This is a genomic window from Plesiocystis pacifica SIR-1, from assembly GCF_000170895.1.
Lineage (GTDB): Bacteria > Myxococcota_A > Polyangia > Nannocystales > Nannocystaceae > Plesiocystis > Plesiocystis pacifica.
The window spans coordinates 1-49,756 of record NZ_ABCS01000075.1; the positions used below are offsets into that span (position 1 = coordinate 1).

Annotated in this window: 36 protein-coding genes and 1 pseudogene; 25 read left to right on the forward strand and 12 right to left on the reverse strand. The window is 70.3% G+C overall.

What is annotated here, in order from left to right:
* Nucleotides 1-74: 74 nt before the first annotated feature.
* Nucleotides 75-1,172 carry a rhomboid family intramembrane serine protease gene (locus tag PPSIR1_RS49625; protein ID WP_198154638.1) on the reverse strand — a complete coding sequence of 366 codons (1,098 nt, stop codon included), beginning with the start codon at nt 1,170-1,172 and terminating at the stop codon, nt 75-77.
* 186 nt (nt 1,173-1,358) lie between these two features.
* On the opposite strand from PPSIR1_RS49625, the gene PPSIR1_RS44170 reads away from it, so the two are divergent.
* The 6 genes from PPSIR1_RS44170 (at nt 1,359) to PPSIR1_RS29225 (ending at nt 9,085) form a co-directional block, all read left to right on the forward strand.
* Nucleotides 1,359-4,247, forward strand: a complete 2,889-nt coding sequence (locus PPSIR1_RS44170) for a response regulator (RefSeq protein WP_086001797.1) — start codon at nt 1,359-1,361, stop codon at nt 4,245-4,247.
* Nucleotides 4,247-5,347 carry a tRNA (adenosine(37)-N6)-threonylcarbamoyltransferase complex transferase subunit TsaD gene (gene tsaD / locus PPSIR1_RS29205; protein ID WP_006974813.1) on the forward strand — a complete coding sequence of 367 codons (1,101 nt, stop codon included), beginning with the start codon at nt 4,247-4,249 and terminating at the stop codon, nt 5,345-5,347. Before PPSIR1_RS44170 ends, tsaD begins: the two co-directional genes overlap by 1 nt.
* Nucleotides 5,344-6,249, forward strand: a complete 906-nt coding sequence (rsmA, locus tag PPSIR1_RS29210) for a 16S rRNA (adenine(1518)-N(6)/adenine(1519)-N(6))-dimethyltransferase RsmA (protein ID WP_006974814.1) — start codon at nt 5,344-5,346, stop codon at nt 6,247-6,249. The genes tsaD and rsmA overlap by 4 nt, the downstream gene beginning before the upstream one ends.
* Nucleotides 6,249-7,109: a bifunctional DNA-formamidopyrimidine glycosylase/DNA-(apurinic or apyrimidinic site) lyase gene (mutM, locus tag PPSIR1_RS29215; RefSeq protein WP_006974815.1), complete on the forward strand. Its 861-nt coding sequence runs from the start codon at nt 6,249-6,251 to the stop codon at nt 7,107-7,109. Before rsmA ends, mutM begins: the two co-directional genes overlap by 1 nt.
* A gap of 277 nt (nt 7,110-7,386) precedes the next feature.
* Entirely contained in the window at nt 7,387-8,049 is a 663-nt protein-coding gene (locus tag PPSIR1_RS29220; protein WP_006974816.1) for an RNA polymerase sigma factor, read from the forward strand.
* Nucleotides 8,042-9,085: a tetratricopeptide repeat protein gene (locus tag PPSIR1_RS29225; protein WP_006974817.1), complete on the forward strand. Its 1,044-nt coding sequence runs from the start codon at nt 8,042-8,044 to the stop codon at nt 9,083-9,085. Before PPSIR1_RS29220 ends, PPSIR1_RS29225 begins: the two co-directional genes overlap by 8 nt.
* A 21-nt stretch (nt 9,086-9,106) precedes the next feature.
* On the opposite strand, the gene PPSIR1_RS29230 is transcribed toward PPSIR1_RS29225, so the two are convergent.
* Nucleotides 9,107-10,306, reverse strand: a complete 1,200-nt coding sequence (locus tag PPSIR1_RS29230; RefSeq protein WP_198154639.1) for a DUF4215 domain-containing protein — start codon at nt 10,304-10,306, stop codon at nt 9,107-9,109.
* A 153-nt stretch (nt 10,307-10,459) separates the two neighbouring features.
* Here PPSIR1_RS29230 and PPSIR1_RS44175 point away from each other — a divergent pair, with 153 nt between their 5' ends.
* The 3 genes from PPSIR1_RS44175 to PPSIR1_RS29245 all read left to right on the forward strand — a co-directional run bounded on the left by PPSIR1_RS44175 (nt 10,460) and on the right by PPSIR1_RS29245 (nt 15,636).
* Nucleotides 10,460-12,427: a peptide MFS transporter gene (locus tag PPSIR1_RS44175; RefSeq protein ID WP_198154640.1), complete on the forward strand. Its 1,968-nt coding sequence runs from the start codon at nt 10,460-10,462 to the stop codon at nt 12,425-12,427.
* Nucleotides 12,428-12,560: 133 nt separating this feature from the next.
* The gene (locus tag PPSIR1_RS48385) at nt 12,561-14,837 is read left to right on the forward strand and encodes a tetratricopeptide repeat protein (protein WP_157596100.1); all 2,277 of its coding nucleotides are present in this window, start codon (nt 12,561-12,563) and stop codon (nt 14,835-14,837) included.
* A gap of 49 nt (nt 14,838-14,886) precedes the next feature.
* Entirely contained in the window at nt 14,887-15,636 is a 750-nt protein-coding gene (locus PPSIR1_RS29245) for a hypothetical protein (protein ID WP_006974821.1), read from the forward strand.
* Nucleotides 15,637-15,951: 315 nt separating this feature from the next.
* On the opposite strand, the pseudogene PPSIR1_RS51330 reads toward PPSIR1_RS29245, so the two are convergent.
* A pseudogene (locus PPSIR1_RS51330) lies at nt 15,952-16,032 on the reverse strand (histidine biosynthesis protein HisIE); the annotation flags it as partial.
* 603 nt (nt 16,033-16,635) lie between these two features.
* On the opposite strand from PPSIR1_RS51330, the gene PPSIR1_RS29255 reads away from it, so the two are divergent.
* Together PPSIR1_RS29255 and PPSIR1_RS49640 are read left to right on the forward strand one after the other, a co-directional pair.
* Nucleotides 16,636-18,027: a leucyl aminopeptidase gene (locus PPSIR1_RS29255; RefSeq protein ID WP_157596101.1), complete on the forward strand. Its 1,392-nt coding sequence runs from the start codon at nt 16,636-16,638 to the stop codon at nt 18,025-18,027.
* On the forward strand, nt 18,024-18,677 hold the full coding sequence (locus PPSIR1_RS49640; protein ID WP_006974824.1) for a dihydroneopterin aldolase: 654 nt from the start codon (nt 18,024-18,026) through the stop codon (nt 18,675-18,677). The genes PPSIR1_RS29255 and PPSIR1_RS49640 overlap by 4 nt, the downstream gene beginning before the upstream one ends.
* Here the strand turns inward: PPSIR1_RS49640 and hrpB are convergent.
* Nucleotides 18,674-21,313, reverse strand: a complete 2,640-nt coding sequence (gene hrpB, locus PPSIR1_RS29265; protein WP_006974825.1) for an ATP-dependent helicase HrpB — start codon at nt 21,311-21,313, stop codon at nt 18,674-18,676. The genes PPSIR1_RS49640 and hrpB overlap by 4 nt on opposite strands.
* A gap of 117 nt (nt 21,314-21,430) precedes the next feature.
* On the opposite strand from hrpB, the gene PPSIR1_RS29270 reads away from it, so the two are divergent.
* Both PPSIR1_RS29270 and feoB read left to right on the forward strand, forming a co-directional pair.
* Nucleotides 21,431-21,691, forward strand: a complete 261-nt coding sequence (locus PPSIR1_RS29270; protein ID WP_006974826.1) for a FeoA family protein — start codon at nt 21,431-21,433, stop codon at nt 21,689-21,691.
* The gene (feoB, locus tag PPSIR1_RS29275) at nt 21,688-23,781 is read left to right on the forward strand and encodes a ferrous iron transport protein B (RefSeq protein WP_006974827.1); all 2,094 of its coding nucleotides are present in this window, start codon (nt 21,688-21,690) and stop codon (nt 23,779-23,781) included. The genes PPSIR1_RS29270 and feoB overlap by 4 nt, the downstream gene beginning before the upstream one ends.
* 1,080 nt (nt 23,782-24,861) lie before the next feature.
* Here feoB and PPSIR1_RS29280 read toward each other — a convergent pair.
* Nucleotides 24,862-25,818 carry a hydrogen peroxide-inducible genes activator gene (locus tag PPSIR1_RS29280; RefSeq protein WP_006974828.1) on the reverse strand — a complete coding sequence of 319 codons (957 nt, stop codon included), beginning with the start codon at nt 25,816-25,818 and terminating at the stop codon, nt 24,862-24,864.
* An 86-nt stretch (nt 25,819-25,904) separates the two neighbouring features.
* Between PPSIR1_RS29280 and katG the strand changes: the two genes are divergently transcribed.
* On the forward strand, nt 25,905-28,103 hold the full coding sequence (gene katG / locus PPSIR1_RS29285) for a catalase/peroxidase HPI (protein WP_006974829.1): 2,199 nt from the start codon (nt 25,905-25,907) through the stop codon (nt 28,101-28,103).
* Between the two features lie 244 nt (nt 28,104-28,347).
* Here the strand turns inward: katG and PPSIR1_RS29290 are convergent, their stop codons facing one another.
* The gene (locus PPSIR1_RS29290) at nt 28,348-29,703 is read right to left on the reverse strand and encodes a sigma-54-dependent Fis family transcriptional regulator (protein ID WP_086001800.1); all 1,356 of its coding nucleotides are present in this window, start codon (nt 29,701-29,703) and stop codon (nt 28,348-28,350) included.
* Nucleotides 29,704-29,968: 265 nt separating this feature from the next.
* Here PPSIR1_RS29290 and hemE point away from each other — a divergent pair, with 265 nt between their 5' ends.
* Together hemE and PPSIR1_RS29300 are read left to right on the forward strand one after the other, a co-directional pair.
* A complete protein-coding gene (gene hemE / locus PPSIR1_RS29295; protein WP_045116982.1) occupies nt 29,969-31,018 on the forward strand; it encodes a uroporphyrinogen decarboxylase in 1,050 nt (349 codons plus the stop codon).
* The gene (locus PPSIR1_RS29300; protein WP_006974832.1) at nt 31,015-31,590 is read left to right on the forward strand and encodes a TlpA family protein disulfide reductase; all 576 of its coding nucleotides are present in this window, start codon (nt 31,015-31,017) and stop codon (nt 31,588-31,590) included. The genes hemE and PPSIR1_RS29300 overlap by 4 nt, the downstream gene beginning before the upstream one ends.
* 7 nt (nt 31,591-31,597) lie before the next feature.
* Here PPSIR1_RS29300 and PPSIR1_RS29305 read toward each other — a convergent pair whose 3' ends face one another.
* Both PPSIR1_RS29305 and PPSIR1_RS29310 read right to left on the reverse strand, forming a co-directional pair.
* A complete protein-coding gene (locus tag PPSIR1_RS29305; protein ID WP_006974833.1) occupies nt 31,598-32,800 on the reverse strand; it encodes an ArsA family ATPase in 1,203 nt (400 codons plus the stop codon).
* Entirely contained in the window at nt 32,797-33,798 is a 1,002-nt protein-coding gene (locus PPSIR1_RS29310; RefSeq protein ID WP_006974834.1) for an ArsA family ATPase, read from the reverse strand. The genes PPSIR1_RS29305 and PPSIR1_RS29310 overlap by 4 nt, the downstream gene beginning before the upstream one ends.
* A gap of 133 nt (nt 33,799-33,931) precedes the next feature.
* Between PPSIR1_RS29310 and PPSIR1_RS29315 the strand changes: the two genes are divergently transcribed.
* From PPSIR1_RS29315 to PPSIR1_RS29325, 3 genes are all read left to right on the forward strand, one after another.
* On the forward strand, nt 33,932-34,867 hold the full coding sequence (locus PPSIR1_RS29315; protein WP_006974835.1) for a prenyltransferase: 936 nt from the start codon (nt 33,932-33,934) through the stop codon (nt 34,865-34,867).
* 191 nt (nt 34,868-35,058) lie between these two features.
* A complete protein-coding gene (locus tag PPSIR1_RS29320) occupies nt 35,059-35,724 on the forward strand; it encodes a sigma-70 family RNA polymerase sigma factor (RefSeq protein WP_045116994.1) in 666 nt (221 codons plus the stop codon).
* Nucleotides 35,725-35,798: 74 nt separating this feature from the next.
* Nucleotides 35,799-36,230 carry an anti-sigma factor family protein gene (locus tag PPSIR1_RS29325; RefSeq protein ID WP_006974837.1) on the forward strand — a complete coding sequence of 144 codons (432 nt, stop codon included), beginning with the start codon at nt 35,799-35,801 and terminating at the stop codon, nt 36,228-36,230.
* A 27-nt stretch (nt 36,231-36,257) separates the two neighbouring features.
* Here PPSIR1_RS29325 and PPSIR1_RS29330 read toward each other — a convergent pair whose 3' ends face one another.
* The gene (locus PPSIR1_RS29330) at nt 36,258-37,250 is read right to left on the reverse strand and encodes a phytoene/squalene synthase family protein (RefSeq protein ID WP_006974838.1); all 993 of its coding nucleotides are present in this window, start codon (nt 37,248-37,250) and stop codon (nt 36,258-36,260) included.
* A gap of 48 nt (nt 37,251-37,298) precedes the next feature.
* A complete protein-coding gene (locus tag PPSIR1_RS29335; RefSeq protein ID WP_053335447.1) occupies nt 37,299-38,834 on the reverse strand; it encodes a phytoene desaturase in 1,536 nt (511 codons plus the stop codon).
* A 140-nt stretch (nt 38,835-38,974) separates the two neighbouring features.
* Here PPSIR1_RS29335 and PPSIR1_RS29340 point away from each other — a divergent pair, with 140 nt between their 5' ends.
* The 3 genes from PPSIR1_RS29340 to PPSIR1_RS29350 all read left to right on the forward strand — a co-directional run bounded on the left by PPSIR1_RS29340 (nt 38,975) and on the right by PPSIR1_RS29350 (nt 41,424).
* Complete coding sequence (locus tag PPSIR1_RS29340; protein WP_006974840.1) at nt 38,975-39,880, forward strand: MerR family transcriptional regulator; 906 nt, start codon at nt 38,975-38,977, stop codon at nt 39,878-39,880.
* A gap of 45 nt (nt 39,881-39,925) precedes the next feature.
* Nucleotides 39,926-40,630 carry a hypothetical protein gene (locus tag PPSIR1_RS29345; protein ID WP_006974841.1) on the forward strand — a complete coding sequence of 235 codons (705 nt, stop codon included), beginning with the start codon at nt 39,926-39,928 and terminating at the stop codon, nt 40,628-40,630.
* An 80-nt stretch (nt 40,631-40,710) separates the two neighbouring features.
* Nucleotides 40,711-41,424, forward strand: a complete 714-nt coding sequence (locus PPSIR1_RS29350) for a molybdopterin-dependent oxidoreductase (protein WP_006974842.1) — start codon at nt 40,711-40,713, stop codon at nt 41,422-41,424.
* A 6-nt stretch (nt 41,425-41,430) separates the two neighbouring features.
* On the opposite strand, the gene PPSIR1_RS29355 is transcribed toward PPSIR1_RS29350, so the two are convergent.
* Complete coding sequence (locus PPSIR1_RS29355; RefSeq protein ID WP_006974843.1) at nt 41,431-42,591, reverse strand: acyl-CoA dehydrogenase family protein; 1,161 nt, start codon at nt 42,589-42,591, stop codon at nt 41,431-41,433.
* Between the two features lie 154 nt (nt 42,592-42,745).
* Between PPSIR1_RS29355 and PPSIR1_RS29360 the strand changes: the two genes are divergently transcribed.
* A complete protein-coding gene (locus tag PPSIR1_RS29360) occupies nt 42,746-43,534 on the forward strand; it encodes a hypothetical protein (RefSeq protein ID WP_006974844.1) in 789 nt (262 codons plus the stop codon).
* Between the two features lie 121 nt (nt 43,535-43,655).
* Here the strand turns inward: PPSIR1_RS29360 and PPSIR1_RS29365 are convergent, their stop codons facing one another.
* Nucleotides 43,656-45,770: a S9 family peptidase gene (locus PPSIR1_RS29365; RefSeq protein ID WP_006974845.1), complete on the reverse strand. Its 2,115-nt coding sequence runs from the start codon at nt 45,768-45,770 to the stop codon at nt 43,656-43,658.
* A 138-nt stretch (nt 45,771-45,908) separates the two neighbouring features.
* On the opposite strand from PPSIR1_RS29365, the gene PPSIR1_RS29370 reads away from it, so the two are divergent.
* Nucleotides 45,909-47,138: a class I SAM-dependent methyltransferase gene (locus PPSIR1_RS29370; RefSeq protein WP_006974846.1), complete on the forward strand. Its 1,230-nt coding sequence runs from the start codon at nt 45,909-45,911 to the stop codon at nt 47,136-47,138.
* A 17-nt stretch (nt 47,139-47,155) separates the two neighbouring features.
* Nucleotides 47,156-49,756: DUF6541 family protein (locus tag PPSIR1_RS29375; RefSeq protein WP_006974847.1), on the forward strand; the 2,601-nt coding region annotated here is incomplete at its 3' end.

A 49,756-nucleotide genomic window follows, 5' to 3' on the forward strand; every position in this document is an offset into this window, starting at 1 on the left:
ATGCTCGAGCCGAGATCCAGCTTGCCCAAGCACGGCGATCGCTCTGCACCAAGCCCACGTTCCACGTGGAACACTCACTCCACACAAGCCGCGAGATGCTCGTCGATCTCCGGAATCTCCCGACTCGCCGCAGCCTTCGACCGCTCCAAGCTCGCGCGCCCGTCCTCGATGCGCCCGAGCCCACACTCGATCCACCCCAGCGTGTCGAGATAGTCCGCGTTGTCCGGGTCCTCCTCGAGGGCTAGGTTCACCAACTCCAGCGCCCGGTCCAGCTCGACCCGAGCCTCGGCCATGGCGTAGGCCGCCGCGTTGTTGATCACCGGGTCATCCTCCGGGAGCTCCTCGAAGTGGGGCACCGCCAGCTCCGGCTCCCCGCGGTCGAGGTGCTCGAAGGCGAGGAAGAGGTGGTAGTTGTCCCGGCCGCTGGGCTCCGCTGCCATCCACGTGCAGGCTGCCGCGCCGCCCACCAGCCCAAGGCTGAGCGCCCCGGCTACTAAACGCTGTTTCAGGGTCTCGAGCTCGAGCGTGAACAGCCCCGCGACCAGCATGCCCACGACCAGGCCGCCGACATGCCCCGCTTGCGCCAGGATGTTCACCCCCACCAGCGGCAACCCAAAACCCACCAGAATCCAAAAGCCCAGGGACCCCGCCAGCCGCCGGGTCGAGATGACCTCGAGCTCGCGCTGGACCGACTCCGAGCCCCACAGCCGGGCCACCAAGAGCCCGCCCGCGATCCCAAAGATCCCCGCCGAAGCGCCCACCACCAGCGGCGACTCGGCCCACGCGACCGAGGCCAGGCAGCCCCCGAGGCTCGATGCCATGAACAGCGCCAGCTGTCGCCATGGACCCCAGATCGACTCCGTCCACCGGCCCACGCTCCACATCGCCAGCATGTTCAGCCCGAGGTGCAGCCACGAGCCGTGGAGAAAGCCCGCGCTCGCCAGCCGCCACCACTGACCGTCGATCCAGATGTTCGCCGGTGTCAGAGCGCCCCAAGCTTCGAGCAGCTCGAGATCCTCGAACAGGACCAGGTAGCGCGCCAGAGCCCATATATCGAGGGATTCGGCGCGCGCGAGGGCGACGATGAAGGCCGCCACGAACACGACGGTGCAGCACACGATCAGCGCGACAGTCGCCCGAGCGGCTCCCGTGGGTCGGGGGTTCTGACTCACCTCGGGCACCCTACTCGGACACGCGAGTTCGCGCGAACGAGCGGCGTGGAAACTCGGGAGCACTGAGCTCCCCGAACCGGTGTACAGGATCCGCCGATCCCAGCGCCCCTTCCCTTGCCCCTGCGCCGTGCCCGTTGCTATCGTCCGCCCGTTTGGTTGCGTCGCTGACGCATCCAACGCAGGCGGATGCCCCGCACGCGCGGGGTGGTTCGAGCAGGATCGCTCTACGTGCCGAGGCAGAACCTACTCTTGGTCGATGGAGACACTCGCAGCAGGCGAGTGCTCGAAGTCAGCCTGCGCAAGGCGGGCTTCACGGTCACTACGGCGGAGAACCTCGAGACCGCGCTCTTGGTGCTCGAGCACAGCGAGCCGGACCTGATCATCTCCGACACGCGCCTCCCCGGCGAGGACGGCTTCGCCTTTTGCACGGCGGTCAAGAAGAACCCGAAGTGGGCGGGCATCCCCTTCGTATTCCTGACCTCGGCCAAGGCCATCGAGGACAAGGTCCGCGGCCTCGAGCTCGGCGTCGAGGACTACCTCGTCAAGCCGATCTACATCAAAGAGGTCACCACGCGCTTACGCATGCTGATGCAGCGAAAGCAGCGGGAAAAGTTAGAGAGCAAGAACGCCGCGCGGACGAAATTCACGGGGCACCTCGCCGACATGGCGGTGGTCGACCTGTTCCAGACCATCGAGATCTCGCGCAAGAGCGGGACGATCCAATTTGAGACGGACCTGGGCGAGGCGACGATCTGGTTCCGCGACGGCGTGATCATCGACGCCGAGATGGGCCGGCTGCAGGCGGAGCAGGCGGTCTATCGCTTGCTCGGTCTGGCCGACGGGAGCTTCGCCGTCGAGTTCAAGCCGATCACCCGCAACGCGGTGATCAAGGAGTCGACGCAGGGCCTGCTCATGGAGGGCATGCGCCGCGTCGACGAGTGGGGTCGTTTGCTCGAGCAGCTGCCCGCGCTCAGCGAGGTGCTCAGCGTCGATCGGGCCGCGGTTCAGGAGCTGCCCGACGGTCTGCTGGGGCCCGAGCTCGAGGAGGTGCTGCGGCGCTTCGACGGGCGGCGGACGATCATCGAGGTCGTCGACGAGACCGGCAAGGACGACCTCGAGGCCCTCGAGGCGATCTCGACCCTTTATTTCCAAGGCCTGCTCTCGGCCGACCCGGACGGCGACGTCGACGACGAGGTGCAGCTCGGGGACAGCAGCACGGCGCTCAAGCTCGAGGCCTGGGACCTGCCGACGGCGAGCCCGGCCTTCTTCAAGCCGCCGACCACGATGGAGTCGGGGCCCCACGACCTGCCGGGCGAGCTGCCGCCCATGCCGACCTTCCCCTCACCCGCGGCTGCGGCGAGCGGCGACGGTCTGGTGGCCGGGCTGCCCGACGACACCCCCTCCCTCGGCGAGGGCCTGACCCCCCTCGAAGACCCCTCGTCTTCGGGCTCGCTGACCTCGCTGTCGACGGCGTCGTCTTCCTCGTCATCGGGCTCGGGCTCGGCCCTCAAGCCGCCCTTCGACTTTGGCCTGGGCTCGGACGACTCGAGCTCGTCGGACAGCTTCCCCTCCCTCGCGCCGCCGCCGGGGCATCCCGCGGCTTCGTCTTCGGGCTCGTCGCCCTCGCCGCCCTCGCCCGAGCCCTCGGGGGTCACGGCTCTGGCCAACAAGCTCAGCGCCATCGTCGACGATGACGACGACGACGCGCTCAGCCACACCGAGCCCGTGGGCGGGCCGGCGCTGTCCGTCGCGCCCGAGCCGGAAGCGGAGCCGGAAGCGGAGCCCGAGTCGGCGTCGGAGCCCGGCTCGCAGGACTTCAGCTCGCGGCTGAGCAAGGAGGAGCTGTCTGGCATGCGGCCGTTGCCGAGCCCGGTCATCCGTGACGTCGACGATGACGATGACGATGACGGCGACGACGGCGACGACGACGGGCCGATCCACTCCGTCGAGGACGCCATCGCCCGGGCGGAGCGCTTGCGCGATCGAGATCGGAGCGAGACCGAGTCGATGTTCATCGCGCCTCGCCCCGCGCCCGTCATCAGCGAGGTCGACGAGGACGAGGAAGACGAGGACGACGCGCCCGTAGCCCCCGTCGAAGCCGACGCGCCCGCCCCCGAGCCCGAGGCTCCCGAGGCGGCGACCAGCACGAGCGGGACCATCGACTCGAGCCTGAGCAACGACGCCGCCGGCGAGTTCAGCAGCGGCGACGACTTCGGCTCGGTCGCCGTGAAGGTCCCCGAGGCCGCGGTCGAGCCCGTCGCCAAGGCCGAGCCCGAGCTGAGCCCGCTGAGCTCCCCCGACCTGACCCCGCCCGCGCGCCTCGCCGACTCCGACTTCGGGTCTGAATTGGAGTCCGGCGGGGGCGAGCCCGAGAGCTCGGGCCCCGGCATGGGCCTGTACATCGCCATCGGCCTCGTCGTGCTCATCGGCGGCGGCTTGTTCGTCGCCTTCGGCATGGGCGGCAACAAAGATGGGGGCGAGACCGAGGGCGGAGACGACAGCGCGGTCCAGGACTCCGGCAAGGACCAAGGCGAGGCCGAGGGCGAGCCGACAAAGGCCGACGAGGCCGCGGCGGTCGGCGGTGAGGCCGGAGCTCCGAGTGAGGAGGGCGCGGCCGAGGAGGAGAGCGAGTCTGACACCGAGGCCGCAGCCGAGACGGACTCCGCCGCGGACGGCGAGACCCTCAGCCCCGAGCAGGTCGCCGAGATCGACGAGAAGCTGGCCTCGGCCCAGCGCTACTTCAAGAAGTTCCAGCGCAAGGACGAGGCGTCGAAGCTCATCGACGAGATCCTCGAGGTCGCGCCCAACCACGCCGAGGCCCTGCTGCTGCGCGCCGAGCTGTTGGCCGAGGCCGGCAAGCTCGAAGAGGCGGCGGCCGCCGCCCGTCGGGCGACGATGTCCGACCCAGACCTGGCCCGCGGCTTCTCGACCCTGGGCGGGCTGCTCGAGGCCACCGAGGACAAGGCCGGCGCGCTCCAGGCCTACAAGCGCTTCCTCGAGCTCGAGACCGACTCGAACTACACCGGCATGATCAAAAAGAACGTCCGTCGGCTCGACCGCGAACTGAACGAGTGATGACGGCCACCGACAGGCCCATGCGGGTGTTGGCCCTCGAGTCCTCCTGCGACGAGACGGCGTGCGCGATCGTGGAAGGCTGCACCGTGCTCAGCAGCGTGGTCGCCTCGCAGGTCGAGGTCCACGCGCGCTTTGGCGGGGTGGTCCCGGAGCTCGCCAGCCGTCACCACCTCGACGCCCTCGCGCCGGTGCTCCGCGGCGCCGTCGAGCAGGCGGGGCTGCGCTTCGACGAGCTCGGCGAGAGCCTCGACGCCCTCGCGGTGACGGACTGCCCGGGCCTGGTCGGCGCGCTCTTGGTCGGCGTCCAGGCGGCGCGGGGGCTGGCCCTGGCCACGGGCCTGCCGCTGCACGGCGTCCACCACATGGAGGGCCACCTGTTCTCGACCTTGCTGCGTCGCGCGGATCAAGGCGGCGCCGAGGCCCACGAGCTGCCCGAGCACCTCGCCGTGCTGGTGTCCGGCGGCCACACCGAGCTCGTGCTGGTGCGCGGGCTGGGCGACTACACCTTGCTCGGCGCGACCCGGGACGACGCCGCGGGCGAGGCCTTCGACAAGGTCGCCAAGCTCCTGGGGCTGCGCTACCCGGGCGGGCCGATCATCGATCGCCTCGCCGCCGAGGGCGACCCCGAGGCCGTCGCCTTCCCCCGGGCGATGATGAACAAAAAGGGCAACCTCGAATTCTCCTTCGCCGGGCTCAAGACCGCCGTCGCCACCCACATCGAGCGCGTCGGTCAGCCCGACTCGCGCCAGGCCCTCGCCGACGTGTGCGCGTCCTTCCAGGCCGCGGTCGTCGACGTGCTCGTGGCCAAGGCCTGCGCGGCCCGGCGGCTCCACGACTGCGCGCGGATCCACGTCGTCGGCGGGGTCGCGGCCAACCGCGGCCTGCGTGCCGCCTTCGAGGCCGCGGCCGCGCGCGAGGGCTTCACCTTTGCGACGGCGCCGCTGGCCTACTGTGGCGACAACGCGGCGATGATCGCCGCCGCCGGGGCGGCCCGACACCGCCGCGGGTGGCTGCGCGCCGTCGAGCTCAGCTCGAGCACGAGCCTCGACGATCCGATCTTGGCTGCGGCCGCCGGGGTAGGGACGGGGGCGACGCCGTGACCATCGACCTGCGCGCGATCCCCTCGCCCAAGCAGCTCCTCGCGCGCCACGGCCTCGCGCCGCGCAAGAGCTGGGGGCAGAACTTCCTCCACGCCTTCGAGGTCCACCTCGAGATCGCCGCGGCCGCGGGCGCCGGTCCAGGCTCGACGGTGGTCGAGATCGGCGCAGGCCTGGGCACGCTCACCGCCCACCTGCTCGCCGCCGGGGCCGAGGTCGACGCGATCGAGCGCGACCGCGATCTGTGCGCGGTGCTCCGGACCGAGCTCGGCGCGCTCCCGGGCTTTCGCCTGCACGAGGCCGACGCGGTCAAGTTCGACTACGGCGCCCACGCGCGGGCCTTGCTCGAGGCCGGCAAGCCGCGCCCGGCGATCGTCGGCAACCTCCCCTACCAGCTCACCGGCGCCTTGCTGTTCGCGCTGCTCGAGTACGACGCCGTGACGGGGCCGTGGATCGTCATGGTCCAAAAAGAGGTCGCCGATCGGCTGTGCTCGCCCCCGGGCAACAAGCGCTACGGCGGGGCCACGGCGGCGCTGGGCCGCGTGCGCGCGATCCGAAAGGTGTGCTCGGCCCCCGCGGGCTGCTTCCTGCCGCCGCCGCGGGTGGACTCGGCGGTGATCCGCCTCGACCCGCGCCCCGAGCCCCTCGGGGAGGTCGGCGACCCCAAGGCCTACCTGCACCTGGTCCGCACCTGCTTCCAGCGTCGGCGCAAGACCCTGGCCAACGCGCTGCTCGGCGTGGGCGACAAGGCCTCGGCGCAGCGGTGGATCGCCGCCGCCGGCCTCGACCCCAAGATCCGACCCGAGCGCCTCGGCCCCGCCGAGTTCGCCGCGCTCCAGCGCGCCCGCGAGGCCGAGGCCGAGGTCGAGGTCGAGGTCGAGGTCGAGGTCGAGAACGAGAGCTGATGCCCGAGCTGCCCGAAGTCGAGTCCGTCCGCCGAGGCCTGGCCCGCGCGCGCCTGAAGACGCCGGTGGTGAAGCTGTGGCGCTCGAGCTTCAACCTACGCACGGGCAAGAATTGGCTGCGCAAGCACGAGGGCCTCGAGCAGCTGCGCGGCGCCACGCCGGGCCCCGTGCGTCGCCGGGGCAAGTACATCCTCTGGCACATGCAGGGCGCGGACGAGGGCGAGCTCGTGCTGCTGATTCACCTGGGCATGTCGGGACGCTGCGGCGTGGCTCGGGCCGATCAACCCATCGTCGATCACACCCACTTCATCGCGACCTTCGCGGACGATCGGCAGCTGCGCTTCGTCGACCCCCGCCGCTTCGGGGGGCTCAAGGTCGGGACGCGCGAGACGATCTACGAGCGCGAGCCCGTCGCCGCCCTCGGGCCCGAACCATTGAGCGAGGACTTCGACGGCGCCGTGCTCGAGGCGGCGCTGGGCAAGAGCAAGCGCGCGCTCCGAGACGCGCTCTTGGATCAGCGCGCCGTCGCGGGCATCGGCAACATCTACGCCGTCGAGGCCTGCTTCGAGGCGCGCCTCAATCCCCTGCGCCCGGCGGCCTCGCTCTCGCGCCGCTCGTGGTCGAAGCTCGCCGACGCCCTCGTGCTCGTGCTCGAGCGGGGCGTCCGCAACGGCGGCACCACCCTCAAGGACTTTCGCAACGTGGTCGGCGAGGTTGGGCGCAACCAGGACGATCTGCGCGTCTACGGCCGCGGCGGCGAGCCCTGCCCGCGCTGTGGCCGGCGGCTCGCGGACTTCGTCAGCCAAAACCGCAGCGGCGTGATGTGTACGCGCTGCCAGCCGAAATTCCGGGCGCGCTGAAGCGAGCTTTGTGAGCTCCACGTCAGCGCGGTTGGCGCAAGCTGTAGATCCTGACGTCGAAATCGGCGTTTCGCAGCCTTCACATGCTCGAGACCTCGCCCCACGGTCGGCGCGCCCGACGAATTCCCCCAACCGGGCGCCGATCGGCCTGCTCGTCCGTTGGAGCCATGTAATGGGGACCGCCACGCTCGCCTGGACCACGCCTTTCGCCTCGCCCAAGCCCACCGACTTGCGTCGCGGGGGGGTGCGGCCGCAAATTCGTAGGGTCATTCGGGCGATGGGCGAGCGAGAGCAAAGGGTCAAAGAGGCCCGCAGCGACGAAGAGCTGATGCTCGCCTTCCGTGATGGCGAGGCGGCCGCGTTCGAAGAGCTGGTCACTCGGCACAGGCGCGGCCTGTTCAACTTCTTGCTCCGCAGCGTGCACAACAAGAGCCGCGCCGAGGAGCTGCTCCAGGAAGTCTTCCTGCGGGTGATCCGAGCCAAGGATCGTTACCAGCGCACGGCTCGGTTCACGACCTGGATCTACACCATCGCCCGCAACCTGTGTGTCGACGAGAGCCGGCGTCAAAAATTTCGGCGCACCCTGCCCCTGGAGTCCAAGCGCCGCGGCGAGGACTCGGGGCTCACCATCCTCGATCGCACGGCCGCCAAGCAGGTGTCGACGGACGTCGCGTCCGAGGCCGGCACGATCCGCGACCGCGTCGCCGCGGCGATCCAGACCTTGCCTGACGATCAGCGCGAGGTCTTTGTCATGCGCCAGTTCGGCGGCCTGTCCTTCAAGCAGATCGGCGAAGCCGTCGGCGCGCCGGAGAACACGGTCAAGAGCCGCATGCGCTACGCCCTCGAGAAGCTCCGCAGTGAGCTTCACGACATCGACCCGCGGGACTCCGCGCTTGCAACCAGGGCGCGACCGCCCAAGAAAGCATCTGCAGGTGGCTGAGTTCGAACCACGAGAGCTCGACGAGCTCGAGGACGCCCTCGAGCTATTGTCGGATCCATTCGGCGCCGAGGACGAAGACCTCGACGCGCGACTGGCCGAGCTCGAGCTCTCCCCCGCCCTCGACGAGCGCATGCACGAGTACGCCGACGTGCTCGCGCTGTGCCGCGAGGCCTTCCCCCTCGAAGAGCCCGGCGACGATCTGCTCGCCGACGTGCTCGCCGAGGCGAGGGCCGTCGCGAGCACGAGCACGAAGCACCACGAGGGCGTCGGCGCGGGCGGGTCCGCGAGCGGCTGGCAGCGCTTTTGGGAGCGCTGGCGCGGGACCCTGGTCCCCGGCTTCGCCCTCGCTGGAACGGCCGCGCTGGTTCTGTGGATGCTCGAGCCCGAGACCGCGGAGACCCTGGCGCTGGTCGAGTCGCCGAGCGCCGACGAAAAGAAGGACGAGCCGCGCCCGAGCGAGGCGCCGACCGACGCCGCCATGCCCACGCGCGCGGAAGGTGGCGCCGAGCGTGCCGACGCCGGCGGTGGTGAGGCGAAGGCCGAAGAGGAAGGCGAGCAAGGCGACGCAGAAGAAGTCGCGGGCGACGACCTCACGCCGGGGGCGAGCAAGCCCAAGTCCAAGAAGACCAAGGCGGTCGAGCGAGCCGTCGAGCCCGAGCCCGAGCCCGAGCCGCTGACCAAGAACGAGAGCTGGGATCTCATCGACGCCGCCGACAAGGCTCGCAAGGCCGGGCGCTGCGTCGAGGCGACGGCCGACTACGAGACCGTCATCGGGCGCACGCGGGAGGACGCCGCCCGAGGTCGAGCCCACGCGGGCGTCGGCCTGTGCCGCCTCCAGCAGGGCCAGCACACCGACGCCGAGGCCTGGTTCGATCAGGCCCGGGCCGAGAGCCCCGCCGTGGGCCCGTGGCTCGACGACCAGCTCGACGAGCAGCCGGCGCCGACGAAGAAGAAGCCCTCGAAAAAGAAGAAGGCCAAGTCCGACTACTCGGGCAAGAAGAAGGCCCCGTTGGGGCCCCTCGACTCGAAGCACTGACCTCGAAGCACTGACCTCGGCTCAGCCGCCCTTCTCGCACACGCTGATGCGCGTATGGGTCCCGGTGACGACGTTGTTCCAGTAGGTGCAGTCGTCCACGCCCTGGCAGCCGAGGCAGGGGCCGGTGAAGTAGGTCGAGTTGCCGTTGGAGAAGTGCCAGGCGTTGTCGGTGCCGCCGCACGCTTGCTGATCGGCGCAGCAGGTCGGGGCGCCGCCGCAGGCCGTCGCGTAGCCGTAGAGGTCGCGGTAGATCCCGGTGACGTCCTCGCAGTAGCCCTGGTTGAGCCACTGGTCGTAGCTGACCTCCTGCCAGCCCATGCAGCTGTCGCACCAGTCGTTGATCTCGTTGGCGGCGCGGCAGCTGAACCGGACGCAGCGCCCGAGCTCGGTCACGCAGCCCTCCTCGCTCCAGCAGTCCGTCCCGCACTCGAGCTCGCACACGTCGGTGCAGCCGTCCTCGGACACGTTGTTGCCGTCGTCGCACTCCTCGAAGCCCTCGTGCACGAAGCCGTCGCCGCAGTAGGCGTCCTGGCACGAGCTCGGGCAGGTGTCGCTGTCCTCGAGGTTGCCGTCGTCGCACTGCTCGACGCCGTCTTGGATGTAGCCGTCGCCGCAGCTCGCGGGCTGACAGATGTTGAGGCACTCGTCGGTGTTCTCGGCGTTGGCGTCGTCGCAGCCCTCGACGCCGTCTTGCACGTCGCCGTCGCCGCAGTAGGCGAGCTGGCAGGCCGGGCACTCGTCGGTGGTGTCGGTGTTGCCGTCGTCGCACTGCTCGCCGTCCTGGACGATCCCGTCGCCGCAGTTGCCGGGCAGGCACATGTTGTTGCAGTCGTCGTCGTTGACGTCGTTGGCGTCGTCGCACTCTTCGACGCCCGCCTGGACGTAGCCGTCGCCGCAGGCCGCGAGCTTGCAGCCCTGGACGCAGTCGTCGGTGTTGTCGTCGTTACCGTCGTCGCACTCTTCGAACTCGGTATAGACGAAGCCGTCGCCGCACTCGGCGACGGTGCAGGCCGTGGTGCAGTTGCCGTTGTCGTCGTTCCCGGCACCGAGGTCGCACTGCTCGTCGCCCTCGACCACACCGTCACCGCACACCGCCGTGGAGGTCTCGCCGGTCTCGCTGTCTCCCACGTCGTCGCCCTGATCCGCGCTCGCCGCAGAGTCTGAGCCGGTGTCGTCACCCGGGCATCCGAGTACGCACAGACCGAGGGCAGCGCTAGCCACGAAAGCATGGGATCGAGTCAAAAAAACCAGACTGGGTTCTATCACGGGCGCCTTTGAGGGATCCCCCCGTCACGCGGTCGCAAGAGACCCGTGGGGCCACCCTTGCCCCTGGGTGTCCACGCGGCGATGATGCCCGCTCGAGGTCAAAACACCGTGAGCGACAAGAAGATACTTGGCCACCCCGTAGGCCTATTTTGGCTGTTCTTCATCGAGATGTGGGAGCGTCTCGCCTTCTACACCATGCTCAACGTCCTGCTGCTCTACGCAAAGGACTTCGAGCGCGGGGGCCTGGCCCTATCCGCAGGTGAGGCCAACGAGATCTACGGCTTCTACCTCGCCTTCGTCTACTTCACGCCCTTCCCCGGAGGGATCATCGCCGACCGCTTCCTCGGGTACCGAAAGTCGGTGTTCATCGGCGGGCTGATCATGGCCGCGGGTTTGTTCTCGATGAGCATCCCCGGGACCAATTTCTTCTTCGCCGGCTTGATCCTACTGGTGCTCGGCAACGGCCTGTTCAAGCCAAACATCTCCGTGATGGTCGGCAACCTCTACGAGGCCGGCGACCCCAAGCGCGACTCGGGCTTCAACATCTTCTACATGGGCATCAACATCGGTGCCTTCCTGGCCTCCTTCCTCAGCTCGGGCATTCGCAACAGCTACGGCTGGCTCATGGTGTTCCGGACCGCGGGCGTCGGGCTGATCCTCGGCGTGCTGATCTTGGTCGCCGGCTGGAAGGTGCTCGCCGCGGCGGACCGCCAGCCCAAGAAGGAAGAGGACGAGGGCGCCAAGGGCGAGGCGGGCTTTGGCGAGGTGCTCGGCAAGATCCTCGCCCCGGCCCTGGTCGTCGGCGTGCTCACCTACGTCCTGGCCAACAAGTTCATCCCGGACTTCGCGGTCACCCCGGCGACGATGGGCTTCATCGTCGGCATGATCCCCGTGTTCGTGTTCTTCATCCGGCTGCCGAACACGGCGCAGGAGCACGAGCGCCAGGGGCTGTGGGCGCTGCTGCCGATCTACGTCGCCGGCGGGACCTTCTTCATGGTCCTGCACCTCAACGGCTCGGCGATGACGCAGTGGGCGGAGGACAGCACGGCCCGGGACATCCCGGCGCCGGCGGCCTTCCAGCAGGACGCCTTACCCAGCTACTACGGCAACGCCTCCGAGGACGTGCCGCGGCCAGACCCGAACAACCTCGTCGTCGTCGACGAGCCGGGGGTCGCGCGGATGTTTGGGCAAAAGCGCCTCGACGAGAAGACCCTGGGGGCGCTGACCGAGCGCTACCCGGAGCTCGAGCTGCACGAGTTCGAGCCGGGGGCGCAGGCCACGGACTTCACCGGCGAGGACGCGACGCTGTTCCAGTTCTCGACGGCGGTCTACGCCGACGGCAGCGTCGAGGTCGTCGAAGAAAAGGACGCGCACGGCGTGCCGACCTTCTCGGTCAAGGTCGCCGAGCGCGAGCTGCCCAAGCGCCGCGTCACCCTGATGCGCTCCGCCGACGGCGCCAGCTTCCCGACCTACGTCGTGACCCAGGACAGCTTCGACGGGATCTACGCCGGCTACGAGGAGACCTACGGCCACCCGCCGGAGACTCTGCCGCCGGGCAAGTGGGTCCAGACCATCAACCCCGAGCTCTTCCAGTCGCTCAACGCCCTGTTCGTCGTCGCGTTCACGCCGCTGATCGTGCTCTTGTTCGGCTTCCTCGCCTCGCGGACCAAGATCACCACGGCCAAGAAGGTGTTCTATGGGCTGCTGCTGACCACGGCCTCGCTGCTGCTCATGGCCCTCGCGGGTCTGGCCTCCGACGGCGGCGCCGTGCGGGTCTCGGGCATGTGGCTCGTGGGCTTCTACGCGATCATCACCGCCGGTGAGCTGCTGATCTCGCCCATGGGCCTGTCCCTGGTTACCAAGCTCACGCCCAAGCGGCTCGTCGGCTTGGCCATGGGCGGCTGGTTCCTCGCCACCGCCTTCGGCAACAAGTTCTCGGGCTTCTTTGGCGGGATCATGAACATGATGACGCCGGTGACCTTCTTCCTCGTGCTCGCCGCCATCGCGGGCGCCGTCGCCGTGTTCATCCGGGTGCTGCTGCCGCGCCTCGACGAGGCGATCGAGAAGGTCAGCTAGGCCGAGCCCGGTCCAATCGCTTCGAAGGCCACCCCATTGGGGTGGCCTTTGTCGTGCTCGCTCCTGCGCAGGCGCACAGGCTACGCTGGTGAGCGCTTGCCCTGCGCGCGCGGCTGAGGCAACTTGCCCGACCGTGTCCGGTTCGATCGTGACCTCCGACCCGGCGACGCCAGCCATCCCCGACGCGCTCTGGCAACAGTCCGGCCGACCCTTGCCGGGCTTCTTCGTCCGGCTGTGGTTCGCCCTGTTCGCCCTCGCTGCGGCGTGGTTCGTCGTCGACCTGACCGAGCAGGCGGCCTACTGGGGCATCGCGGCCCTCGGCCTGGTGGGCTACGCCGCGGCCCCCGTGGTGATCCGCAGCCTCGTCCTCGACAAGTTCGCCGATCGCGTCGGCAGCATCGACAAGGCCAAGGCCCACGACCTGCTCGAGGAGATCCGCGAGCACAAGCTGGTCCAGCTGTTTGCGCCCCATGGCTGGCTGCACCTGCAGCAGGCTCGGCTGCACCTCGTCGTCGGCGACGGCCGGGCGGCGGCGCAGGCCTACGCCGAGGCCGCGCGGGTGTGCACGGCCGAGGGCGACAAGCGTCAGTTCCTGTCGGCGCAGGCCCACGCCCTGGTCCAGTCCGGCGATCGCAAGGACGCCCGCAAGCTGCTCGAGCAGCTCGCCGAGCTCGACGCGCTCTCGGACCTCGATCACCTCAACTACGGCCTCGTCCTGCTGTCCGAGTCCGGCCACAACCGCGAAGCCGTCGAGCACCTCGAGCACGCTCGGGAGCACCTCGGCGCGACGCCGCGGGTCCTCGCGGGCCTGACCCTCGCGCTGACTCGCTTCGACCGGGCCAAGGATGCCGCCGAGCTCCTCGAGGGGGCCGAGGCCGCCGTCGAGGCCACCGACCCCAAGGACGAGATGGCCGAGGACCTGCTCAAGCGGGCGCGCAAGGCCCTGCGGACCTACCTCAAGGCCGAGGAGAAGCGGGCGCGCAAGGCTGGCAAGAACAAGGGGAAGAACAAGAGCAAGGACAAGAAGGGGAAGGGCGAGAAGAAGCCCAAGGGCAAGCGCGGCCGCAAGCAGGCTCGCCGGGACGCGCGGCGCAAGGCCAAGGCCGACGCGCGTCGTGGGGACGAAGAGGCGACGACCGGGGAGGGCGTGAAGGCCGAGGAGGAGACCGGGAAGGTCGAGGAGACTGCGAAGGTCGAGGAAGCTGCTGCGAAGGCGGAGGCGGCCGCGAAGGCGGAGGCGGCCGCGAAGGCGGAAGCTGCCGCGAAGGCGGAAGCTGCCGCGAAGGCAGAGGAAGCAGCGAAGGCAGAGGAAGCAGCGAAGGCGGAAGCTGCCGCGAAGGCGGAGGCGGCCGTGAAGGCGGAAGCTGCTGCGAAGGCGGAAGCTGCAGCGAAGGCGGAAGCTGCAGCGAAGGCGGAAGCTGCAGCGAAGGCGGAAGCTGCAGCGAAGGCGGAAGCTGCAGCGAAGGCGGAAGCTGCAGCGAAGGCGGAAGCTGCAGCGAAGGCGGAAGCTGCAGCGAAGGCGGAAGCTGCTGCGAAGGCCGAGGAAGCCGCGAAGGCGGAGGCCGCGAAGGCGGAGGCCGCGAAGGCGGAGGAAGCCCGGAAGGCAGAAGCAGCTCGGCAGGCGGAAGAAGCCGCGAAGGCGGAGGCCGCGAAGGCAGAGGAAGCCCGAAAGGCAGAGGAAGCCCGAAAGGCAGAGGAAGCCCGAAAGGCAGAGGAAGCCCGAAAGGCAGAGGAAGCCGCGAAGGCGGAGGAAGCCGCGAAGGCAGAGGAAGCCCGAAAGGCAGAAGCTGCTAGGCAGGCGGAAGAAGCCGCGAAGGCGGAGGAAGCCCGAAAGGCGGAAGAAGCCGCGAAGGCGGAGGAAGCCCGGAAGGCGGAGGAAGCCCGCGAGGCCGAAGCTCGCCGCAAAGCTCGGGAGCAGGCGCGTCCAAGCTTCTCCCCGGCACCGACGCCGAGCCTGTTCCGTTCGGCCGCCTTCGACGAGCCCGAGGAAGAGCCCGCCTCGAGCGCTCCGGCTGCGAGCGGCGGCTCGCTGTTCTCGCTGCCCAACTTCGGCGAGGTCCCCAAGTTCGCGCCACCGTCCACGCCCAAGCGCGGGCCCGTGTTGCCGAGCAAGCCCGCGCCCGCCAAGTCCACGCCGTCCACCGCCAAGCCCTCGGTGCCGAGCCCGGCCGTAGCGAAGGCTCCCGGTGGCGCGCCCAAGCTTCCCGGCGCGCCGAAGGTCCCGACCATCGCCCCGCCAAAGGCCGGACCGCCGAAGGTCGGCGTGCCCTCCGTTGGCGTACCCAAGCTGTCCGCGCCCAAGCCCGGCGCGCCCAAGCCCGGCGCGCCCGCGCTCGATGCTCTCGACGACGGCTGGGGCGACCTCGACCTGGACGCTGGGCCGACGCCGCCCAAGCCGCCCAAGTCGTGAGCCTCGCGCCGTTTGTCAGCGTGCCCCCGATGGGCTAGCTTGCGCGGCCATGTCTTTGCGCCTGGGCATCGCCGTCAACGACGAGAGCGTCCTCAAGGGCGCTCGCGAGACCGACCCCGTCGAGGTCGTGCTCGTGCGCTCGACCTTTCTCAACCCACCGCGGGCCGCGTCCGTCAAGCGGCTCGCGCAGCGTCTCCGCGCTCGCCACCCCAAGGCCGAGCTCATCCCCTACGCGTGGCACTACCTCAGCCACGAGCCCGACGACGGCATCGTCGTGGGCACCAACCGCAGCCTCGACGACACGGGCAGCTACGGCCACTTCCGCGACACCCCGGCGGTGAACCAGGCGTGGGCGGTGACCAAGGTGACGGCCGAGGCCCTGGGCACGCGCTCTTTCGTGGTCGGGACGCCGCCCAGCTTCAGCCCCGGCAACCTCTCGCGTCGACGCATGACTCGCTTCGTCGAGCAGGCCCGCGCCGAGGGCTACTCGATGATCTGGGAGGCGCAGGGGCTGTGGGAGACCCAGGCCGCCGCTGCCTTTGGCAGCACGATCGACGTCGAGGTCTACGCGCCCGCCTTCGGCATGACCGGCCAGGTGCTCGAGCTCGACGGCGTGGACTGGCTGCGCGTGGCCGGAGGCAAGGACGCCCGGGTGCGCTCGAGCAACGCCGAGGTGTTGGCCTACGCCCTCGCCGAACGCATGGACGCGGACCCCGAAGCATCGCTCACTCTGATCTTCGACGGCCCGCGCTGCTACACGAACTTGCGCACCTTCGTCAGCGCGCTCGAGATGCTTTGAGCCCGCAGTCGGGCTGCGCCCACGAAAAAGCCGCCGAGTGATCGGCGGCTTTTTGCGTAGCAGAAGTTCGCCTTACTTCTTGGCGGTCTTCTTCTTGGCGGCCTTCTTCTTGGCGGCCTTCTTCTTGGGCGCCTTCTTGGCGGCCTTCTTCTTGGCGGCGGTCTTCTTGGGCGCCTTCTTGGCGGCCTTCTTCTTGGCGGCCTTCTTCTTGGGCGCCTTCTTGGCGGCCTTCTTCTTGGCGGCCTTCTTCTTGGGCGCCTTCTTGGCGGCCTTCTTCTTGGCGACCTTCTTCTTGGCGACCTTCTTCTTGGCAGCCTTCTTCTTGGCGACCTTCTTCTTGGCAGCCTTCTTCTTGGCGACCTTCTTCTTGGCAGCCTTCTTCTTGGCGACCTTCTTCTTGGCGGCCTTCTTCTTGGGCGCCTTCTTGGCGGCCTTCTTCTTGGCAGCCTTCTTCTTGGGCGCCTTTTTGGCGGCCTTCTTCTTGGCGGCCTTCTTGGGCGCCTTTTTGGCGGCCTTCTTCTTGGCGGCCTTCTTCTTGGTCGCCTTCTTCTTGGCGGCCTTCTTCTTGGTCGCCTTCTTCTTGGTGCCGGCTTTGGCTTCCTCGGTAGTCATGTGAGCGGACCCTCCTTCAGGGTGACGGTATCGCGCACCGTACAGAGGAAGATCATGCACGTCAACTCTAATTAACATCTTTGATATTCAATTATATGAAGTTGAGTGTTGGTTGTAGGAAGGTAAGTGATCATTGAGCTCAAGTAAGTACACCTGAGTGATCCTTGAACTAAGTTTATGTTCAGTTGAGTATCAGGCACTCTCTTGCGCGATATCAAACAAGCATTTTTTGTGTTCTAGCTCTCGCAAATTGCAAACTGAGACGGGTGGAAAGCGACCCCTCGCCCGTGTAGGTTCTGCTCGCCCATGTTGCAGATTGACTGGACACCCCAGGCTCCCAGCGCGAATTTCGATCAATTGACGGTCGTCCCCTTCGGGGCGGACGACATGGACACACTTGGTGAGCGCTTTGGTGAGGATGTACGTGCAGCTCTCACGAACACCGGCGTCAAGGGCAAGGCCGGAGACCGCTTCCAGTTCACGGATCGGAGGGAGGGCTTTTGTCAGGTTTTGCTGCTGGGCTCAGGCGACCTCAGCGCGGTCGCGGATCTGCGAAAGTTTGCCTTCGAGGCGGGGCGAGCGGCACGCACTCAGGGGGTCGCGTCCCTCGTTCTCGACCTGCGCGGGAAGCTCACCCCCAACGCGGAGCAGGCTCGGCTGATCACCGAGGGGTTGGCGCTGTCGGGTTACCGCTACGCGCAGTACCTCGGCGAGGACGAGTTGAAGCCCCAGCGTCTGCGCGAGGTGTCGGTGTTGACCGAGACCGTCGACGGCCAGGCCGAGGGCTCGCGCCGCGGACAGATCGTCGCCGACGCCATCGCGCGCGCCCGCGACCTGGGCAACGGCCCGGGCGAGCTGGTCACGCCGACCTTCCTGGCCAACACGGCGCAGGAGCTGGCGACCACGCTGAGCGAGGCGGGCCACGACGTCAGCTGCACCGTCCTCGATCGGGCGGCCTGCGAGGCGCGGAACATGGGCCTCTACCTCGCCGTCGGCCGCGGCAGCCACGAGGAGCCCAAGTTCATCCACCTCACCTACAAGCCCAAGGGCGAGAGCAAGGGCCGCGTGTGCCTGGTCGGCAAGGGCGTGACCTTCGACTCCGGCGGCTACTCGCTCAAGCCGAGCGACGCCATGCTCGGCATGAAGCTCGACATGGGCGGCGCGGCGGCGGTCATCGGGGCCTTCTACGGCGTCGCCATGCTCGAGCTCCCCTACGAGGTCCACGTGATCTCGGCGGCGGCGGAGAACATGATCGGCGCCCACGCCTACCGCCTCGGCGACGTGTTCCGGGCCAGCAACGGCAAGACCGTGGAGATCAACAACACCGACGCCGAGGGTCGCCTGACCATGGCCGACGCGCTGGTCTACGCCGGCGAGCTCGAGCCCGATCTCATCGTCGACTTCGCCACGCTCACGGGCGCGTGCATCGTCGCCCTCGGGCCGCACATCACCGGGACCATGACCCGCGACGACGCCCTCGCGGCCAAGTGGCTGGACGCGGGCGAGCGCGCGGGTGAGGAGCACTGGCGCCTGCCCCTGCCCAAGGCGCTGATGAGCATGCTCGACAGCAAGATCGCCGACCTGCGCAACACGGGCGAGCGCGCGGGCGGTTCGCTGACGGCCGGCCTGTTCCTCGAGCAGTTCGTCGGGGAGCACCGCTGGATGCACGTCGACATCGCGGGGCCGGCCATGGTCAACAAGCCCTTCGGGGTCAACGTCGAGGGCGGCTCGGGCGTTCCCGTCGCGACCATCCTCGAGTTCCTGTCTGGCGAGCTGTGAGCCGCGACCGCCTGCGCATCGCGGACCTGCGCGTCGAGTGCGTCGTCGGGATCCTGCCCGGGGAGCGGGTCCGCGAGCAGACGCTGCTCGTCGACGTCGAGCTCGTGCTGCCCCTGGATGAAGCCGCGCGCTCGGGGGATCTCGAGCGCAGCTGCGACTACTCGCGGGCGGCCCGGCAGGTCGCCGAGCTCCTCGTGCACCGCCGCTACCGGCTGATCGAGACCGCGGCCCAGGAGCTGTGCGCGGCGCTCTTGCTGCTCTACCCCGTGCTCGAGTCCGTGGGTCTGCGCCTGCGCAAGCCCCAGGCCCTGCCCGGTCGCCTGGGCGTGTTCGAGGCCTCGGGCGGCTGCGTCGAGGTGGCCATCACCCGCGATCGCGCGCGCTTGGCCCTCGAGGTCCACGAGGGCGGCGCGAGCCAGGTCTATCGCGGGGCGAGCTTCGAGCTCGAGCGCACGCAGCTCGACGCGGGGGAGCGCCGCGTCGTCGAGGCCGGGAGCCTCGCGTGGCTGCAACGCGGCGCGGTCGAGGTCGATGTCGACGGTGCGCGCTGGGCCGACGCGCCCGGGGCTCGCGCCGTCACGCGGCGCGAAGCCTGGGTCGCCCAGGAGTCGGCCGCGCTCGTGCTCGCCACGCCCCGCGATCCCAGCTAGCGCCGGCGTCGACGACCCCGACCACCCGGCGCGGGCGGCTTCGCGGTCAGCGGATCCTCGGGCCAGTCGTGGCGAGGGTAGCGACGGCTCAAGCGGCGGCGCTGCTCGGGGTAGTGCTCGCGCCAAAAGCCGGCGAGGTCGGTGGTCACGGCGACGGCGTGCTTGTTGGGCGCGCGCAGGTGCAGGACCAGGGGCACCGCGCCGTCGAGGATGCGCGGGCCGTCGGCCATGCCGAAGAAGTCCTGGAGGCGCGAGCCGACCCACGGCGGCCGATCGGTCTCGTAGGTGATCCGCAAGCGACGACCGCCCGGGAGGCGCACGTGGCTGGGGGCGAGCCGGGCGAGGCTGCGGGGCGTCCCGGCGAGGGCGTCGAGCTCGAGCTCGATGGTGGTCAGCAGCCCGGCCTCGCGCAGCTCGGCGAAGCTGGTCCGCCCCGTGCACGCGCGCTCGAGGCTGCGGTCGACGAGGGTCTCGAAGTCCAGGCCCGCCCACAGCCCGCGCTGGCTGACCACGAACACGACCCGGCGGCGCAGCTGATCGAGGGCCTCGGCGTCACAAAAGGCGCTCGCGCCAGCTTGGCGCGCGGCCTCGAGCAAGGCCGCGCTCGCGCGCTCGGGGTCGAGGCGGGGCATGGCCGAGGACTCGATGGTCAGCTTGCCGTAGCGCAGGGCCGACTCGCCGAACACTCGCTCGCGCTTGGGGTCGAAGGCGACGCGCTCGAGGTCTTCGATGGTGTCGGCGTAGTGCTCGAGCAGCCAGTCGGGATCGATCGCCGAGGCCATCGACACCCGGGCCTGGCGGCGCAGGCCCTCGCGCCGCTCCTCGCTGCGCAGGGCGACGACCCACTGCGCCCGCACGCCGCTGCTCTCGGCGAGCTGGGCGGAGCCGCCGAAGGCGAACACGAGCCGGCGCTGGTCGTGCTCGTCGACGTCGACCCGCGCGACGCGGTCGGGGTGGGCGAGGAGCAGGGCCTCACGGACCCGCGCTTCGATCTCGGCCTTGGCCAGGCGCGGTTGTTTGTCTGCCCCTCGCCGCGCGAGCTTGCTCAGCTGCGCCGCGACGCGGCGCACGGACGCGAGCGCGCCCGGGTCGACGCTGCGCGGGGCTCGGCCCTCGTCGCGTCCACCACGCCCGAGCCACGCCATGGCCTCGAACACGTCCGCGTCGTCGATGCGCGTGGCTCGACTCCCGGGCGGACGCAGGGGCCGCTCGCTGAGCACGGCGGCCGCTCGGGCGACGGCCTGGCCGACCCCGAGCTCGACCCCGGCGACCAGCAAGCGCGCGAGCCGGGGGTGCACCGGGTAGGCCAACATCGCGCGGCCCGTGTCCGTCAGCGCGCCGGCGTCATCGATGGCGCCGAGGTGGAGCAGGAGCTCCCGCGCGACCGCGACGCTGGCCTCGGGCGGGGCCTCGAGCCAGGGCAAGCTCGCGTCGGTGACCTCGCGGATGCCCGCGGCCGCGAGCTCGAGGCACAGCCCGGCGAGCTCGAGGCGCTGGAGCTCGGGCAGGTCGTGGGCGCGGCGTTGGTCGTGGTTGGCCCGGGAGTACAGGCGCAGGCACAGGCCCGGGCGGGTCCGGCCCGCACGACCGGCGCGCTGGGCCGCCGACGCCCGGGAGATCGGGGCCAGGCTCAGGCGGGGCAGGCCCGTGCTCGGGTCGAAGTCCGCCACCCGGGCCAGGCCGCTGTCGACCACCGCGACCACGCCGTCGATGGTGATCGAGGTCTCCGCGACGTTCGTCGACAAGATCAGCTTGCCGCGCCGCAGGTCGCCCCGCGACACCGCCCGGTCCTGGGCCTCGCGGGACAGCTGCCCGTGGAGGGTCATGAGCTCGAGGCCCGCGCTCGCGGCCAGCTTGGCGCAGGCCTCCGCCGACGCGCGGATCTCTCGAGCGCCCGGCAAGAACACGAGCACGTGGCCGCCCTCGGGGGAGCGCGCCCCGACGCGGCCGTCCTCGACGAGCTCGCGCACGGCCGCGGCGACCTGGCGCTCGAGGGGGAGCTCGCCCCGGCTCGACTTCGCGCGGGCCTTGGGCGCGCGGTAGGCAACCTCCACGGGGAAGCTCCGGCCCTCGCTGCGCAGGCGCTCGGCCCCGAGGTGCGCCGCGATCGGCTCGGCGTCGAGGGTCGCGGACATCACCAGCACGTGCAGGCGCCGGTCGGCGGGGCAGCGCCCCTGCAGCCGGGTGAGCAGGGCGAGGAGCAGGTCGCCGTCGAGGTGGCGCTCGTGGAACTCGTCGAGGATCACCGCCGCCACGCCGGGCAGCTCGGGCTCGCTGCGAAGCCGACGCAAGAGCACGCCCTCGGTCATGAACAGCACGCGGGTCCGCGCCGAGACGGCCCGATCGAAGCGCACGCGGTAGCCCACGCGCTCGCCCACCACTTCGCCGACCATGCTCGCCACGCGCTGGGCCGAGAGCCGCGCGGCGAGCCGACGGGGCTGGAGCACGATGATCGTCCCGCCGTCTTGGGCCCGGTCGAGGCAGTCGAGCACCGCCACGGGCACGCGGGTGGTCTTGCCCGCTCCGGGCGGCGCCTCGATGACCAGGTTGGTGCGCGGGCCTCCGCTCTCGAGGCGCTCGCGCAGCGCCGGGAGGATCGCTTCAATCGGAAGCTCGCTCGGCACCGCCTCGCTCACCGGGGCACCATAGAACTCGGCGCGCCGCGCTGGGTACAAATGAACAATGAATTCAAACAGCTAGCCACCGTGGCGGTTTGAAACGGCCTTGATAACTTGGTATCGCTCCCAATTGAAATGCCTTTTCAAAAAAAGGGGCCGCCCACGCTCGCCCAGCTGCAGCCGGGGGAGCAGGGTCGGGTGCGTGCGGTGAGCGGTCGCGGGGCGATGACCGTGCGCTTGCTGGAGATGGGCTTCGTCCCCGGCGTCGAGGTCCGGGTGATCAAGCGCGCGCCCTTGGGCGATCCCTTCGAGCTGCGGCTGCGCGGCTACCACGTGTCCCTGCGCCGCAGTGAAGCCGAGCGCGTGGTCCTGGCCGAGGCGGAGGCGCGCGGGTGAAGGCGCTGCGCGTCGCCGTGGCCGGCAACCCCAACGTCGGCAAGACCAGCCTGTTCAACCTGCTCACGGGCTCGCGCTACAAGGTCGGCAACTACCCCGGCGTGACCGTCGAGACCCGCGAGGGCGGGCTGCGGGTCGAGGGTCGCGCGGTCGAGGGCGTGCGCCTGGTCGACCTGCCCGGCACCTACAGCCTCACGCCCATGGCCGAGGACGAGGCGGTGGCCTTCCGGGCGCTGACCGGGGCCGACGTCGAGGCGCCCGAGCTCGTGCTGCTGGTCCTCGACGCGACCAACCTCGGGCGCAACCTCTACCTCGCCCTGCAGATCTTCGAGCTCGGCCTGCCCGTGGTCGTGGTCCTCAACATGGTCGACCTGGCCAAGGACGCGGGCGTCGGCGTGGACGCCCGCGCGCTCGAGGCCGCCCTGGGTCTGCCCGTGGTCGAGACCGTCGCGCGCACGGGCGAGGGCGTCCCCGAGCTCGCGGCGCGCTTGAAGTCGATGGCGGGCCAGCTCGAGCTCATGGAGCAGCGCCTCGTGCCTGCCCCCGAAGGCGGCGTGCTCGCGCGCTGTCTCGCGGACATGGGCGGCGACGGCCCGCGCCAGCGCTGGCTCCTGGCCGGTCGCGCGGCGGACCGCCTCGAGCTCGCCGCGCCCAGCGAGGCCGAGCGCCAGCGCGTCGACGGCCTCGACGAAGAGGCCGTACGCGAGGCCATGGCCGAGCTGGTCGGGGCGCGCTACGCCGAGGTCGATCGCCTGCTCGAGGGCCTGGGGCTCGGGGCCGACGCCGCCGAGTCCAGGGACGCCAACGTGGCCCCAGCCATGGCCACCTCCGAGAAGGTCGACGCCGTGCTCACCCACCGGGTGTTCGGCCCGCTGATCTTCGTCGCGGTCATGGCCCTGGTGTTCCAGTCGATCTTCTCGTGGGCCGACCCCTTCATGGGCGTGATCGAGGGCGGCGTGGGCTGGCTGTCCGAGGCCGCGCGCTCGATCCTCGGCCCCGGCCTGTTCACGGACCTGGTCACCGAGGGCGTGATCGCCGGGGTCGGCAACGTCGTCGTCTTCGTCCCGCAGATCGCCCTGTTGTTCCTGTTCATCGGCTTGCTCGAGGACTCGGGCTACATGGCCCGCGCGGCCTTCATCGTCGATCGGCTCATGGCCCGCGTCGGCCTCAACGGCAAGGCCTTCGTGCCGCTGCTGTCGGGCTACGCCTGCGCGATCCCGGCGATCATGAGCACGCGGACCATCGCGTCCTTCAAAGACCGGGTCGTCGCGATCTTGATGATCCCCTTCGTCAGCTGCAGCGCCCGCTTGCCGGTCTACACCCTCATCATCGGCACCTTGTTCGTGGCCGACGAGCGGGTGTTCGGCCCCTTCACCCAGGGCGGGCTGATCTTGCTGGCCATGTACGGCCTGTCGACGGTCTCCGCCCTGGTGCTCGGGGCGGTCTACAAGCGGACCTTGCTCAAGAGCCCGACCCCGCCGCTGGTGCTCGAGCTGCCGCCTTACCGCCTGCCGCGGATCCGCGACACCCTTCGCCACGTCTGGGACCGGACCCTCGACTTCCTGCGCGACGCCGGGACGATCATCTTGGCGGTGACGATCGTGCTGTGGGGCTTGCTGACCTTCCCGCGCGTCGACCCCAGCGAGCTCAGCGAAGGCGAGACGGCGATCGAGCGCTCGGTGGCCGGGACCGTCGGCAAGGCGATGGAGCCCGCGCTCGAGCCGATCGGCCAGGACTGGCGCATCGGCGTCGCGCTGATCGGCAGCTTCGCCGCGCGCGAGGTGCTCGTATCGACCTTGGGCCTCGTCTACGACATCGAGGGCGCCGACGAGGACGACGCGCCCTTGCGCGACGCGATGCGCGAGGCGAAGGACCCCGAGACGGGCGAGCCTCGCTACTCGCCGCTGTCAGGCCTGGCGCTGATGGTGTTCTTCGTCTACGCCTGCCAGTGCATGTCGACCCTGGCGGTCGTCCGGCGCGAGACCGGCGGCTGGAAGTGGCCGATCTTCATGTTGGTGAGCATGACGGTGATCGCGTATGTGGCGGCGTTGATCGTCTATCAGGGCGGGCAGCTGCTCGGGTTTGGATAGCTAGCGAGCTTGGGTCGCGCTATCGGGCGCTCGTGGTGCGGGCCTGCGGTGCTCGGTCGGCTTCGACGGTGCACCGCGGCCTATTCGGCGGGCGCCCTCCCTACTCCTGCGCTCGAGCCGAGCCACGCCTGGGTGCTCTTCCAAGACAGTACGCGGCTCGGTGCTCGTCGCAGGGATCCCTCCCACCGAGCGGCCTGCTTTGGGTTCGCAAGCTGAATGCTGGGGTCTCGGGCGAGCTGCGTTAGTTTGGGTGACGCGACGCTCGGGGTTGGTTGAGCCAGTGCTGCATGCGGTGAGGATTGGTTGACCGGTGCTGCATGCGGTGAGGGTTGGTTGAACAGGTGCTGCATGCGGAGAGGGTTTGGTTGAACAGGTGCTGCATGCGGAGAGGGTTGGTTGAACAGGTGCTGCGTGCAGGCTTCATCGAACCAAAACCGATCGACGAGCCCGCCAGACCACACGACCGACGAGCCCGCCGAAGGCTGGTTGAACAGGTACCGGATACGGTGACGACTGGTCGCACCCGCGTTGCAGGGCATCTGGGTTTAGCGGTCGACGAGCCCGCCAGACCACACCCCCCTTGGGGGGTGACCACACGCCCCCTAGGAGGCACGAACCCCATTGAGGACCAGCCAAAGAGGAGGAGCGGCAGCGACGAAGCGCCCCCGGTCCGAGGCGGCTGCGGGGGCAAAAAAGGACCCGGCTTGAAGGACATCCCTCAATGTCCTCCAAACCGGGTCTGGCTCGAGGGCCCCCTCAGACCCTCGTCGCCGCGGTCCAACTCACCGCGAGTCGGCCGCTGCGTTCATCGGCAATCGGGTCAACCCCGAGCTTTGATTGTTCGGGCTCACCACCGACGCGAGGACCCGATTGCCTGTGACTGAACGATGCACGCATCGCCCAAAGGAGCAAGGCATGGGCCAGGATCGGCATACGTATGGCGAAATGCTGTGATCTCGGGATCTTAGCGAAAAGGGGGGCGGATTCGGACCTTCGAGAGGGCGTCGAGGGGTGGATGCGGATGCAGCCATGGCCGTCTCGGTGGCGAGTCGGGCAGTCGCCACCTTTGTGGCGGTGAACTCAGCTCGCCTTGATGATCCGCGGTTTTGGACCCGAGACCCGAGGGATCGTGGGGTTGAGCTCGAGGTAGTGGCTGCGCAAGACGTCGGCGATGTCGGCAAACCATTGCGCATGGGGGGAGCTGGCGCGCCACTGGAGGGTGAGGGTGCGGCCGGGCGGGGGCTTGGCGAAGCCGCGGACGACGAGGCCCTGGTTGTTGCGGACCTCGACCGGGAGGGCGCTGGCGGGGAGCAAGGTGGCCCCGAGCCCGCTCTCGACCATGCGCACGAGGGTGGAGACGCTGGCGGCGGCGACGGAGGTGGGGGGCGGGGGGCCGGCGAGGGCGCAGACTTCGATGGCCTGGTCGCGGAGGCAGTGGCCGTCTTGCATGAGGATCAAGCTCGCGCCGGTGATCTCCTCGGGCTCGAGGGCGCCGCGGGTGGCGAGGGGGTGGCCCTTGGGGGCGACGAGGACGAAGGGCTCGACGACGAGGTCGGGGCCGGCGAGGCCGGCGGCGTCGAAGGGGTGGGCGAGCAGGCCCAGATCGACGGCCCCGGCGCGCAGCTGGTCGAGGAGGACGTCGGTCTGGAGCTCGTGGATGGCGTAGCTGACCTCGGGGTAGAGCTCGCGCAGCTTGGCGAGGAGGCCGGGGAGGCCGTAGGGGGCGATGGTCGGGATGACGCCGAGGCGGAGGGTCCCGCGGCGGGCTCCGGACCAGGCATCGGCGGCGCTGACGAGCTCGCGGGCGCCGGCGAGGACCCGGCGGGCGCGCGCGACGATGTCCTCGCCGGCGGGGGTGACGATCACCCGGGGGCGGGCGCGCTCGAACAAGGTGAGGCCGAGGAGGCCCTCGACCTCGCGGACTTGCTTGCTCAGGGCAGGTTGGCTGACCCCGCACTGGCGGGCGGTCTCGCCAAAGTGACCGGTCTCGGCGAGGGCGACGAGGTACTCGAGCTGGCGCAGGGTCGGGAGGTTCACGCCATAACCCTAGGATATCGAGTGTATGAGGACAATGTCTTGGCATCATGGCCGCGCGGGCCCTAGCTTGGTGTTCGAGACCCGCCATGACGACCCCGAGCAAGTGCCCCTTCCACGCCGCCTCCGCCCACACCACCCACGAGGCCCAGTCCAACCGCCAGTGGTGGCCCGAGGGCCTCAACCTGTCGATCCTCGCCCAAAACGGCCCGCAGACGAACCCCATGGGCGCGGACTTCGACTACGCCCAGGCCTTCGAGAGCCTCGACCTCGACGCGGTGGTGGCCGACCTGCACGCGCTGATGACCGACTCCCAGGACTGGTGGCCGGCGGACTACGGCCACTACGGGCCCTTCTTCATCCGCATGGCCTGGCACAGCGCGGGCACCTACCGGATCCACGACGGGCGCGGCGGGGCGGCGGCGGGGACGCTGCGCTTCGCCCCGCTCAACAGCTGGCCGGACAACGGCAACCTCGACAAGGCGCGGCGGCTGCTGTGGCCGATCAAGCGCAAGTACGGGCGCAAGATCTCGTGGGCCGACCTGATGATCCTGACGGGCAACGTCGCCCTCGAGTCCATGGGCTTCGAGACCCTGGGCTTCGCCGGCGGGCGCGAGGACGTGTGGGAGCCGGAGCTCGACATCGACTGGGGTCCGGAGACGCAGTGGCTCGGGGACGCGCGCTACAGCGGCGAGCGGGACCTGGCCAAGCCCCTGGGCGCGGTCCAGATGGGGCTGATCTACGTCAACCCGGAGGGGCCCAACGGCGACCCGGATCCGCTGGCGGCGGCTCGGGACATCCGCGAGACCTTCGCGCGCATGGCCATGAACGACGAGGAGACCGTGGCGCTGATCGCCGGCGGGCACACCTTTGGCAAGACCCACGGCGCGGCCGATCCCGACGCGCACGTCGGGCGGGAGCCCGAAGCCGCCGCCATGGAGGCCCAGGGCTTTGGCTGGGCCAACAGCTACGGCTCTGGCAAGGGCGTGGACACGATCACCAGCGGGCTCGAGGGCGCGTGGACGACCGAGCCCGCCAAGTGGGACCACAACTTCTTCGAGAACCTGTTTGGCTACGAGTGGGAGCTGACCCGGAGCCCGGCGGGGGCGCAGCAGTGGACGCCCAAGGACGGCGCCGGCGCGGGCACGGTGCCCGACGCCCATGACCCGGATCGCACGCACGCGCCGATGATGGCGACCACGGACCTGGCCCTGCGCTTCGACCCGATCTACGAGCCCATCGCGCGCCGCTTCTACGAGCACCCCGAGCAGTTCGCCGAGGCCTTCGCCCGGGCCTGGTTCAAGCTCACCCACCGCGACATGGGCCCGGTCTCGCGCTACCTCGGGCCGAAGGTCCCCGCGGCGGTGCAGCTGTGGCAGGACCCGATCCCCGCGGCGGACTACGAGGCCATCGCGGCCGAGGACGTCGCTGCGCTCGAAGCCGCGATCCGCGACTCGGGGCTGACGGTGGCGCAGCTGGTGCGCACCGCGTGGGCGTCGGCGTCGAGCTTTCGCGGCACGGACAAGCGCGGGGGGGCCAACGGCGGGCGCCTGCGCCTCGAGCCGCAGCGCAGCTGGGCGGCGAACGAGCCCGAGGCCCTCGGCGAGGTGCTGAGCGTGCTCGAGGGGATCCAGCGCGCCTTCAACGAGGGGCAGGGCGGGGCCAAGAAGGTGTCGATGGCGGACCTCATCGTGCTCGGCGGCAACGTCGGGGTGGAGCAGGCCGCGGCCGCGGGCGGGCACAGCCTCGAGCTGCCCTTCACCCCCGGGCGCACCGACGCGAGCCAGGACCAGACCGACGTCGAGTCCTTCGCCGTGCTCGAGCCTCGGGCCGACGGCTTCCGCAACTACGCGAGCGCCGGCACCGAGGCCGTCGCCGAGCGCCTGCTCCTCGACAAGGCCCACCTGCTGACCCTGAGCGCGCCCGAGATGACCGCGCTCGTCGGCGGCATGCGGGCCCTCGGGGCGACCCACGGCGGCTCGAAGCAGGGTGTGCTGAGCTCACGGCCGGGGGTGCTGAGCCACGACTTCTTCGTCAACTTGCTCGACATGTCGACGCAGTGGAGCCCGGTCCCGGCCGAGCAGGGCGGGGGCTACGTCGGCCGCGACCGCGCGAGCGGTGCTCAGCGCTGGACGGCCAGCCGCGCAGACCTGGTGTTCGGCTCGAACTCCCAGCTGCGCGCGCTCGCGGAGGTCTACGCCTGCGACGACGGCGACGCCAAGCTCGTCGAGGACTTCGCCGCGGCGTGGACGAAGGTCATGAACCTCGACCGCTTCGACCTGCGCTGAGCGAGTCGCCTCAGCCCGAGGAAGAGCGTGCGGCCGGGGACGGTCGCGCGCTCTTCAAGTGTTGGCCGTGGACGACGCCACGCCCTCGACGGCCAACACTGTCGAGGAATCCACGCCCCCGCTCGCGGGGGCGACCACGAGCCCTCTCAAAGGCACGAACTCCATTGCCCCACGACCCAAGCGGAGGAGCGGACAGCGACGAAGCGCCCCCGGTCCCGCGACCTCTGCGGGGGCAAAGCAGCACTCACTGCACGGTGGCGTAGGCGTCGGGCTCGATCTCGAAGCGCTCGATCCACCGGTGGATCTCCTTGAGATCCCGACGCAGCGCCCGCGCCACCTCGCCCGTGTCGCCGCCCGTGCGCGCGAGCTCGCTGACCAGCTTGGCCCGGAGCTCGCTGACGCTCTCGGGGCTCTGCGGCATGTCCCGGCGGCTGGCGATGATGTCGTCGAGCAGGTCCCGGGAGATCTCGCCGCCGGTGCCCGCGAGGATCGAGGCCGTGGCCAGGGTCTGGTGGAGCTCGCGGACGTTGAACGGCCAGCTGTGGCTGAGGATGCGCCGGAAGGCTCGGGTGGCGATGCGCACCTGGCCGTTGGCGCGGCTCGTGGACGCCACGCGGGTCAGCACGCCCAGGTCCTCCCGGCGGCGGCGCAGCGGGGGCAAGGTCGCGGCGAAGCCGGCCAGACGCGAGTAGAGGTCGGGGCGGAACTTGCCGGCCTCGACCAGCGCCCGGATGTCGTGGAGGGTCGAGCAGATCACCCGGACGTCGAAGGTGCGCGGGGTCTGGCCGCCGACGCGCTGGACCCGGCCCTCGGCCAGGGCGGCGTGCAGCTTGGTCTGGGCCACGGGGGAGAGCTCGCCGAGCTCGTCGAAAAAGAGCGTGCCGCCGTCGGCCTGCTCGAAGATGCCGGGGCGATCCTCGTCGGCGCTGCCGAACAGGATCGAGTCGATGCGCTGGTCGGAGAGCGCGGCGAGGTTGGTGGCCAGGAAGGGCCCCTCGCGCTTGCTCAGCCGGTGCACGGCCCGCGCGGTGATCTCCTTGCCGGTGCCCGTCTCCCCGTGCAGCAGCAAGGGCACGTCGCTCTCGGCGAGGCGCAAGAGCGTGCGGTGGATGCTGCACAAGTTCGGGTTCGAGGTCCCCGAGGGGTCGACGATCTGGATGTGCTCCGGTGCCAGGTCGGCGTGCACGACCTCGCGGATCATCCAAAAGGAGCGGCCGACCTCGAACACCTGGCCCGGCAACAGCCGCGCCATGCCGGGGATGGCCTGGCGCTCGATGTGCGTGCCGTTGCGGCTGTCGAGGTCGCACAGGTCGAACTCGAGGCCGCTGGCGGACCGGACGATGCGCAGCTCGGCGTGGCGTCCGCTGATCCACCCGAGGGGGATGCGGATCGACAGGTCGTCACCCTTGCGCTCGTGGCGGAGCTTGTCGCCGCTGATCCGCCCAAAGCGGATGCGGTTGAGCTCGTCCAGGCTCCACACCTGGCCCGCCTCGGCGAAGTCGTTCTCGCTCGAGCCGATATAGATCAACCACGCGTGGCTTGGTCCACGACCCATCGTGGGCGAGTCGTCGGAGAGCGTCTCTTCGGGGATCAAATCCATCGGAAAGGTAGGGGCGCGAGCCGAAGCATCTTACCCCCTTCTGTGCGGATCATGGCCGATAAAGCAGGATCCCATCACTCGCGATCTTGCGCCAGGGGCGCGAGGTTGGCTCGATCACAGTTCGACTTTCGTGCAGGCGGATCCGTTCCGACCTGACTGTACTCACGGACTCCAGAGCGCTGGCGCCGAAGCCTTTCACCTGGACTTTCGCGCAACTGCACGCCCGAAGTGAGGGGGTCCGGCGGGGTATAGTCCGCGCCGGCCAATGCCCTTGCAAAACACGAGCTTCCTCGACGCCTGCCGTGGGCAGCGACCTGCCCGAACTCCCGTCTGGCTCATGCGCCAGGCTGGGCGCTACCTCCCGGAGTACCGGGCGATCCGCTCGAAGGTGTCCTTCCTCGAGCTGTGCCGGACCCCCGAGCTGGCGGCGGAGGTGACCCTCCAACCGATCGACCGCCTCGACGTCGACGCGGCGATCTTGTTCTCGGACATCCTCGTGGTCTTCGACGCCATGGACGTGGCCGTCGAGTTCAAGCCGGGGCCGCAGCTGCCCTCGCCGGTGCGGACCCGGGCCGACGTCGAGGGCCTGCGCTGGGGCGAGCCCGTGGGCGAGCTCGAGTACGTGATGAACGCGGTGCGGGCGTGCAAGAAGGCCCTCGCCGATCGCGTGCCGCTGATCGGCTTTTGCGGGGCTCCGTTCACGACCTGCAGCTACCTCATCGAGGGCGGGGGCAGCCGCGACTTCCTCGAGGTCAAAAAATTGTTGTTCACCGAGCCGGCGCTGTTCCGCTCGCTGATGGCGAACATGAGCGACCTGCTCGCGCGCTACCTCATCGGGCAGATCGACGCTGGCGTCGACGCGGTCCAGATCTTCGACAGCTGGGCCGGCGCGCTGGGTCCCCGGGACTACATCGAGCACGTCCTGCCGCACACCCGGACCCTGGTCGAGCGGGTCCAGGCCCACATCCCCGAGGGCCGCGACCAGCCCGTGCCGGTGATCCTGTTCGCGCGCGGCAACATGAACATCCTCGGCGCGACGGCGCAGGTGCCCGCGGACGTGGTCGGCGTCGACTGGAGCATCGGCATGGACCAGGCCATCGAGATCGTCGGCAGCGATCGCGTGGTCCAGGGCAACCTCGACCCCGGGGTGTTGCTGGGCTCGCCGGAGCTGATCCGCGACCGGGTCCGCGACGTCCTGCGCGAGGCCGCCGGGGCCAAGGCGCACATCTTCAACCTCGGCCACGGCATCTCGCGGGTGACCAACCCCGACCACGCCAAGGCCATGGTCGACGCGGTCCACGAGGGTCTGGGATGAAGGTCACCCGGACCCTGGCCGTGCCGCTCGGGTTCGGGCTGCTGGTCTGTGCCCTCGCCTGTCGGCCCGACCCGGGGACGAGTGTCGATCCCGACACGGCCGAGGGGGGCACCGACGCGGCCGAGGTTCTCCCCGCGATCATCCCGGACGAGCCCGCCAACAAGGGCGAGGGCGATCCCCTGGTAGCGACCATCCCGCTGGCGACGGGCGAGACCCTCGAGCTCGAGAGCTTGCGCGGCCGGCCGGTGCTGCTCGAGATCTCGGCGAGCTGGGAGGTGGGCTGGGACGAGGCCCACGCCTTCTACGCCGAGCTCGCCGCGGCCCACCCCGAGCTCGCGGTGATCGTGGTCGCGGCCGAGCTCGAAGATCGGGCCTTGCTCGAGCTCCCCGATGGGCTCGCCCGGGGCTGGGACCCCGCCGGCGCCCTCGCGGCCAAGCTGACCGTGGCGACCTTCCCGACCATGTTCGTCCTCGACCGCGACGGCCGGATCACCCGGGTCGTCAACGGCTGGGACGAGAGCGTGCAGGCCGAGCTGAGCGACGCCGTCACGGCCCTCGCCCCGGGCGGCTGAGGTTCGCCTAAATCCGGCGAGTCTCGGCCAGGTAGGGGCCGAGGGCGAGCAAGCCCGGGAGGTCGCGGATGTCTCCGTCGAGGCGCGCGATGATCAGCTGGAGCGCGGACTCCGGGAGGTCGCTGCCGAGCTTGCGGACCGCCTCGAGGGCGCGGTGGTTGGCGTTGGCCGCCTCGGTCCGGACCACCCGCAGCCCCTCGAGCAGGTCGCGGATCTGCTCGCGGTCGAGGTGGTCGAGCTCGCCGTGGAACATGCGCTCGAGGGCGGCCGCGCGGTCGAGCTTGCCGGGGTCGGTGATGATCGCCAGCGGGGCGTCGTGGGCCAGGCGCTCGTAGCTGCGGTTGTAGATCACCACGTCGATGTCGACCCCGCGGCTGCGCACGCCCTGGGCGAGGGCCTGGGCGTCCATCATGTGGGTCGCGTCGGCGGAGCTGACCAGGGCGAAGCTGGTGTCCTCGGCGCGGAGGATCGACTGGATCGCCGAGGCGCGCTCGCGGAAGCCCTCGCGCATGCCGTAGAAGGCCTCGAAAAAGGCGATGGTCTCGTCGGCGAGGTCCTTGCCGACGATGACTTGAAAGAGCTTGGTCGCCGCGGCGCCGGAGCTGGCCATCAAGCGCGCGCGCCAGCCCCCGGAGCGGCCCTTGCCCTTGCCCTGGCCCACGAACCACTTGACCACGCCCTCGTCGAGGAAGGTCGCCAGGCGCGAGGGCGCGTCGAGGATGTCGAGGGCGTTGCGGGCCGGGGGCGTGTCGAGGATGACCAGGTCGTACTCGCCCGAGCTCATCACCTCGTAGAGCCGCTCCATCGCCAGGTAGGCGTGGCTGCGGGAGAGGGTGCCGGCCATGGCTCGGTAGACCCGGTTGCGCAGGACCTTGTCGCGGGTCTCCTCGTCGGGCGCGACCCGGGCCATGAGCGAGTCCATGCTCGCGGCGTTGTCGAACATGGCCGCGTGCAGGGTGCCGGGGATCTCGACGCCGTGCTCGGCGCCCAGATCCTCCACGGGCACCTCGCGGATGCGGTCGTCGAGGTGGGTCAGGCCGAGGGCGTCGGCGAGGCGCTTGGCCGGGTCAATGGTCAGCACCAAAGTGCGCAGGCCGAGCTGGGCCGCGCGCAGGGCGATGGCCGCGGACACGGTGGTCTTGCCGACGCCGCCGGGGCCGATCGCGACCAGCAGCTTCTGGCGTTGAATGAGCTCGTCGATGCCGCTCATCGCCGCATCCTCCGGGCGTGGGAGGTGTTCGCGTCTTCGGCCGAGCGGTCCTCGAGCTGCTCGATGGCCGAGCGGCCGAGGGAGGCGATGGCCTCGGGGTCGAGCTCGCGGCTGGTGATCAGCGGGAGCTCGACGATCGGCATGGTGATCGCGCGTCGCAGCCGGTTGATCTGCGCGCGGGCGTTGGCCTGGTAGCGCATCGCTCGGCGGGCGAGGGTCACCTCGTCGACGAGCGGCCCGATGTTGGCCCGCTTGGCCCGGCTCTGGACGCGGTCGAGGAGCCCGGCCTGGCCCGGGGTCAGCGGGCGCTCGGGGACCTGGTTGATGAACAGCGCGCCGAGGGCCACTTTGTGGTGCTCGCGGAGCTTTTGGTAGAGCTCGAAGGTCTCCTGGGCCGGGAGCTCGCGGGGCAGGGTGACCAGGCTCAGCACGGTCCGGCGCGGATCGGCGAGCAAGCTGGAGAAGCCGTCGATGAGCCGGCGCATGGGCCCGTCGCCGATCAGCCCGGTCATGACCTCGGGGACGTTGAGCAGCATCAGCGCGTGGCCGGTCGCGTCGAGGTCGACGAGGATCGGGTCCCAGCGCGGCTTGCCGCCCTCGCGCTCGGCCTCGAGGGCGCTGAGCTTGTTGAGGGTCGCGACCTCGGCGACCGAGGGCGCGGCCTGAAAGAACTTTTGCAGGGTCTTGTTGCGCATGATGGTGCGCGCGACCCTCTTGACCGGGATGTGCTGCTCGAAGTAGTCGGCCAGCGCCGACTCGAAGTCGAGGTTCATGGCCCACACGCCGTCGGTGACCTGCGAGGGCTCGTAGGCGATGCTCCGGTTGGCGAACAGGCCCTCCATGGACGCGCGGTGACCCAGCTCGACGATGAGCGGGCGCCGGCCTCGACGGGCTGCCTCGACGGCCGTCGCGGCGACGACCGTGGTCTTGCCGACGCCGCCTTTGCCGGTGAACATCAGCAGGCGGCGGTCGAGGAGGGCTGGGCTCGTCGCGGTCACGGTGACGGACGCCTGCGTAACCCAGCCCACCCCCAAACACAACTGCCTGCGCCAAGGGGTCCCAGGGCGCCCAGGAGGGGAGGGGGGCTCCCCCGGGCTGGAGCGGCGCGGACCCGGTGCTACCTTGGCCGCGATGCACGCCCGCTCCCCGTGGATACAGGCGGCCCGTCCGCTCGCCGCCGCCAACGTGCTCGTGCCCCTGCTGCTCGGTCAGGCCCTGGCCTTCGCGGCCCACGGCCGCTTCTCGTGGACGGCCTTCGCCGCCATTCAGCTGTTCGGTTTTTTTGACCAGCTGTTCATCGTGTTCGCCAACGACTTCGCGGACCAGGAGGCGGACGCGCTCAACGACAGCCCGACCTTCGTCAGCGGCGGCTCGCGGGTGATCCAAGAGGGGCTGATCCCGCCCGCGGCCCTGCGCGCGGGGGCGTGGGTGATGCTCGGCGCCCAGATGGCGATTGCGCTCGCCCTGGCGCTGGGGCGGGGCCTGTGGTGGATGCCGGTGCTCGTGCTGCTCGGCGCGGCCTTGCTGTGGGCCTACAGCTACCCGCCCTTGCGCCTGTCCTACCGCGGCTACGGCGAGACCCTCCAGGGCCTGGGCGTCGGCGTGCTGTTGCCGGTGATCGGCTTCTACGCCCAGGCCGGCTCCTTCGAGGGCATCCCGCTGCTGGGCCTGATCCCTTGCTTCGTGCTCGGCTACGTCGGCAACTTGCTCACCTCGCTGCCCGACTACGCGGCGGACAAGGCCGCGGCCAAGCTCAGCTACGCCGTGCGCGTGGGGCAGTACGAGGCGCGCCGGCACAGCCTCGAGCTGCTCGTGCTGTCGAGCGTGTTCGGCTTCCTGGTCGTCCCCGGCTTGCCGGTCTGGGGCCTCGCGCCGGTCATCGTCGCCCCGCTGATCCCCGTGTACTTCGCCCTGCGCCTGCTCGGCTCCGCCGACGCGGCCAACCAGGGGGAGTGCCTGCGCTTCGTGATCCTGGCCGCGAGCGCCTCGAACCTGGCCATGCTCGGCTGGATCCTCGCGTCGCTGATCCAAGGTTGGCTTCAGGCCGCGCCCGTGGGCCTCGTGTAGGTGTTCGCTTTGGTAGTTGAAGCGGCGCTGCGAACCGGGCACCATCGTCGCGGGATCCCAATGATCCTCCGCGCGGAACCTAATCCTCGGCTTGGTGTCTGTGCCGCCCCGAGCCCGCCGTGCTTTCTTCGTCATCCGTGAACGCCGAGGACAACCGCGCATCCCAACCCTCCGCCGCCGACTCGGCGAGCGTGGCAGGGTCTGCGGACGCCGAGCCCGAGCTCGACCCCGCGGAGAAGAAGCGCCGAGACGCGCGCGCGGCCCGGGACGCTCGGGACCGTCGCCTGGTCCGGCGGCTCAAGCAGGGCGACGAGCGGGCCTTCCAGGAGCTCGTCCACACCTACCAGGACCGAATCTTCGGCCTCGTGTACCGGATGATCGGCAACCGCCAGGAGGCTGAGGACATCGCCCAGGAGGTGTTCATCTCGGTCTACCGCGGCATCGCCAACTACCGCGGCGAAGGGCGCTTTTACACCTGGCTCTATCGGATCGCGTCGAACACGACGAAGAATCGGCTCAAGTACCTCAAGGGCCGCAACTTTCACCGCGCCGACGACATCGACGAGTCCCCGGCGGCCCACACCAAGGGCAAGGACGGCGGCCCGGTGGTCGCGCTCCAGAGCGTGGTCCACGGCCCAGAGGCGACGGTCCAGGGCAACCGCCTCGAGCAGGCGATCCAGCGCGAGATCGCCAACCTCGAGCCGGAGCACCGCCTGCTCATCGTCCTGCGCGACATCCAGGGGCACACCTACGCCGAGATCCTGGCCATCACCGGCCTGCAGCAAGGTACGCTCAAGAGCCGCCTGCACCGCGCGCGCCTCGCCCTGAAGGTGCGCCTCGAGCCCTACCTCGAGTGAGATCGAGCTTTTCCTCTTTACCCCGTCGACCCTCGGATTACACTGAGATCAGACTCTTCACCCCTGCTTGCGACATGGCCGCCGACTCCAACGCCGAACGGATGACCGCCTACCTCGACGACGCGCTCGAGGGAGACGACGCGTCTTCGTTTGAGGCGTGGCTCGAGGACTCGCCCGACGCGAAGAAAGAGGTCGAGGATCTCCAGCGGCTCCTCTCGGTGGTCCGCGAGCTTCCCGATGTCGAGGCGCCGCCGGACTTCTACGACAAGGTCGCCAAGAAGATCCGCCGCTCGCGCGGGCCCGACCCCAACGGCATGAACTGGTCGCTGGTGTCGATGCCCTTCCAGGTGCTGAGCGTCATCATCATCATGGTGATCGCCGCGACCTACCTGATGCTCGAGCTCGACCGCGACCAGGCCCGGATCGAGAAGGACCCGAGCGCGGCCAAGGCTCAAGAAAAGGCCGAGCGCGCCCGCGATGCGGCGCAGCGCAAGGGCCTCGAGTAAGGCCACAAACAATTTTTCGAGCCGCGCTCAGCGAAAGGGCGCCACGAGGAAGTCGCAGGCCGGGATCACCGGGGCGGCCGCGCGCTCGGGGTCTGAGGTCGGCGTGCGGAACAGCCACGCGCCGAGCAGCAGCCGCAGCTTGCGGGCCTTCGAGGTGTGCGCGCGGGGAGCCGAGAACTCGCAGCCCTGCTCGCGGATCACCCGGCCGATGTCGGCGTAGATGCGGCTCGCAGCGCCGATCGCCGGGCGCGAGTCCCAAGGCAGCATGCGGATGCCCGCGTCGGCGCGGCGGTAGTACTCGTCGGCCTCGGCGAGCATGCGCTCGATGACCTCGGCGATGCGTCGGTCGCCGGCGTAGTCGCGGTGGTTGGCGACGAAGTGCTTGGGGTCGACGCCGCGCTCGCGCAGCAAGGCCGCGGGCAGGTAGAGGCGCTCGCGGCCCGCGTCCTCGGCGACATCGCGGCAGATGTTGGTCAGCTGCATGGCCGCCCCCAGATCGCAGGCGCGGGCCATGGTCTGGGCGTCTCGCGGGCCCATGAACAAGGTCATGATCACGCCGAGAGACGAGGCCACCCGGGCGCAGTAGCCGAGCACGTCGTGGAGGGTCTCGTACTCCCGCTCCTCGGCGTCCCAGGCGAAGCCCTCGATGAGCGCGTCGACGATCGGCCGGGGCAGGTCGTGGCGGTGGACCACCCGACCGAAGGCTCGGTCGACGGGGTCGTCGTCGGGGCCGCCGGCGTAGAGGCGATCGAGGCGACCGCTGAGGGCCTCGACCGCCGCTGCCGGGTCGTCGGAGAAGTCGACGAGGTCGTCGGAGATCCGGCAAAAGGCGTAGAAGGCCGCGACGTCCCCCCGGATGCGCCGCGGCAACAGCCGAGCGGCGGCCGCGAAGCTCTTGCTGCCCTCGTCGAGGATCGCCCGGCACGCGGCGAGGTCGGCCGCCTCGCTCGCGTCCGTGCGAGCGGCGAAGTCCTGGCTGCGGACGGGCGCAGGCACGAAGCGTTCGGGCGCGTCGGCCATGGCCTGGGACGCTACCACCGGAGCGAGCGGCGTGTCGGGCATGGCGACTCAGCCGGCCTGGACGCGGGCTTGGCCGCGCTCGCGGAGGATCTCCTCGACCTCGGGCAGGACCTGCTCGAGGACCTTGGCCGAGCTGAGCACGCCGGGCACACCGGCGCCCGGGTGCGTGCCCGCGCCGACGATGAACAGGCGATCGATCTCCTCGCTCTTGTTGTGCGGGCGGAAGTAGGCGCTCTGGGTCAGCACCGGCTCGACCCCGAACGCGGCGCCCTTGACCGAGAGCAGCTCGTCGCGGAAGCCGATCGGGTCGAGCACGTGGGAGCTCACGATGTTGTCGCCGAGCTCGGGCATGACCGTCTCGCTCAGGTAGGTCTCGATCTTCTTGCGGTAGCGCTCGCGCTCGACCTCCCAGTCCACGCCGCTGTCGAGGTGGGGCACGGGGGACAGCACGTAGAAGGCCTCGCAGCCCTCGGGGGCGAGGGAGGGGTCCGTCGCCGTGGGTCGGTGCAGGTAGAGCGAGAAGTCGTCGGCGAGCACCTTCTTTTCAAAGATGTCGTCGAGCAGGCCCTTGTAGCGCGGCCCGAGCAGGATCGTGTGGTGGGCGACGTCCTCGTACTTGCGCTTGGTCCCGAAGTACCAGACGAACAGGCTCATGGAGTAGCGCGCCCGGTCGACCTTCCTGTCGGTCCAGCGCTTGCGGTAGCGGGCCGGGAGCAGGTGCTTGTAGAGGTAGGCCGAGTCCGCGTTGGACACGACCAGGTCGGCGCGGACCTCCTGGCCGCCTTTGAGGCGCACGCCCGCGGCCCGGCCCTGCTCGACGAGGATCTCCTCGACCTCGGTGTTGAGCTGGACCTCGTTGCCCTGCCCCTCGATCAGGTCGACGAGGCCGCGGACCAGCACCCCGGTCCCACCCATGGGGAAGTGCACGCCCCACTTGCGCTCGAGGAAGGCGATCAGCGTGTAGATCGACGTGGTCTTGAAGGGGTTGCCGCCCACGAGCAGCGGGTGGAAGGAGAACACCTGGCGCAGGCGCTCGTCCTTGATGTACTTGGCGACCAGGCTGTAGACGGTGCGGTAGCTCTGCAGCCGGACCATCGCCGGGGCGATCTTCAGCATGTCGAGGACCTTGCCGAAGGGCACGTGGGCGAGCTTCTCGAACCCGGTCTCGAAGATCTCCTGGGACATGTTCAAGAAGCGCTCGTAACCCTCGACGTCGTCGGGGTTGAACTTGCGGATCTCCTCGCGCATCACGTCGGGGTCGCCCTGGTAGTCGAACACCTTCCCGTCGTGGAAGCGGATTCGATAAAAGGGCGTCACCTCGCGCATGTCGATGGTGTCCGACATGGTCTTGCCGCACAGCTCCCACAGCTCCTCGAGGAGGAAGGGCGCGGTGATCACCGTGGGCCCGCCGTCGAAGGTGAAGCCGTCCTGGCGGTAGACGTAGGCGCGACCCCCGGGCTGGTCGCGGCGCTCCAGAACCGTCACGCGGTAGCCGCGCGCACCGAGTCGGATGGCGGCGGCAAGCCCGCCAAAGCCACTCCCGATGACCACCGCGTGGGGGCGATCGTCCCCTTCAGGGTACAGCCGGACCGTTGATTGGGCCTTTGACGTGTTCAAGGTTTGCACGATCCTTCGTCTAGTATCTCGACCAACCTTTGACAAGCGGTCCCCGAGGGGTTCTCATCAAGGGGGAAGCAGCGGGGCTCGGAGGGCCTGGTGCAGGCATGGCCATGCAGCGAGGAAAATATCGGATCCAGACCGTCGCCGAGATGACCGGCGTGCCGGCGGCGACTCTGCGCGCGTGGGAGCGCCGCTACGGGATCCCTTCGCCGGAGCGGACGAGCTCCTCCTACCGGCTCTTTAGCGACCACGATATCGCCTCGATTCGCAAGCTCAAGGAGCTGTGCGACGAAGGCATGGCGCCCGCCGAGGCTGCGCGGATGGTCCAGCGGATCGAGGAGGCGAGCAACCAGCCCGTCGAGGGCGATCCCTACGCCCGCGCGAGCGAGCGGATCATCGCCGCGATCGTCGATTTCGATCCCCAGCGCCTGGAGCAGGCCGTGCGCGGCGCCATGTTCTTGGGCTCGGCTTCGACGGTCTTTCAACGCGTGCTCGCGCCGACCATGCGCAGCGTCGGTGAGCGATGGCACGACGGGACCCTCTCGGTCGCGCAGGAGCACATGGCGTCCGAGGCGCTGTCGGGCGCGGCCCGAGACATGCTGCGCTTGCTCGAGCCGCAATCTTCGGCCAAGCCCGCCATCGTGGCCTGCTTCGCCGATGAGGAGCACACGCTCCCGCTCTACGGCGTCGCGTTTGGGTTGTTGCGCTGGGGCCTGCGCCCGTTGGTGCTGGGCGCCAGGACTCCGCCCTCGGCGATTCGGCATGCGGTCGAGAGCATACGACCTGCCCTGGTGGGCCTGTCTGTGACCGTGCCTCCCCCCGCATATCGTGCACGTGAGCTCATCGAGGGTTATGCCGACGCGGCGCAGGGGTGCCCCTGGATCGTCGGGGGGCCTGGCTCCGAAGCGCTGCGCGCTGCCGTTGAAGCTTCGGGAGGCACGGTCGTCGGAACGCGTCCTCCGGAGGAGATCCGAGTCGCCGTCGAGCGGCTGCTCGATCCCAAACGGTGAGCGTCTATCCTCCCGACGGACCCTGCCTCGAGCGGCCCACCCATCATGATCTCGATCACACTCTCCCTGGTCCTCGCGAGCACGCCTCAGGTCGGCGCATCGACTCTCCTCGACGCTGGGCTCACGCCAGCCGCCGCCGAGGATGAGGTCGTGACCACCGAATACTGGGCCGGCCACCAGGTCGCCTTCGGGACCCGCGAGGTCCCCGTGCTCGGCACCATGCAGACCCGCATGGACAACTACACCATCGCCCGGGTGCGCAAGACCGCCGACGGCATCCAGATCGACCAGCGCGCGTGCAAGGTCGACTACAACGACGAGGGCGGGGTCAAGGTGTACGTCGACGCCAACGTCCTGCCCGACTCGCGGCTGGTGTTCGAGCGCGTCGAGGGCACGCCGCACTACACCATGAGCGGCACCGTCAACTGGGGCGAGGAAGACATCGACGAGGACGGCAACCCGGGCATGCGCGTCTACGTCGACGCGCCGGTGTGCAGCGGCAACCTCCACGTCACCAACCGCACCACCACCAACGCGCGGGCCTTCCCCGACGAGAACGGCGGGACCTTGCGCGGCGAGGTCACCATCAGCGTGCGGCAAAAGATCCTCGGCGCTGAGGGCAAGTGCCTCTCGGCCCTGGCCGAGGACAGCTTCGAGCGCTCCAAGGGCAGCTTCCGCTACACCAAGATCAAAGCCGGCGAGACCTGCAAGTCCCTGCTGGACGCGGGCTGGCCCGTCAAAGCCAAATGATCCCTGCGGCGGTCACCGTCGTAGGGTCCCGTAGAGTCTCGTAACCGGCCCTCGCGGCCGGGCGTAGCCCGAGCGTCCCCATGACCAAGACCGACCCGCGACCCACCCCCGCCGTGCTCCAGGCCATGGAGCGGCGCCGTTTCATCCAGCAGCTCGGGGCCGGCGCGACGGTCGTCGCCATGGGCGGACTGTGGACCGTCGCCGGGTCCACCGCCCACGCCGCCGAGCGCCGCACCGACGGTCGGCTGCGGGTCCCCCCTGGACAAAAGGTGCTCACGGCCCTGCGCCCGATGGGGGGCGTGCGCGGCGATCCGTCCAAGTCCAAGTACCGCCTCAAGGTCCACGGCGAGGTCGACAAGGTCCTCGACCTGAGCTTCCGGGACATCGTCGCCATGGACCAGGTCACCCGCGCCGAGGACGTCCACTGCGTCACCGGCTGGACCGTGCTCGGGGCGCGCTGGACCGGCATCCAGCTCGAGACCCTGGCCAAGCTCGCGGGCGTGCGCAGCTCGGCCCGGCACGTCATCTTCGAGGCCGCCCACGGCTACACGGCCAACGTGCGCTTGAAAGAAGCGCTGGCCGACAACGTGATGATCGCCCACAAGCTCGACGGACGGCCGCTCGCCACCGAGCACGGCGCCCCGGTGCGCGCCGTCGTCCCGGACCTCTACTTTTGGAAGAGCAGCAAGTGGCTCACGGGCATCCGCTTCGTGAGCCGGGACGAGCCGGGCTACTGGGAGGTCCGCGGGTACAACAACCACGCGGACCCTTGGCTCGAAGAACGCTACGCGTGAACTAGCCTAGCCGTTCCGAGCCTTCCACTCGGAGGTCAGGTCCTTGGTGATGTTCTTTTGGTGCGCCTCGATGGTGCCGCCGCCGATCTCGAGCAGCTTGGCGTCACGCCACAGGCGCTCGACGGGGTACTCGCGGCAGTAGCCGGCGCCGCCCATGACCTGCATGGCCCAGTCGGCGACCTGCTTGCCGACGGGGGCGGCGAACAGCTTGGCGGCGTCGGAGCCGACGCGGGAGCGCTTGTTGGGGTCGACGTCGCGGGCGACGTTGTAGGTCAGGCAGCGGGCGGCCTCGGTCATCGCGTAGCCGTCGCCGATGTAGCGCTGGATCTGGCCGAAGCGGTTCAGCGGCTGCTTGAAGGCTTTGCGCTGGGCGGCGTAGTCGACCATGATCTCGACGCAGCGCGTGGCGATGCCGACGCTCATGGCCGCGAGGGTCAGGCGCTCGATCTCGAGGTTGCGCATCATGTGGGTCAGGCCGCCGCCGGGCTCGCCGAGCAGGTTGGCCTTGGGCACGCGGCAGTCCTCGAAGATCAGCTCCGACATCGTCGAGCCGCGCATGCCGAGCTTGTCGATGTGGTTGCTGGTCGAAAAGCCCGGGCAGTCGCGGTCGATGACGAAGGAGGTGATGCGATCGTCGAGCTTGGCGTAGACGAGGAAGCAGTGCCCCTCGCAGCCGTTGGTGATGTAGGTCTTGGTCCCGTTGACGACGTAGTGGTCGCCGTCGTCGACGGCCGTGGTCGTCATGCCGAGCACGTCGGTGCCGGCCCCGGGCTCGGTCATGCCCATGCCGCCGACCCACTCGCCGTCGATGACCTTCTCGAGGTAGCGCTCGCGCTGCTCTTCGTTGGAGCAGTGGTAGAAGTTGTTGACGAAGAGCATCGAGTGGGCGAGGTAGGCCAGGCAAAAGCCGGGGTCCGACTTCGACAGCTCCTCGTGGACGATCACCGCCGCGGTCGCGTCCATGCCCGAGCCACCGTCGTCGATGGGCACGGTGATGCCCAGCAGCCCGAGCTCGCCCAGGCGCCGGAACAGCTCGACGTTGAGCACCCCCTTGTCGTCGTACTCCGCGGCCTGGGGCTCGACCTCTTTGCGGGTGAACTCGGCGACGTTCTGGCGCAGGAGACGGTGCTCATCGCTGGGGTTGAACAGGGCATCGGCGGCGGACATCGCCGGAGACCATACCTCAGAACTAGAAATTTACCCGGGCCGCGGGGGGCGTCATGCGACGCGTCACCGGGGCCCTGTCGGTGAGTTGAAAACCCCACGGGCAAAAGGTGAGCTTGCTCGGCATTGGCTGGGAAAATCGCGTTACCCTGGCGCCATGACGGACGGGCAGGACGACCACGACGAGCGCGAGGATGCGGTAGATGACCCGCGTCACGATCCGGAGCTCGAGGCCATGGCCGACGCGGTCGAAGCCGAGCGCGGCGAGGCGGACGCGTCGGGTGCGGGCCTGGGCGAGGGGCTGGGCTTCGAGGCGCGTGAGCCCGCGCTGCCCCGGGCGCTGATCCTGCCCGGCCTGGCGATCGTCGCCGCGTCGGCTGCGCCCTTGCACCCCGACGGCTACAGCTTCCTGCAGCTGCTCTACGTCGCCTTCTTGCGCCACCCCCTCGAGGGCGTCGTGATGCTGCTGGGCTTCGGCGCGCCCTTTTTGTTCGGCCTGATCGTCGCCCTCGCGGCCGCCTTCGCCGACCGGGGCCACGGCGCGCGGGCGATGCTGCGCCGCTTCAGCGTCGCCAACCTCAGCCTGCTCCACGCCCAGCTGTTGCTGGTGTCCTTCATCCTCGCCCGCGAGGGCGTGGCGGTCATGGCCTTCGCGCTCGTCGGCTTCGCCCTGGTCAGCGGCTCGTACTTCATCATCCAGCACGCCGCGGCCGCGGCCGTGGGCGGGCGCGTCGACGACCAGGGCGAGATCGACCACGCCGACTCCGGGCCCAAGCTGCACTTTTTGTTCCGCTGGGGCGCGACCATGGTCGTCGCGATCTGCGGCTGGGTCCGCCTGCAGCTGCTCATCGACGTGCGCCTGGGCTGGGCCGTCGAGGTGCTGCTGGCCTCGTGCATGCTGATCACGATCTTGCTCGTGCGCAGCAGCAAAGCGCGCCCCGAGTAGGCTCAGAGGGCCACGTCCCTGCCCCTACGTCCACGACTCAGGGACTGTGAGTAAATCACAGTCCCTGTCCATTTTAGCCGTCGTGGACGACGCCACGCCCTCCCTGCCCCACGTCCACGACTCAGCGCAGCACGGACTCGATGAAGTCGAGGCGGGCCTGCCAGGCCTCGACGATGCGCTCGCGGCCCTCGATGCGGTGGCCCTGGCCCTCGATCTCGACGTACACGACCTGCTTGCCCGCGGCCTCGGCCGCCTTGGCGAAGGCGCGCGAGCCCTCCACGGGGACGCGCCAGTCGTTGCCGCCGTGGAGCAGGAAGATCGGCGCGTCGAGGCGCTCGACGTGGTTGATCGGGCTGCGGTCCTCGAGCTTGGCGCGGTCCTCGGGGACGGCTGGGTCGCCGGCCTCGAGCACGACCCAGTCGGGGATGTTGGTCGCGTCGTGGAAGGCGACGATGTCCGAGAAGCCGGCCTCGGCCAGGCCGAAGGCGAAGCGGTAGGCCTCGTCGCGCCCGTTGGTCTCGGGCGGGAAGGTCATGGCGCGCATGGTCGCGTAGCCGCCGTGGCTCCGGCCGTAGACGCCGATGCGCGCCGCCGGGACGCCGAGCTGGGCCTCGATCCACCGGGCGATCCAGAACAGGTCGACGATCTCGTCGCCGCCCAGGTCCCGGTCGTTGAGGGCGTAGAAGTCCTTGCCGAAGCCCGAGGAGCCGCGCACCGAGGCCGAGACCACGGTCATGCCGGCCGCGCACAGCACGTGGTCGTAGCGGGTCCACTCGTTGTCGCCGCCGTAAAACGAGCGGACCAGCGCGACGCCCTGGGCCGGGTCCTCGCTCAGCGGCTGGCGGGGGCGGAGCACGAAGGCGTGGAGCTCGCGATCGTCGAAGGTGGGGATCGACACGGCCTCGGCCTCGCAGTGCACGAGCTGCGACTCGAGCTCCGGGGACAGGCGGACCAGCGCCGCGTTGTCCGTCTGCGCGACCTTCTTGGGCTTGGGCCCGGAGCTGTCCTTGGTGATCCGGACCTGGGCGATGTTGGCCTCGTAGACCTTGTTGGGCGCGACCTCGGCCCACACCAGGCGATCGCCGTGGCCGTCGAGCAGGCTCACGCGGCCGGCCACCTCGGCGCGCCCGAGGACCTTGCCGTCCTCGGTCGAGACGACGTCGACGGTGCTCCCGGCGGGGGTGCCGTGGGCGAGGACGACGGCGCCGTCGAGGGCCTCGGCGCCGAGCAGGGCGTCGCCGTGCTTGGTCAGGCGCGCGGTCTTGCGGGTCTTGCGGGACCACTTGTAGAGGTCGCCAAAGCCCGCGTCGTTGGCCGTGTAGAGCAAGTGCTCGCCGTCGACCCAGCCGTGCAGGATGTTCGGCGAGGACCGGGGCACCTTGGCGTCGGTGATGACCTTGGCGAAGCGCCGCTGCTTGCGGAGGTCGACCTCGACGATCTGGCCTTGCTTGCGGTCGCCGTCGGCCAGGGCCGCGAAGTAGACCTGCTGGCCGTCGGGGCTAAAGCGCGGCGAGGACCAGGTGAAGCTGAGCTCGGGGCTGTCGCAGACGATCTTCTTGTCGGCGCCCTCGGCCTTGGGGTCGTTGGCGTCGAGGACGCGCAGGCAGGTCGAGTAGGGCGCCTTTTGTCCCGAGCGGGCGAGGTAGGCGATCTGGCTGCGGTCCTCGGACAGGCCGTAGCCGTAGACGTAGTCGGCGGTGGTGATCTGCTCGGGGACGCGCTCGGCCGGGTCCTCGGGGCTCAGGTCCATGCGCCACAGGTTCATGCGCTCGTCGTTGTTGGCGTCGGCGTGCAGCCACAGGGCGTTGGTCTCGGGGTGGGGCGTGACCGACCACAGGCTGCGCTTGGACCAGTCGACCTCGGTCACCGCCGCGCCGCCCTCGAGCTTCAGCGGGGGCTGCTCGCCGGCCGCGCCCGGGGCGGGCAGGGGCAAGCTGCGCAGCGTGTAGCGCTCACCGGTCTCGAGGTAAAAGAGCTGCCCGCTCTCGACCTCGGCCTCGAAGTGGCCGTAGGGGAAGCCCGCGACGAAGGGGCCCAGGTCCAGCTCGCGGTCCATGAAGGTGACCACGCCGGGCTCGGGGCTGGCCTCGCGGGCCTTGGGCTCGCCGACCTCGGGCTCCGCGCTGGGGTAGGGCGTCGCGGCCACGGGCGGGGCGCAGCCAGCGAACACCGACGCGCAGGCGAGGGCGGCGAGGGTGTGGACGAGGCGAGTGGCGGTGGGGGCAGAGCCCTGCATGGCTCCATGCAACACGCTCGGCGCTCGGCGGTCAACCAGCTGCGTCATGGGGGGGCGCGCGGCCGCGTCGATCGTGCGAGTGGGGCAAAACACCTTGCACCCGTTGCATCGGGGGCTGGGCTTTGCGATTCCTCTCCAATGGTCAAGGCCGGCACCAAGCTCGCGCGCGCGCGGGCCAAGCTCGAGCGCAAGCTCGCCGGAGGCTGGGAGCGGGCGGTCTTCGCCACGCCCCAACGGGAGGACGGGAGCCGCGACGAGCGGGTCGTCGAGGCGCGGGCGGGCATGGACTTCGCCGATCTGTGGCGCGAGGCCGAGTCGGCCGCGGCCGAGGGCCTGGTCAAGCACAGCTACGTCATCGACGTGCGCCGGCGCCTCGACGTCGACGCCCGCCACGGCCACGTCAAGCAGCGGACCCTCGACCAGGCGACCCTCGACAAGGTCATGGGCGGCAAGGACCGCGCCCTGCGGCCCGATCGCAGCGCCACCTTGCTGCGCGCCATCGGGATCATGAACGCCGACGGGAGCATCTCGGCCCGGAGCGCGAAGAAGTACAAGCAGGTCAACCACCTCGTCGAGCTGTGCCGGCCGGTGTGGGCCGCGATCGCCGAGCACCCCGAGCGCAAGCGCCTCGAGCGGGACGACGCCGACGCGCCCCTGCGCGTGGTCGACCTGGCCTGCGGCAACAGCTACCTGAGCTTCGTGCTGCTCGAGGCCCTGCGCCTCGACGAGGTCCCGGCGGTGCTGCTCGGCGTCGATCTGCGCGAGGACGTGGTCGAGACCAGCCGCGAGCGGGCGCGGGAGATCGGCTTCGCCTCGCCGGAGGCCTTCGAGCCCAGCTCCAGCGATGAGCGCTCGCGCTGGCAGGCCCGCTTCGAGCGCGCGAGCCTCGAGGCGCTCGACCCCGCCGAGCTCGAGCGGCGCCTGGGCGGCTCGGCGGACCTGGCCCTGTCGCTGCACGCCTGCGACACCGCGACGGACGCGGCCCTGTCCCTGGCGATCACCGCGGGGGTGCGCTCGATCCTGTGCGTGCCGTGCTGCCAGGCCGAGGTCGCGCGCCAGCTCGAGGGCGTGGACCGGGCGTCCTCGCCGGCGGCCGCGGTCCCGGCGATCCTCGATCATGGCCTGTTGCGCCGGGGCCTGGGTGAGCTGATCACCGACGGGCTGCGCGTGGAGGTCCTCGCCGCCTGCGGCTACACGGTGTCCGTGCTCGAGTTCGTGGCCAGCAAGCACACGCCCAAGAACCTGCTGATCCGCGCGACCCTCGGGGAAGAGGCCCTCGACGCGGAGACTCGCGCGGCCCGCTTGGCGCCGGTCCGCGAGCGCTGCGCCGCCTTGGGCGTGGCGCCGAAGCTCCTCGAGCTCCTGTAGTAAGCTCCGCGCCTCCCGTGCTGCGACCAACGGACAAGGCCAAGGGTCCCCGCCGCGTGCCCGAGGGCGCCTGGCTGGGCGCGGCGCTCGTCGGCGCGGCGCTGGCCCTCGCCTTTGGGGGTCAGCTCGGCCGGTGGATCGCCATGGCCCTCGTGCTGGCCGCGTGGCCGAACCTCGCCCAGCTGTTCGCGGCGCGCGCGGCCGCGTTTGCGAGCGCCGAAGAGGGCGGGGCCGGGACCGGGGCCGAAGGCGCGCGAACCCCTCGAGAGCGCGCCTTCGCCTGGGCGCGCGCCGGGCTCGACGGGCTGCGCCGCGCGGCGCCCTTGCTGGTGGTCCTCGCCGTCGCCTGGCCGCTGCTCGGCGAGCTGGCCCTCGGCCACGCCCCGGCCTCGCGGGACCACGGCATCCACTACTTTCAGATGCGCATCCTCGTCGACGAGCTGATCCCCCAGGGTCGGCTCGCGGGCTTTAGCGATCGCCTCAACACGGGCTACCCCTTCGGCGACTCCTACCCGGTGCTCGGCTACCTGCTCACGGGCGCGGCGTACTTGCTCTCGGGAGGTCTCGTCGACCCGCGCACGAGCTACGCCTGGGGCCTGCTGGCGATCTGGGCCCTCGGGCTCGGCGGCGTGTGGTGGCTGGCGTCGACCATCGCCGAGGAGCTCTCGGAGCTGGGCTGGACCCAAAGTGAGCGCGACGAGGGCGAAGAGGGCGACGCGCCGCAGGCTCCGTCGTGGCAGGGCGTGCTCTTGGATCCGCGCTGGGCCGGCGCCCTCGCGGCGCTGTGCTGGCTCATCGACCCCGGGGCCAGCCGCGAGGGCGGCTGGAACTACACCATGTTCCACGGCGTGTGGCCGCAGCTGCTGTCGAGCGCGCTGTGGGTCACCTCGCTGCCGGCGACCTGGGCCGCGCTGCGCAGGCCGACGCCCCGGCGCCTGGCCCTGGCCGCGCTGCTCCTGGGCCTGAGCGTCCTCGCCCACCCCTTCGGGATGCTGACCGCCGCGGCCTCGGGGGTGGCCTGGCCCGTGGTCGTGTGGGCGACCGGGGCCATGCGCGGGCGCCTGCCCGACGGGGCGATCCGCTGGTGGGCGTTGATCCACTTCGTCGCCGTGTGCGTGTGCGTCGGCGGGGTCTACCTGTTTTTGACCAGCGCCGGCTCGATGGCGCGCTCGCCCGTGCCCTGGAAGCCCCTCGGTGACCTGGCCACGGAGCTCGTCACGGGCGAGCTGTTCGCCGATCACCGCGCCTGGGTCGGGCCCATGGCCGTCGTCGGGCTGATCCTCGCCGTGCGCCGCGGCCGAGCCATGGCGTGGCTGGGCCTGGTCTTGCTCGCCGGCTTGCTGGTGCTCGCGTCCGAAGAGGCGATCACCGTGCTGCGCCTGGACCTGATGGTCTCGGGCTTCAAGAACCTCCAGTTCCCCCGCTACTCCATGGCGATCAAGCCGGTCTTCTTCGCCTTCGCGGGGGTCGGCGCGGCGGCGCTGCTGGCCCGGCTGCGGGCGGTGCCGGACCGCGATCGAGCCCTCGAGGGGGCGAACCCGTCGACGCCCGTCGAGCCGCGCCCGTGGGCCGCGCGGGTGTTGGCCTGCCTGTGCCTCGCGCCGTTGATCGTCGGGGTCCTCGACGACTCGAGCCGGCTGTTGCCGCGGCCGGCGGGGGCCCTCGAGACCCTCGAAGGCACGGACCACGCGCGCACCGAGCGGGCCCTGCTGGCGGCCCTCGAGGCCGAAGCGCAGGCTCGCGCGGCCGAGCTCGAGGCGGCGGGCAGCGACGAGGACCCGCGCCTGGCCGTCGCCTTCTTGCGCCGCGGCATGGGCGGGGGGACCTACCCGTTGTTTGCGATCACCGACGCCGAGGCGCGGCTGGTCCTCGACGGGCACATCCCGGCGGTCAACTACCGCTACCAGGTGCGCCGGCGCAGCCCCGACGCCCTGCGGCTCATGGGCGTGACCCACGTGCTCTACGACCATCCGCTCACGCGCCGGGGCGACGACACGCACCTCGAGGAGGCCCTCGAGACCGTGGGCAGCTTCGGGGTCTGGACCCTCGGGCGGCTCGCGCCCGCGGAGGACCGGGTCACCAACGAGACCGTCGAGGGGACCCGGCCCTTCGAGACCGCCGGGGCGATCGCCGACGCCGACGTCCGGGTCGAGCGGCTCTCGGCCGAGCACGTCCGCGTCCACGTCGCCGAGGGCATCGGCCGCGTCGACCTGGCCCTCGGCCCCTACCGCAAGTGGGTCGCCACGCGCCGCGGCGGAGACCTCGACGGCACCCAGCTCGCCCTCGACCACGAGGCCCTGAGCCGGGGCATCCCGGGGGTCCAGCTGCCCTTCCCGGAAGCCAGCGGCGCGGGCGAGCGGGCCGTCGAGCTCGTCTACGAGCGGCCGGCTCGGGAGCGTCAGCTCGGCTGGGTCAGCCTCGTGAGCGCGGCGCTGTGTCTGCTCGCCCTGGGCTCGGGCCGGGAGCTCGAGCTCGCCGGTCGGCTGGAGTCCGAGCGCAGCCTGCAGATCTCCTGGGCCCTCGGCCTGCTGACCCTCGGGGTGATCCTCGCCGGGGTCGTCCGCCACCAGCAGCGCCAGCTCGTCGAGACCTGGGACAAGGTCCTGTCCGAGCACGTC

Coding starts and splice junctions, on each gene's coding strand:
- PPSIR1_RS44170 (WP_086001797.1), top strand. CDS start 1,359: ATGCCCCGCACGCGCGGGGTGGTTCGAGCAGGATCGCTCTACGTGCCG.
- tsaD (WP_006974813.1), top strand. CDS start 4,247: ATGACGGCCACCGACAGGCCCATGCGGGTGTTGGCCCTCGAGTCCTCC.
- mutM (WP_006974815.1), top strand. CDS start 6,249: ATGCCCGAGCTGCCCGAAGTCGAGTCCGTCCGCCGAGGCCTGGCCCGC.
- PPSIR1_RS29220 (WP_006974816.1), top strand. CDS start 7,387: ATGGGCGAGCGAGAGCAAAGGGTCAAAGAGGCCCGCAGCGACGAAGAG.
- PPSIR1_RS29245 (WP_006974821.1), top strand. CDS start 14,887: ATGTCTTTGCGCCTGGGCATCGCCGTCAACGACGAGAGCGTCCTCAAG.
- PPSIR1_RS29255 (WP_157596101.1), top strand. CDS start 16,636: ATGGACACACTTGGTGAGCGCTTTGGTGAGGATGTACGTGCAGCTCTC.
- PPSIR1_RS29270 (WP_006974826.1), top strand. CDS start 21,431: ATGCCTTTTCAAAAAAAGGGGCCGCCCACGCTCGCCCAGCTGCAGCCG.
- katG (WP_006974829.1), top strand. CDS start 25,905: ATGACGACCCCGAGCAAGTGCCCCTTCCACGCCGCCTCCGCCCACACC.
- PPSIR1_RS29290 (WP_086001800.1), bottom strand. CDS start 29,703: ATGGATTTGATCCCCGAAGAGACGCTCTCCGACGACTCGCCCACGATG.
- hemE (WP_045116982.1), top strand. CDS start 29,969: ATGCCCTTGCAAAACACGAGCTTCCTCGACGCCTGCCGTGGGCAGCGA.
- PPSIR1_RS29300 (WP_006974832.1), top strand. CDS start 31,015: ATGAAGGTCACCCGGACCCTGGCCGTGCCGCTCGGGTTCGGGCTGCTG.
- PPSIR1_RS29305 (WP_006974833.1), bottom strand. CDS start 32,800: ATGAGCGGCATCGACGAGCTCATTCAACGCCAGAAGCTGCTGGTCGCG.
- PPSIR1_RS29315 (WP_006974835.1), top strand. CDS start 33,932: ATGCACGCCCGCTCCCCGTGGATACAGGCGGCCCGTCCGCTCGCCGCC.
- PPSIR1_RS29325 (WP_006974837.1), top strand. CDS start 35,799: ATGGCCGCCGACTCCAACGCCGAACGGATGACCGCCTACCTCGACGAC.
- PPSIR1_RS29330 (WP_006974838.1), bottom strand. CDS start 37,250: ATGGCCGACGCGCCCGAACGCTTCGTGCCTGCGCCCGTCCGCAGCCAG.
- PPSIR1_RS29340 (WP_006974840.1), top strand. CDS start 38,975: ATGGCCATGCAGCGAGGAAAATATCGGATCCAGACCGTCGCCGAGATG.
- PPSIR1_RS29345 (WP_006974841.1), top strand. CDS start 39,926: ATGATCTCGATCACACTCTCCCTGGTCCTCGCGAGCACGCCTCAGGTC.
- PPSIR1_RS29350 (WP_006974842.1), top strand. CDS start 40,711: ATGACCAAGACCGACCCGCGACCCACCCCCGCCGTGCTCCAGGCCATG.
- PPSIR1_RS29355 (WP_006974843.1), bottom strand. CDS start 42,591: ATGTCCGCCGCCGATGCCCTGTTCAACCCCAGCGATGAGCACCGTCTC.
- PPSIR1_RS29360 (WP_006974844.1), top strand. CDS start 42,746: ATGACGGACGGGCAGGACGACCACGACGAGCGCGAGGATGCGGTAGAT.
- PPSIR1_RS29365 (WP_006974845.1), bottom strand. CDS start 45,770: ATGCAGGGCTCTGCCCCCACCGCCACTCGCCTCGTCCACACCCTCGCC.
- PPSIR1_RS29370 (WP_006974846.1), top strand. CDS start 45,909: ATGGTCAAGGCCGGCACCAAGCTCGCGCGCGCGCGGGCCAAGCTCGAG.